This window comes from Rothia sp. HMSC069C10, assembly GCF_001812205.1.
Taxonomy (GTDB): domain Bacteria; phylum Actinomycetota; class Actinomycetes; order Actinomycetales; family Micrococcaceae; genus Rothia; species Rothia mucilaginosa.
Genome location: NZ_KV808303.1, coordinates 1 through 57,326 on the forward strand (window position 1 = coordinate 1; position 57,326 = coordinate 57,326).

Genomic DNA, 57,326 nt, shown 5'->3' on the forward strand with positions numbered 1-57,326 from the left:
CGGTCACCCACACTCAACTCGGAAGAGCCGCTAAAGGGTTGTAGCACTCGGTGGGGGTGAAAGTGCATCTTCTTCGGCGGGTACATCCGCCCCCGAGTACATCCACCGTCGGGTACAGCAACGCCCCGCTCCCCCACAAGCGTGAGGAGGCGGGGCGTCACCACCTAACAGCATGGTTGCTGAGGTGAAGGCTTAGGAGTAAACGTGCGGGTGCAGGGTTGCGACGCAGTCCAGGTTGCGGTACTTCTCAGCGAAGTCCAGGCCGTAACCAACAACGAATTCGGGCTCGATGTCCCAGCCGACGTACTTGACCTCAACGTCAGCCTTGACGACCTTGGGCTTGCGCAGCAGGGTGCAAATCTCAACGGAAGCTGCACCGCGAGAAATCAGGTTCTGCTGCAGCCATGCCAGGGTCAGGCCGGAGTCAATGATGTCTTCAACGATCAGGACGTTGCGGCCCACCAGGTCGGTGTCCAGGTCCTTGAGGATACGCACAACGCCGGAGGACTTGGTGCCGGAACCGTAAGAAGAAACAGCCATCCAGTCCATGGTGTAGTGGCCCTTAAGAGCGCGGGAAAGGTCAGCCATGATCATGATGGCGCCCTTGAGAACACCCACCAACAGCACGTCCTTACCGGCGTAATCTTCGTCGATGCGTGCCGCCAGTTCGGCGACCTTCGCGTTAATCTCTTCCTTGCTGAAGAGAACGTTCTTAATATCGTCCTGCACGTCGATAGCCTGCACGATGTATTCCTTCGTATCTTTAGACGCTCTGCGCCTCCGCCGGGGGCCCCAGGTAAAGGGGTTTCATGCCTTCCCACGGCGGACTATGTGGATGGTGTTCGCCTTAAGTATGGCTTAAAACGGCGCCGCGGCGCACCTCACCACGCAGATAGTGTGTGCTGAGGATGCTTCCGCGGGCACCTAGTTAGGGTCGAGTTGGCACTAATACGAGCACGTCCAGGCGTTCACCGGTTGCCGGGTGCACAATTTTGCGGCGACGGTACGCGCTCACGTGACCGGGCATCTGAACGGACCCAGCTACCGCGTATTCGGCGGTGAAAGAGTCCAGCGCCTGCAGTCGTTCGAAGCCGGGGTTCTCTCCTCCGGCGGCTTTGCAGGCGGTGGCAAGCACACGCAAACGAAGCGCCGGATGCAGCGCAGCCACCTGTGCACGGTCCAGCAGCACGGCGTCTTCAGGTTCGATGCCGCGCACGGCGGTTCCGGCGGGTAGGAGCGCCTGCTTGTAGGCTGCCTGCGCTTGTTCGTCGAGGTATTCGGCGTCGGGGCCAGCTACGGAGGCGGTGCGCGCCAGGGAGCGGGCGACGTCCCCGCCGAGGTGCTCCTCAAGGTAGGGCAGCACGCTGTGGCGGATGCGGGCACGCATGAGGGTTTCGTCGGTGTTGGTCGGGTCGATCCAGGGGGTGAGGGTTTCGGCGTCGCAGATATTGAGCATGTCGGTGCGGCGCAGACCGAGGAAAGGGCGCAGGTAGGTGACGCCCTCTTCGACGCGCACCGGCGGCATACCGGCAAGGGAGCGTGTGCCGGAGCCGCGACTTAGGCCGAGCAGCACGGTTTCTGCCTGGTCGTCGAGGGTGTGGCCGAGCAGCACGGCGCGGGCGCCGGTGGCTTCAACAGCTTTCGTGAAGGCGGTGTAGCGGGCGGTGCGCGCCGCCATTTCGGGGCCCATGTTCCCGACGGGAACCTGCACTTTTTCGGTGATGACGGGGTGAAGCCCCAGGTCGGTGAGGGTCTGCGCGGTCTGCGCGGCGACCGCGGCGGAGTCTTCTTGTAGGTCGTGGTCGACGATGATGGCACCTACGCGTACGTCGCCGCGGCGGGCGAAGTGCGCGGCAATGGCTGCCAGTGCGAGGGAGTCGGGGCCGCCACTGCAGGCGACCAGGAGCAGCGGCAGGTCTGCGGTGTCCGCGATGGAGGCGGTGCGGGAGCGTCCGGTGGCTTTGATGCTTCCGGCACCGAGGAGCTTTTCGAGGGCGGCGGCGAGGTGGCGGCGGGCAGTGCCGACGGCGGGGTGCAGGCGTCCTGCGCGTCCATTCTGCATGGTGGTTCCTTTGTAGAAAGTTCCTCTGTAGAAATTGCGAAGTGTCTATGTCAACAGATACTTCACGAGGAGAATTTAGAAATAACGAAGGCTCAAGAAGTCAGGAGCCTTAGGAACGCGGATGAAGGTACTCTTCAAACTCGTCCTGGCGGCGTTCCAACTCTTTCTGCATGGCCTTAAACGGTGAGGCATTCGAGTTGAAAATATACCCCGGGGCGGCTCGGTCTGTGGGCCAGCGAACTGCTCGAGCCGCTTTGAGAGCACGCGTTAGAGCGTCTTTCTGCACCTTAGTCGGAAGACCGATAGTCTCTGCGAGAGCAAGCCAATCGTCAACAGTAATCTTCCAATCTTCGGGCGGCGAACCGTCACCGGGATTCGAATTATCTTTTCCGTTGACGCTAAGCGCCATGGATAGAGATTTAATGTGCACGAGCGAACAGGGGATGTCGTAGATAGGAGCTACTTCCCATCCACGGCGTCCCTTGAGGAGCGAGATATTTTTTGCGTGTAGGTCACCGTTGCCAGTCAGCCAAGCGTAGAGAAAGTGCATGTAAAGATTCCTGCGGGCAATAGCCGGGGAAGCAGCGATTTTCACCATTGCTTGAATGACACTTTCTGTTGTCACAGCAGGGTTATCTTCCGTGTATTTCTCACCCGAAGGAACACCCAAAATCTGTGCACCATCCTCCATGGCGATGCGCCCCCCGGAGGGTGTTCGGTCGAAACGGGAGACCATCAAACCTGATACGCCGTCTCGATCATAGACAAGCTCATGCTGAGCTACAGGAATCCCCATGAGTGCGGCCGCCGTGAGGTGGGCAGCTTCGTTTTCTACGAGCCCGGGCATGCGTTGCGGGCTGATTTTCAGAAGCGCATCGTATCCAGCGCCCGTCCAATGCACGGGCAGGGTTTTCATGACGGCACTCAGCTTTTCTTGAACGCCAGGCAGTCCTCGGCGGTCAACCGTGCCCATAAGTTCTGCAAAGGAAACAACCTCAGGGTTGTTCACCAATGCGGCAGGAGCGGTGTACAGTTCCCGCCCGTGCTCAATAATTTGCACATCGCCTGGAACGTCAGAACCAATCACCAGCAATAAGCCCAGGGTGTTATTTTTGCTGATTTTTTTCTCGGAACTGACAACGTCGAGCCTATAGCCTTCGGGCAAAAGATTCTGGAAGAAAGGGGGAATTGATTCTGCGGTATATTCCGCCTCTAAAGGCAGGCTCGTGGCAATTGCCGGGCCTTTATAATCTGCCCGGTAGGTGAAATGAATCATCCCGTTGGCGTCTCGCCTCAAATATGCGGCGAGAACACCATCTTTATAGACATCTGCCATAAGTTCATCTGTCATGGCTTTTCTCCAGGTTCTGTTTTCTATCGCAGTGTGCGGGAGGGGTTAGGTGAGAGGGTTAGTAATGGCCAGCTCAATGCCGAGCTCTTGGGCGACCTTGAGGACCGCACCAATTGACGGGCCGGGTAGCCCACGCTCAATATCGCGGATTGTTTTATCACTGAGTCCAACCATCCACGCCAACTCCATTTGGGTGATTTTTTCGTACTTGCGGACGGCACGAACCTGCGCACCAAATTCTTGCGCGAACCCTGTTGCGTCGAATGCCATAGGGGTTCCCTCCTCACCGCTACAGAACCTCAGGTTATACGAACTATTCTTCGCAATATGCCCATATTAGCACCCCAAGAAGCTCTCTGAGGCTATTTTCCGAAGAATAGTTCGGTTACGCACCCTTCCACGGAACCTCCGAACACAATCAAGGAGCACAACAAAAGGGGGCGTGCCCACCGCCTCCAGCACGCACGAAAACTCGCACGAACCAGACGCAGGGAACACGCCCCCAGCAAGCCCTCCGCTCACCTGCCGCTAGGACAGCGACTGCAGACGAGCCACAATGGGCGCCAACTCCTCGTGGTAATCAAGAACCATGAGAGGGGTGAAAATAGTGGAGTACGAAACGTAATAGAAATCCGGTGTTTCGTTGAAATCCCACGGCCTGTATCCGTTAGTGGAGAAGCTAGTGTCATACGCCCTGCTATCTTCCCCCTTCGCCAGCGCATGCTGGTACACCCAGCTCATTGCTCGATGCAACTCGCTCCCCTCCTTAATGGGAGCAGCACCCTTCTCCACACGCACAGCATTCGCCTTATCCAGGGGCTCCAGGGTCACCTTGGGGCTACCCGCAGCACGATAAAGGAAGGTAAAGTAGGCGCCGCGGCTCGCCGGAGTGTCATAGTGGAAGGAACCATCAGACCAACCGGTGGTCAAACCCACGCGGGTCGCCCAAATAGCAACCTTATAGCGCGCATCGTCCGGGGTCAGGTCGGTGTACGGGGACTTCTCCGGCAGGTTCTTCACCTCGGGTGAACCTGCCAGATGGTACAGGTGCTCCAGCAAGCGGCCACGCGAGATAGTCATGACCCCGTTCGGCAACTTATCTTCATCGGTTGTAGCCAGCCCGACAACCTGCTTCTTCGTAATCAGGCCGGTACACTCTGCCCAGTGCAAACTGGTTATAACGTTCTTGCCGTAAAAGAAGTGCATGTCAAAACAATTAACATCAAATTCCAGCTCTTCAATAGGCTGTGCAGATTTCGGCTGAATGTATGCCGCCTGGGCTACACCCTGACCCATGAAGCCCATAGTCAGTGTCAACAGTGCCGCCGCGCCACGGGTCGAAAGGTTTTTCTTCATTTTCTATCCTCGGTGAAAGGTGTGAGAGTAGAAGAAGAGTGAATCCCTTTGAAGATACTCAGGATTCACTCTCCGCGCAATTATTTCAGAATGATTAAACTCTTATGTCATCTTTTTTCTTCTCACCAATATCATGACTTGTTGAGGTCTTATTGACCACAAAATTAATATCAATATAGAACTTGCCCCAGGGGGCACTGGGATCGTACTTAAAGAAAAGGTGCCGGCCGTCATTCGAATCCAATTTATTACCGTCACGAGCATTACGCGATGAACCAGCCACAATACTAATATCATCCAGCTTATTCTCCAGATAAAATCCATAACGTGACGCCTTCATATCGGATTTAGGATTAGCAGAACGCGGCGCAACAAGACGAGCTCCGGAAGCATTTCTGCTGATGTACCAATTAGCCGCCTGATCCGCCTGAGCTGCACCCATTAAAGTGATTTTATTTTCATAGCTTGATGACTCACCCAAACAGTTCATAAATTGATTATCTTTAAATCCAACAATCCATCCGTGCCCGCCATTCTCCTGAGCGGTACATCCGATGAACATATTCCGTTCGCCAAAAACCGCCCAACCAGCGCCAGACTTCCTAAGATATTGGTTACTTTGATGATAGAGGTCAGACTCAGGCTTATTTCGAACAGCAAACCAGGCGGTACATGCCACAAATTTACATTGAGCCCCATATACCTCAATCGCCCCATGATATCCGCCACCAAGATTGGCATCAGAGACCTCGACCATCACAAACTTATTATCCGCAGCTCCAGAATTCCAGCTCTCTTTTTTACGCTGAGCATGACCCACCGGCTTTCCCACCAAGAGCCCTTGTCTGCGAGTTTTACGAATGCGTACCTTATCAACCTTCATAGCACGGTCATGTTCACCCAGGATGGCAATTCCGACTGCCGTATCCCAGATTTCAACATTTGAAATAATGGGGGCAGCTTCAGGTTCATTAAAAATATCAAATCTTGTATGGACAATGATGCCCGCAATATTATCCGGTATATAATTATCAGCAACATGCTTACCCTTCTCAATCTGATGTTCAAAAAATCCTTTACGAATATTAGGATTCAAAAGATTAAGATTGGCACCACGAATGAACATATCTCGCACACCAAATCGCATTGGTGTATTTGCGCCCATATCACCCATATATGTATTGTACGACCCCATATGAAATACCCCTTGGCACTCCATATCGTCACCATCAATATCTCTTACATTCTTCGGGTTTTTATTAAACCCAATAATTTGTGTGGAGAATCCATGCCCATACACTTCGACTCTATCCCTGAGCTCAATAAAATCATTACTCACAAGATAGATTCCCGAGGGAATCTCGACAGAACCCCCACCGGGGACAGCAGCCACCGATTTAATGGCATTTTGAATTGCCGTCGCGGAGTCACTTGTTCCGGTTGGGTCCGCCCCAAAATCCAAAACATTAACATGCTTTGATTTTTTATAATCAACCATATCGCTTTCCTTTCTTAATCTGCATAGTACGAATACATTCAAATAATTTGAACACTAACACACTAATTCTTCTCTGAATGGATATACATCAAAATACTTTGATGTATTCTTCTGATATATCTGTGACAGCCTCCTATCAATCGCCTCTTTTTACCGAGCAAGGCTTCTCCCGAATCTACATCTCTATAATTGCTCCATACTGACTTTATGAAGCAGGCATTGTGACACAGGTCAGCACCCCTCCCGGCGTTCTAACACTAATCCGATAGGAAGCCGACACAGTAGACCCGCCATATTCACTACGGCCCGGGAAATACATGCCAAAGTACCCTCGTTGCAGTAACTCTTCCGGCTGAGAAATATCCTCGCTGACTTCAAACCCCCATTCCCAGCGGTGAACTCGAACAAACGCATCACCATCTGCACCTAAAGATGCGTTTTCCTTCTTCTCCCCTTGGGAAACACCACAAAAATACTCGGCACTCTCCAATGAGGCACCACGCGAACGAATCACTCTCAGGCCCGATTCCCTACGCACCACCAGCGATGGTGCTGCTGGGTACCCTTCAGGAGAATGACTTGTCAGCCCCATGGAACCCGGCTGCCAGCGATTCATCTGCACTATGTATTCTTGCGATCCACTCAGCTGTTCAAGCTCAACCACAATCTGCTGACCCGAGGGAATTTTGGACAGCCACTGCCCCGTATCATGGTGAATATGAGGACGAATTACCTCATACAAGGCTGACTCTTCTTGATTCCCCATCAGTTCTATCGAGGGAAGCGCATGCACCCCAGCATAGGGGCCCGAAAAGGGAAGGAGCTGAAACCACAGAATGGCATTATCTGCACCATTAGTCGGCAACCACGCTTCACGAAGCGGGGCAACAGTGCACCCATCTATTTGCTGGGGAGAACCAACAGGGTCCTGAACACCCCATGCATTGCTCTGAGGTGATACGAAGAAACTTACCAGGGCAAACGACGAGAGCCGGCACACTTGTCGGCGTGAAAGTTCAGACATCATAGTCCTTGAATTGAGTTGAGTGATGAAAATAGTGTGTGGCGTTTACGCTTCGTCGACGCTACTTACGCCCCACTCTTTCAACCCTACTCTGGAAATCTACGTTTTCAAGTATTCATAAGCCAATATTTCATTCTCATGAAAAATACATATCAATGTAAATCTAAAATTTATTATCCATTCACTTTAAACTTGAATATTTATGCAACTAGAACTTTAGAAATATCTTTAAAAATCTGAACTTTCAGAAATATTACAAACCCCACCGTGCAAAGTACTTGTTGAAATCCCCCTCAACAAAGCCCTGGACAACAGCTCCGAGCACAAAAAGGGGGCGTGCTCACCGCCTCCAGCACGCACGAAAACTCGCACGAACCAGACGCAGGGAACACGCCCCCTACAAAAACCGGGTGCACCTAACGGTGCGGCAGCTTAGTGACCCTCAGCTGCGAAACGGTCGATAGCCTCCTGGACCATCTTCTCAGCAGCAGCCAGGTCTTCCCAGCCCTCGCCCTTAACCCACTTGCCGGGCTCCAGGTCCTTGTAACGCTCGAAGAAGTGCTGAATCTCAGCCTTCAGCTGCTCCGGAACATCAGCCAGGGACTTGATGTGGTCGTAACGCTTGTCGGTGGGAACGCACAGAACCTTAGCGTCGCCGCCAGCCTCATCGGTCATGTTGAACACTGCGACCGGGCGGGACTCAACCAGCACGCCGGGAACAACGTCAACGTCCAGGATCAGCATTGCGTCCAGCGGGTCGCCGTCCTCACCCAGGGTGTTCTCGAAGTAGCCGTAAGCGGTGGGGTACTGCATGGAGGTGAACAGCACACGGTCCAGGCGCAGGCGGCCGGTCTCGTGGTCCACTTCGTACTTCACGCGGGAGCCGCGGGGAATTTCAATAGTGACGTCGAGTTCCATCGGAACCTTCTTTCTCGTGAGTTAGAGTCACTTTCGCGGCGACTTCGGCGCGCAAGGTGCGAAAGTTAGGTGTTGAACTCACCCATTGTAACCCGTTCACGCACACCGAAACCGCGTATTCGGCGCCAAAACCAGCGTAATTTACCACGGTCACACCACAGTTAACATTCCACCTAGTCCCGCGCCCGCCAACGCACCCCGCCGCCGCACCCCGCCACCATGCCAGGCAGGTCAGATAGGGTTCGTGAGGGCAGCAGGAGCGCGGCATGAACATCCCAGCACCGGCGCGTAAATTCGATAGGCACCCCATCCGCCCGCTATGCTCAAAAGATGCCTTCCAACAAGCCCAACACACAGACCACCACCCTCACCCGCCGCGCCGCCCTCACCCTCGGCGGCATGCTCCTCCTCACCGCCTGCGGATCCGCCGCAACCGAACAGAAACACCCCGAAGGTTCCGCAAGCCCCACCGGCAGTGCAACCGGCAGCCCCACCGGCACCGCCGAGGTGACCGCCTCCGCAACCCCGAGCGCCACCCCAACCCTCGCCCCCGCACTGCCCGAGGGCGAACAGGAGCAGCTGCGCAACGCCCTCACCGCGCTCTTCGCGGACGGCACCTACCCGCAGTACAGCCTGCTCGTCACCGGCATGGACGGCAACCTGCCCAGCATCAAGGCGACCATCGCACCCGCCGACCTGTACGCCGCCAACGCCGACACCGCGCGCGTGCCCGCCTCCACTTTTAAGGTGCTGACCTTGTTCGCGCTCAACCACTACGCGGACCTGCAGGCGCGCCTGCGCACCCGCGTTACCCGCGACGCCGCCGGACTGTACCTCATGGCGGGCGGCGACACCCTGCTCGGTGCGGGCGCCTCCAACCCGAAGCAGATTGTGGGACACGCAGGCTTGGGCACCCTCGCTGAGCTGACCGTGAAGGCGCTCCTTCAGGGTGAGAAGCCGACCGCGGCACTGCCCGTCTACTTTGACGGCACCTTCTTCAGTGGCCCCGGCGTGAACCCCGGCTGGGATGACGCCGACGTGGCATCCGGCCAGATCACGCCCATTCACCCGATTGCGCTCGAATCGCACACGGTGCCGGGCAAGTCCACCGCAAGCAACCGGGTACGCCCGGATGATGCGGCGGTTGCCGCCCAGCAGGCGTTCGTGGATGCGCTCAACACCGCCGGCAAGGAATCCGGCATGAGCTTCACCCTCGCGGAGCGCCGCACCGCCCCCGCGGAAGCAGCCGAAATCGCCGCGGTCGAATCGGCAACCCTGCTGGAGCAGGCGCAGCACATGATGCTCGAATCCGACAATGCTCTCGCCGAGGTGCTCGGTCGTTGCGCCGCTATTGCCGCAGGTAAGGAAGGTAGCGGCGAAGCGGCACAGCAGACCGTGCGCCAGGCACTCGTGGATGCCGGCGTGAACATTGAAAACCTGGTGCAGGCAGACGTGTGCGGCATGTCGTTGACCGACCGCGTGACCGCCCGAACCCTCGTGCAGGTTGTGGCTCTGCTGAATGCTGATGAGCATGCGGAGCAGCTGATGAGCACGTTCCCGGTCGCGGGCGTGAGCGGCACTCTGTCCGGTCGTTTTGGTGCGGCGAACGCCGTGCACGCACGCACTTTTGTGCAGGCGAAGACCGGCACCCTGTACACGGTGTCTTCGCTGTGCGGTGTGGCGACCCGACCCGACGGCACCCGCCTGATTTTCGCGATTATTTTGAACGATCTGGGCGGTGCGGATGCGCTGCCCGCCGCGAAGGAACGCGTGGACGCGGCGGCGGCGGCGATTGCGAACCGTTCGACCGCGCCGAGTGCTTCGGTACCCGCTTCAGAGGCGCCCGCGGCGGCAGTTTCTACCGCGGCTGTAGCGGGTGCAGTCTCCTAGCGTGCGTGCCCAAATAGCCCCGAAAACCCCTAAATCATCCTGTGTAGGTTGATTTTCTGTAGTGTTTCACGTGAAACCTGAAAATCAACCTCTCGGGGTGGGGGGCACGGGGTGCCGACAGACTCCTCAACCGGGGCTCGCGCCCGCTCACCCGGCAGGGTTTCACGCCCGCCTTGTTTCTCTCTCCTCCAGCAGAAAAGTCACCATGGACCTTACCTTCACCCTCGCTGATCTGACCGCTACCTCCGCCTGCGAGTTGCGGCTCTACACCGAGCTTTGGGAGCGTGCGCAGAAGCAGTCTGCCCACCCGACCCCCGAGAAGTCCGAGCGCGCCCGCGAAGCGTACCGCGAGTGCCTGCGGGTGCTAACCGAGGGCGGAATGGTCGGCAATGAAGTAGTCGACAGTGGAGTAGTTAGCAGTGAGCATGCGGGCGGCACAGCGCGCCCGGTGCCTCTGGTTGCGACCTCCGCGGCGGGACTGACCTACACGGTGGAGCTCGACCGTCTGGAGTACTCGCCTGAGAACAGCACCGCCGAAAGCAATACCGCCCAGATTGCCTGCACCTCGCACCTGGGTGAGGCGGCGCATCGGGCACTGTTGCGCGGTGCCCTGGCGGCGCACCTGCTGAACGCCGGTGCTGACAAGAATGCAGTCCGTATCGACCTCCACCTGGAGCACGGCACGGAGGAGTACAGCACTGAGGAGTACGGCGCAGAGTCCGAATCGGAGCCCACTGAGCACCACTCCCCCGTTCCTCAACCTCACCGGGTTGATTCGGCGCGTATTCTGCCGCTGATTCGTCTGCAGGAGCAACGCCTCCTACTGCTCACCGAGGCGCTGAACGAGGGTGTAGAACCGGCGGAACTTGCCGAGCGCATCCCCTATTTTCTGACCTGCGACGAGTGCCCGGCGTGCCTGAACGCGGCGGCATCTCTTGCCCTCGCTACCGAAGCCCCGGAGCTCGTCACCGAAGACACTGCCGAAGATACCACCGAGAATCCGGAAACTGAGGAGCACCCGGTCATGTACCGGGTGCCCGCCGCGGTCGAGAACGACAGTGAACAGTACCGCCTGCAGTGCCTGCTGGATGCCCAGCTCGCCTCCCTGGAGGAGCACGCGGCGGAGCACGGCTGGGGTGCCGGTGAGCTTGAGGCGGCGATGCTGCTGTCCATGACGAATTATCACCGCCGCGAGCGTGCCCCGTTCTGGCGTGAGCACATTCGCCGTCTGGAGGACGGCCCGACGGCGTGGGTGGCGAGCCGCGATTACGCGTACCTTGATCGGGTGCAGGTGCTCTCGGTGGAGCATGCGCATGCTCTTCTGAACACCCCCGCAGACCTGGAGGCGCTTGCCGCCGCCATGAAGGAGCCCGCCGAGGTCGAAGATGCCCCCGGCTGGTATCGTGTGCGCGGCGCGCAGGTGCGTCTGTTGCGTGCGCGAATTGAGGCTGACCCGAGCCTGGTGATTGCGCCCTCTGACCGTGCGGTTTTTTGTGCGTATGAGGCGGGTTTGAGCCCGCAGATTGCGCTGGACCGCATGGAGTCGCAGCTGAATTATTTCCGTGCGTCGAATCCGGGTGAGCGTGTGCCCGCCGAGTTGGCGGCGACGGGTTTCTTTGGCATGCGCGTACTGGCGGTGGCACAGGGTGGTTTCCGTGCCGGTTCCGTGGATTCCGCAGATTCTGCAGATCCCGAAGAGGCTGCCGCAGAGTCCGGCAAGTCGACCGGCGAATCGGCTGGCGAGTTCTTGGAGGTGCTTCTGCAGGAGCGCATCCGCGTGAAGGATGAACCGCACCGTGCCCTGCCTTCGGGTATTGGTCCTGGCGATCCGGTGTCTACGGCGACGATTGAGGCGGCTCTGCAGGCCGATGTGCACGGGCTGCTTTTCGGTGGCGCGCTCATGCCCAACGACCCCGTGCTTAATGGCCCCGTGCCCGGCGAGGGTTCCGAAGCTTTCAGCGAGTCCTCCGAGACTCCTGACCCGCCCCGCGCCCTGCCGAGCGTGCTCGATGCGGCGGCTTCGCTGACGGGGGTGAAGAGCGCCTCCGCGGATTTGTTGTTCCGCCGCGCTCCGCGCCTGAAGAAGGGCGCCTCGAATGCCAAAAATGCAGAAAATCTACCTCGTGAGGTTGATTTTTCCGGCTCTGACCTGCCCACGGTGGATGCCGTGCACGCGGCGGTTCGCGCTCTCGACCATTCCTATGTGGCGGTTCAGGGCCCTCCGGGTGCAGGTAAGACCTTCCTCGCCTCGCACGTGATTGCGCGTCTAGTGGCGGAGGGCGCGAAGGTGGGCGTGGTGGCTCAGTCGCATGCGGTGATTGAGAATCTCATGTTGGCGTGCTGTGCCCGTGATGGTTTTGATGTTTCGCGTGCGGTGCGTCTGCGCGGTAAGTCGGTGACTCCGGACGCCCCGTGGTCTGAGGTATCTGATTCCGAGCTGGTGGAGCTGATTTCTGGTGCGGGCGGCCTGCTGTTTGGCGGTACGGTGTGGGATTACGTGAGTGAGCGTCGCGTGCCTGCCGGGTCGCTGGATGTTCTGGTGGTTGATGAGGCGGGCCAGTTCTCTCTGACGAATACGGTGGCGGCGGCTCGTGCGGCGCGTTCGGTGCTGCTGTTGGGCGATCCGCAGCAGTTGCCGCAGGTGTCGACGGGTGTGCACCCGTACCCGGTGGATGTTTCGGCGCTGGGCTGGTTGTCTGATGGGGCGGCGGCGCTGGATCCTCGTTTTGGCTATTTCTTGGGCGAATCGTGGCGCATGGATTCGGCGTTGTGCGAGCGGGTTTCGTGGCTGTCGTATGATGGCGCGTTGGCGAGCGCGGCGGCGACGGCTGGTCGCGCCCTGCAGGGTGTTGCGCCGGGTGTGGTGTCATATCCGGTGGAGCACGCGGGTTGTTCGGTGCGTTCTGTGCAGGAGGCGCAGGCGGTGGTGGATTGCGTGCGCGAGTTGTTGGGTCGTGAGTGGGTTCCGGCGGCTGGTGCTGAGCCGCGCCCTCTGGCGGCGGAGGATTGCATTGTGGTGGCGGCGTATAACGCGCAGGTTGATTGTGTGCGTGAGGCGCTGATTGCTGCTGGTTTGGCGAATTCTTTGGGTGCTGGCGTGCGTGTGGGCACGGTGGATAAGTTCCAGGGTCAGGAGGCTGCGGTGGTGTTGGTGTCGTTGGCGTCGTCGCGGGTTGATTCTGGGCGCGGTGCCGGGTTTGTGTTGTCGCCGAATCGTTTGAATGTGGCGGTGTCGCGTGGCCAGTGGCGGGCGGTGCTGGTGCATTCGCCGTGGGTAGCGCGTTCGGTGCCGCAGGATGTTGAGGAGGTGCTGGCTCTGTCGGGTTTCGCGGGCCTGGTGGAGTAGCGCCCCTAGTGCGGCCCTTATTCTGTGCTCTTCTACACTCCCCCGCCCGCTGTGTTGCGGGGTTTTGGCGTGCCCTGATTCGGACTTAGCCCAAATTGGGTTTAGTCGGGTTCAGTCAGGGATCAGTCGGGCGAGAGCACTAAGACTGAATTATAGTCACCCTAACCCTAATGTCAATAGTCAAAATGAGGAAAGTTTTTCGACGTGCCCTCATGCATATGATTCATATCTCTCATAGAATCTAAAGTATCGCGCGACACACTATTTGTGCGGGGGGGTGGCTCCCGATGAGCCGCCCCGTGCATCCTCAACCACCCCATCGTTACCGACGAGCACAAGCAGAAACAGGCGGGCGCAGTAGCCCGTCGAGGTATTCACTCTTACGGATTATGCACAGCGGATTGCACATCGCGCGACACCATAAACCCCATCGTGGAGGTCCCCCATGAGTGTCAACACCGAGCTACTCAAGAATAGAGATTTTCGAAATACTCTCTTCGCCATTGGAGCCAACCAGCTCTCAGACTCGATGAGCTATATCACCACGCCCATCATTATCCTGGCGCTGACCGGCTCCCCCGAAGCTGCGAGTATCACCCTCTTCGTCGCGGGTGTTCTCGCCACCTGCGCCGGAGCAGTATCTGGAACATGGGTCGACAGAATCGGCCCCTCAAAGTGCCTGGCGCTATCCTGTATCGGCCAGGCGCTGTCCTGGGTCGCGATTCTTCTCTACCTCGTTTTCAATGTCACCAATATTTACGTTTTGGTGATTACGATTTCTCTCGCCGCTATCATTTCCACCTTTGACTACCCGAGTGAACAGTCCATCATCACCCGCGTAGTCCCCAAGGAACACCTGGGCTACGCCTCCGGTATGGGTGAGACGCGCGAGTCCACCGCTAACCTGCTGGGCGGCCCGGTCGCCGGTATCATTATCGGCTTCTCGACCGTGCTCATGACCGCAGTTCACGCGGTCGTCAACCTGCTGGCATTCATCGTCGCGCCCAAGAGCTACGGCGCTAGTCGGCAGCCCGCAGAAGAGGAGGAAGGCGAGAAAACCAGCTTCTGGCAGGACTCAAAAGCCGGTTTCGAGTACATCCTGAAGAACAAGGTGCTGGTGTCAATTGCGTTCGTTTCAACGCTTGCGAACTTTGGAACGGTCGGTATTCCGCTCACCTTCATCTACTACTACACCCTGGAGGGCGCACACCCGCTCTTCATCGGTATCTTTGCGAGCGCCTTCGGCGTGGGCGTGCTGCTCGGTTCGTTCCTGGTCGGTCCGCTGACCGAGAAGTTTGCGCTCGGCCCGCTCGGTATCACCTCCCTGGCCATCATGTCGGCGTGCTACCTGTTGCTGCCGGTGGTTCATTCGATGCTGTGGGCGGTGTGCCTGCTGATTGTGCTGGCGGGTATTGTGCTCCCTTCCTTCAATTCGAGCATCATTGCGTACATTAACGCATCCACCCCGGAGCACATGATCGGTCGCGTGCACTCGGTGCAGGGCATCCCGAATATGGCGCTGACCCCGCTGGCTGTTCTGCTGGCAGGCTTCCTCATTGTTGATTGGGGTATTACGTACACGGCGCTGTTCTACGCGGTGTTCATTTTCCTGTCGCTGGTGGTGATGGTATTCCAGAAGCCGCTGCGTCAGCTGCCGCATATCTCGCAGGTAACGAACGCACAGTAGTTCCGCGGTAGCCCCGTCTATCAACTCCACTCAACGCCCCCGAAAGCGAATAATTCAACGTGCACTTGCATGAAAATTATTTTCCTTTCGGGGGTGTTCTACGTCCTTTCGAGGATTTCTGCACACAGTGCATGCTCACGATAATTCCCCTTATCAATGCGCATTTTTAGGGGTTTAAATGTTGCCGGTATTACGGCGAACCTTACGCCGCTTGTTGAAGGTTTTACGGCATAATAGGAAGGTGTTCGTTCTAACCTTTATTCAACGTTCCGCACAGCACTCACTCACTGCACTGTCGGACGAACTCGCAAAGCTCAACCCGCGTGTTGCCTTCGCCCAGACATACCCTGACGAAATTCAGGGCGCCTTCGACCGCGCCAGCGACGCACTCCACGCGGCGCTCATTGCCGCGCGCGATAACGGCTTCTGGGTCGGCATCGGAATCGGCGAGCTCAACATCCCCCGATTCGCAGGCGCACTCGGCGCCGTCAGCACCACCGACTGCACCGGCGACGCCCTCGAATTCTCACGCCTCGCCGTCGAAGAAGCACAGGGAGGCGCACCCGTACGCTGCATCAGCGTCAGCGCCGACAACCGCCATCTCGCCGACCTCGCCGCAGGCTCCGCACGCCTGCTCTACCGCGTATGCGCCGACCGCACCGACGCCGAATGGCGCGTAGTAAACCTGCTCGTACCCGGCGTACGCGGCCAGCAGAAGGCCGCCGCAACCGCACTCGGCATCACCACCCAGGCGGTCAGCCGCACCCTCGTCCGCTCCCTCTGGCATGAGGAGCAGGCGGCACGCGGTGCGCTCATCGAGCTGCTGACCCGTATTGACCGTTCGCGCCGCCGCGCCACCTAACCGCCGCCGCGCCCCCCTCATTCTTTCGCGCCTGTCAGCCTTCGTACCTGGTACCTGCCAGCCTTTAGTGCCTGCCAGCGCGGAACCGAACACCTGATCCCGCCCGTGATGGTCGCCCCCTGCCAGGGGTGAACTATCCGGGCGGGACGCTTTTTAAACCCGCGCTGAATACCCTGCAGCTCGACGGGCAAAACCAGAGAAAAGGTAGACTTATCTTTATGCCTCTCTCAGAACTTTCCGTCAGCACCCAGAACTATCTCAAGGAAATCTGGAGCCTCGAAGAATGGACCAAAACCCCTGCCACCGCATCCGCCCTGGCAGAACGCATGGGTCTGCGCATTTCTTCGGTATCTGACGGCCTCAAGCGCCTCGCCGCCGCCGACCTGATTGAGCATCAGCCCTACGGCGCTATTGAGCTCACTGAAACCGGCCGCTCCTACGCGCTGGCGATGATTCGCCGCCACCGCCTCATTGAGACGTTCCTCGTGGAGACCCTCGGCTACACCTGGGACCGTGTGCACGACGAGGCGGAGGTTCTGGAGCACGCGGTATCCGACTTCATGGTGGACCGCATCGACACCCTGCTGGGGCACCCGACCCGCGACCCGCACGGCGACCCGATCCCGGACTCTTCGGGGCATATTAGTTTTCCGCAGACCGTGCCGCTGAGCCAGTGCGAACCCGGCGAAACAGTCGTGCTCGAACGCATCAACGATGACGACCCGCGCCTGCTGCGCTACCTGCAGGGCCACGGTTTTGTGCCCGGCGTGCGCCTGCACATTGAGGAGGGTGCGCCCTTCTCGGAGGCGGTGAACGTGAGCGTGGTCGGTGCCGGTTCCGGCAACCTGCACGAGACGGACGCGGCCGGTGCGGTGAAGCCCGGCGGTACCATTATTCCGTTGGGTGCGGAGGCGACCGCCTCCCTGTTCGTGTCCCGCACGGTGCGCTAGATACAGGGCGGTAGCGGCACCCTAGAATTTCAGAAAATAGCGCTAGGCGGAGGTCCCATGAAGGGCCTCCGCCTAGCGCTGTATTGAGTTAGTTTTAGGAAGCTGAGGGCTCAGTTTTCGTTGCGGCAGTGCTGAGTCGGCGGGCGCGCATCCTGCCCAGCAGACCGTAGCGCGGGGCGAATACGTACGCCAGGGCGAACAGTATGCCCTGCGTGACGACCACGGCACCACCGGGGGATACGTCCGCGTAGTAGCTGGCGTACAAGCCGGTCAGCGTGCCCACCAGGGAGACTCCCACGCTCACCGCGAGCATCGGCACGAACCGGTCCGTGATGAGGCGCGCGGTGGAGCCGGGGATGACGAGCATCGCCACGACCAGCACCACACCCACGATCTGCAGTGCCACCACGGAGGTTAGCGCCAGCATAATGAGCAGCAGCGCGCCGAGCAGACGCGGACGCAACCCCACCGCCTGCGCAAAGCCCGGGTCGAAGGCGTACAGCACGAAGTCGCGGCGCTTGACCAGCAGCACGGCGGCAACAATCACCGCGAGGATGGCGACCTGCCAGACGTCCGACCAGGACACGCCCAGCACGTTACCGAAGAGAATATGGTTCAGGTCGGTATTCGACGGCGTAACCGAAATCAGCACCAGACCGAACGCAAACATGGTCGTGAACACGATGCCGATCGCGGCGTCCTCGCGCACGCGGCCGCTGCGCCGCACCCCGCCGATAAGAGTTACCGCCACGAGGGCGGCAACCACCGCACCCACTGCGAAGGGCGCACCAAAAATATAGGCGAGCACCACACCGGGTAGCACCGCGTGCGAAATGGCATCCCCCATAAGTGACCAGCCGAGCAGCACGAGCCAGCAGGAGAGCAGAGCGCAGACGGCGGCGGCAAGCACGGTGACCACGAATGCGCGGAGCATGAAGGGCAGGGTCAGCGGCTCCACCAGAAAGTTGAGGATGTCCATTTAGTTCTTCCCTTCCACAGAGCTGATCGTAGTAGTGCCGGAGGTAGCAGCGCCGGTAGCGACCGACGCGCCGGCGTCCACTTCCATGCCGAAGGCACGCACCAGGTTCTCGGGGGCGAGCACCTTCTCGGGGGTGTCGTGCATCAGAATATCGCCGCGTAGCAGTAGCGCCTCGTCGGCGAACTGGCGCAGGCTCGCCAAGTCGTGCGTGGAAACCAGCACGGTCGCGCCCTCGTCACGCAGCTGTTCGATGACCTGAATGAGCATCGCTTCGCTACGCTTGTCCACGCCGGCGAAAGGCTCATCCAGCAGCAGCAGCTGGGCGCCCTGAGCGATAGCGCGTGCCACGAAGGCGCGCTTACGCTGACCGCCCGAAAGCGCCCCAATCTGACGGTCGGCAAGGTCGGTCAGTTCCACGCGGGCGAGCGCCTCATCCACGGCGGCACGGTCTGCGGCACGCAGGCGGCGGGTGATGCCGAGGTTGCGGTAGCGTCCCATGCTGACCACCTCGCGCACGGAGATGGGGAAGGTCCAGTCGATTTCTTCGCTCTGCGGCACGTAGCTGACGAGCCCGGCGCGGTGATGGTGCGCGTTCTTGCCGCGGCTGCCACGGTTACCGCCGACGGGCTGCCCGTCGAGGGTGATGCTGCCGGCGTGCATGGGTACGACCCCCATGATGGCTTTGAAAAGGGTGGATTTGCCGGAGCCGTTCATGCCGATCAGGCCGCAGATACGCCCGGTGTCCAGGGTGAAGGATGCGCCAGTGAGGGCGCGGACTGGCCCGTAGTTCACGTGCACATTTTCGCAGCTGAGAAGAGTGCTCATTCCTTGTGTTCTTTCTGGTGGTCACCGTATGCGTGGGGCGGGTGTACTTGCTTGCGTGTTGCTGAGTGGGTGCTGTGTGAGCGAGTGTTAACGGCGTGGGAGGAGCGGAGCCAAGAAGGCGACGCCCCTCCTATCCTATCGGGGGTTTGGGGTTTACCCAGGGTTTTCGATGCCGGGGTTGGCCCGGGTTTATGCCGGGTTTATTCGGGGTTTATGCCGGGTTTAGGAGTTGCCCTTGAGGCCCGCAACGATGGTACGTGCGTCGTAGCGGATCATGTCCAGGTAGGTGGGCACGGGGCCGTTCGCCTCGGAGAGCGAGTCCACGTAGAGCACGCCGCCGAATCGTGCGCCGGTGGCGTCTGCGACCTGGCGCATCGGGTTGTCAGAGACGGTGGATTCGCAGAACACGGCGGGAACCTGGTTCTCGCGCACGTAATCGATCGCGGAGGAAATCTGCGAGGGGGTCGCCTGCTGTTCGGAGTTGACCGCCCAAATGTACTTTTCCTTCAGGCCCGCGTCTGCCGCCAGATAGGAGAAGGCGCCTTCGCAGGTGACGAGTGCGCGCTGGTTTTCGGGCAGGGTGGAGATTTCCTTGACGAGCTCGTCACGCACGCCCTGCAGCTGCTTCTTGTAGGCTTCGCCGCGGGTCTTGTAGTCGGCGGCGTGGGCCGGGTCGAGGGCGCTAAATTCGCGAATCATCACGTCCACGTACTTTTGCACGTTGCTGGGGCTCATCCAGGCGTGGGGGTTGGGCTTGCCCGCGTAGGCGTCCTCGGTAATGGAGATGGGCGTGACCCCCTCGGAGACGGTCACGTGCTTAGCGTGGGATTCTTCAACGAACTTCGCGAACCAGGATTCGAGGTTCAGGCCGTTGTCGAGCACCAGGTCGGCGGCGTGTGCCTTCTTCAGGTCGGAGGGGGTGGGCTCGTACTCGTGGATCTCTGCGCCGGGCTTGGTGAGGGATTCGACGTTCAGGTCGTCGCCTGCCACGTTGCGGGCGATGTCTGCGAGCACGGTGAAGGTGGTGAGCACGGTCTTCTTGCCGCTGCTGCTCTTAGCGCCTTCGGTGGTGCTGGAGGTGCTACCGCAGCCGGTGAGCACGAGTAGCAGGGTGAGTGCGAGGGCGGCGCAGAGCGCCTGGACGAGGCGGCGTGCGTTGCTGCCTGCGGGGGTTAGAGCGTTCATGAGGCATCCTTCATTGGAAGTCACGGGTTTGAGTATGTGGTTGATGTGTGGATTTTGCCGCGCCGGGACGCTAGGGACACGGTTGTGTCTGCGCAGGCATCATAATGCGCTTTTGCCTGTCGTCCCGGGCGGAATTTAACAATAGTTCGGCTAGCCGAACTTTTCAACTAAGCCACACAGAAAACCCCGAAATATTGGCAGAAGCCCAGAGACAGAAGCACCAGCAGATACAGCAAGGAGGCGAGGGGCCCCTCCCCCGCCTCCTTACTGCACGCGGTTCTACGGCAAGCTATACGCTCGGATTAGTCGGCAATCTCAACCACGACCGGCGTGTGGTCGCTTGCGCCTTCACCGGCGCGCTCCACCTTATCGATCCAGGCACGTTCCACGCGTGCGGCGAGCGCGGGCGAGAACAGCTGAAAGTCAATGCGCATGCCCTCATCCTTGGTGAAGCGGCCCGCCTGGTAGTCCCAGTAGGTGTACTCGCCCGGAGTGTGCGGGCGTACTACGTCCACCATGCCCTCTTCGAGTAGGGCGGCGAAAGCGCGGCGTTCGGGTTCGGAAACGTGGGTCATTTCGTTGCGCAGGAAGTAGTCTATATCCCACACGTCGGCATCCTCGGGGGCGACGTTCCAGTCACCGACCAGGGCAAGCTGCGACTGCGGGTTAGCCGCCAGTTCGTTGTGCACGTTCTGACGCAGCGCCTCCATCCAGCGGAGCTTGTAGTCCATGTGCGGGTCGGTCAGGCCGCGGCCGTTGGGCACGTAGAGGCTCCAGACACGCACACCGCCGCAGGTCGCACCAATAGCGCGCGCCTCCAGCGCCTCGGGCTCGCCGGGCTTGCCGAAGTGCGGCTGGTTATCGAAGCCGCGCTGCACGTCTTCGAGGCCAACTCGGGAGGCGATTGCCACGCCATTCCACTGATTCAGGCCGAAGTGCGCAACCTCGTAGCCCATAAATTCGAAGAGGTCGAAGGGGAAGGTTTCATCTTTGGTTTTGGTTTCTTGCAGGGCGAGCACGTCGACCTCGTGTTCGTCGAGCCAGTCTTCGACGCGGTTTTCGCGGGCGCGGATTGAGTTGATGTTCCAGGTGGCAATCTTCATGCCTTCTAGCTTAGCGTGCAGCCCAGGCACCTTTCATTGCACGGCGGCGATTACGTGGCGGCGATTGTGCGGGGGCGATTGCGCGGCGGCATGGGCGTTCGCAACCTGCCAGAACAGCACAGCACCCGGAACAGCGTACCGCCCGCCTGCGCAACCTTCGGGTCGCACCGGCAGGCGGTGAATATATGCGCTAGTCAGCACTGAATCTAGTCAGCGCTAAAGCTAGTCGGCATTACTCCTAGTCAGCGGATTCCTAATCAACGACGGGAGTGCCCACAACCTTCAGACCCTTATCGCCGTACGCCTTGAGCATGTACAGGGCATCGGAGAAGTACAGGGGGCTGGCGGGGTTCACCACGTCTGCCGCGCCGTCACCGTCGCGGTCAGCTTCGGGGTAGGCACCGAGCGTGCGGGCTGCCCAGCGGTTTTCGGTCTTGAACTGTTCAGTCTTCTTGACTTCGGCACGTAGTGGACGGCGGATCTGTCGCAGGCGTGCGGCACCGTCGGGGCTACCTGCGGCACGATACAGGAACGCGGCGAGGGTGTGGCGGGTGGCGTAATCGTCCGGGTGGAAGAGCCCGTCATCCCAGCCGGAGGTGATGCCCGCATCCGCCGCCCAGATGTAGGCGGGGTAGTCCGGGTTAGTGGTTGCCACATCCTTGTAGGGGGAGGTCTTGGGCAGGTTCTTGACGGTCGGCGATCCCGCCATGCGGTAGAGCATGCGCACCAGCTGGCCGCGGGTGACGTTTGCGCCGCTGTGGCGGCGGGTGACGGTGTATTCTTCGCTGTCGAGGTAGCCGTGGCAGACCGCCCACACGCCGGGGGTGGCGCTCATGGTGCCGAGGAAGTTGGCGACGCATTCGACGTAGCTGGGGTCATCCTTGGGCTGCTCTGCCTTGATGACGAGCTGCAGGTTCACTGCGGGTTTTGCGGCGTGGGCTTCTGCAGCATTGGCGGCAGGCTGTGCGCTCACCGCGGAGGTGACGGGTACGGCACCGAGAACGAGTGCGAGAGTGAGGGCGAAAGTGCGGCGTGCGCGGGGAGCGGGTGTGAGTGCTCGGGAGATAACCGGAAGCATGGGCTGTCCTTATGTAATTGTGGTTGGGAACCGGCCGGAAGGAACCGATTTTTGGGTCGACCGCGGGGTCGCCAATGGAGCGAATAAGAAAAGGGGAAGGATAGTGGTCGTTGAGGAATAGTGAGAAGCGGCAATGAATAGGGGCTAACGTGCGGCGATACGCGGTTTTGGTGTGCACCAATGATGTGCGTGTTCCACATACTGTCGCACGGCTATGGTGGTACACAGTGAATGGACTGTTTTACACCGCCATAGAAAGTTTAAAGTACATATTGATATTTTATTCAATATTCAATTGAGACTTTTATCAATTAAAAATTAAACATTGTTCTAAACGACAAAGCAGCTGCGAATGGTACATATTCCATTCGCAGCTGCCCTGATTCTTAGCCGACATGTGGTGGTATAACGCGCCCACTAGGGCACACGCGCCTCCCTCACGATTCACAGGAAAGTCCTGGACCGGTTCGGGCGTGTCTACTAGCTGCCGTCAGTTGCCGTCAGTCTCTACTAACCGCGCATCACGTTATAAGCTTCCTTGGTGAGCTGACCGGCGGGCGAGGTGGAGTGGCGCAGTTCCTCAACCTCAATGACCACGTTTGCGCCAATTGCGCCAGTAATGTACACGCGGCGGCCGAGCATATTACCCTCACCGATGCGGTCGTCCTTGGCGGTGCCTTCGGTGATGCGCAGGTCGTAAATCTTGTTTTCAATGTAGAAGCCGTACAGGGAGGCGGGCTTCTCCGGGGGGTTGTAGGAGACAGGCGCGACCATGCGGGTACCGCGCGCGTTACGGCTGATGTACCAGTTGGCGGCCTCGTCGGCGCGGGCGGCGCCGCTGACGGTGCCAGCCCAGCTGGAGCCTTCCGCTTCGCATCCGATGAAGATGTTGTGCGCCCACTCAACGAGCCAGCCGTGGCCCGCGTTGGAGCGTGCGGTGCAGCCGATGAACATGTTGCGTTCACCCTGCACGATCCAGCCTGCGCCAGCGTGGCGGGTGGCGGGCTCGTAGAGGGCGTTCTTGTTGCTGGTGCGGTGGTTGCTGTTGCTGGAGCAGTTCTCGAACTTAGCCTGCGCCGCGTACACCTCAATACCGGCGTAGGAGCCGCCGCTGAGATTCGCCTCGGCAACGTCGATACCGCGCAGCTTGTTGTCTGCCGCGCCGGAGTTCTGGCCTTCGTTGGGGCGGCGGGGGTGGCCGGCGGGTTTGCCGAGCAGCAGGCCCTGGTTGAGGGTGCGGCGGATGGTCACGTCGTCAATTTTCATGCCCTGGTCATCCAGGCCGAGCACGGCAACGCCGATGGCGGTGTCCCAGACTTCCACGCCGGCGATAACGGGCACGATGTCCGGTTCGTTGAGCATGTCGCCGGTCAGGTGGGTGTGGAAGATGACGCCGGCGACGTTATTCAGCGGGGTGGTGTGCGCATCGAGCGGGTAGCTGCTGATGGGGGTGTTGGCGGCGTTAGTGCGGATGTGCAGGTTGCGTACGCCCATACGCATGGGCTTGTTGGCGTTGTAGTTGCCGTAGACGGGGGTGGTGTAGCTGCCGACGTGGAACACGCCGGTGTATTCGGTGTGGCCGTTGGCGGTGGTGGGGATGGCGCGGTCGGAGTGCGCGATGACGACGGTTGAGGAGCCGTAGCCGAAGATTTCGACACGGTGCTTGATATCGATGAAGGGGTAGGAGACGCGGTAGATGCCGCGGGGTAGTTCTACGGATCCGCCGCCGCGTGCGGCGACAGCGTCAACGGCGCGCTGGATGGCTGCGGTGGAGTCTTTGGCACCGGTGGGGTCTGCGCCGTAGTTGATGGCGTTGATGCTCATGGGCGTATCGGGCATGAGTGGCTCAATTCTTTCGATGGGTACCGCGTTCGGTGCTGAAGGCGGCGTGGTGAGTGAATTGAGTGAATACGGCAGTATGCGGTGAATACGGTGCTGCGTGGGTGCAGTGTTGAGTTTGTGTGGTGCGGTGTGTTGGGCGCATTTCTGCGGGTGTTTTGGCGTGTGTGGGTCTGTGCACCGGCAGACCTGCCTTCTGCTCAAGGGTACCGCATTGAGCGTGTGGAGGCGATGACCGGGCACTGTGATGCCCGCTCCCCTGCCCCGTTTTTCTACGGTTTTTCGGCTGTTTTGGGTGCGGGTTAAACAACTGAGGGGCGGGGAATAATCCCCGCCCCTCAAGCGTATGCGTCGTATTTTATTTGTGGGTTCCGACAACCTGGTACCCGGAAGTATGAAAATCTCGAATCATTGAATATACCGTCCTCCTGTCAAGGATGGTGGTGGGTTTAGCGGTCTTGAGATTATCCGGTTCGTTTTCATTAACAGGCACCTTGGGGTACGGAGCGATAGCTACGGTGTACCAGGAAGTTTCTTTCCAGAAAGGTTTTCCGATGGGGGTAATATCTTTAGCTGCGTAGTTGTAATGTTCCCATGTGCGGTACCACAGCTTTTGTGGGCTACCGGCAGCACGGTAGAGGAAAGCGATAACGGTGCTGGTAGTTGCACGATCATCGGGATGGAACTTGCCATCAGACCAACCATTTGTAATTCCCTCACGTGATGCCCAAATAGCAAGAGGGTAGGTGGGCTCATAGGTCTCCACGTCTGCGTATGGGGATACTTCAGGTAGGTTTTTGACTTCAGGGTATCCTGCTAGACGGTATAAAGCAGCGATAACGTCCATTCTGCTGGCAGAACTATTGGGAATTTCGTAAACGTTTGTAGAAATCAAGCCATTACAATATGCCCAGATATCTGCTATCTGGCCGCGTCCGTATTGCTTATCCAGGAGACAGTCACTAACTGCGCCAGTATAAAATTTACTGGGGTTGCGGTAGAGGTTGTTCCCTTCCGCATGTGCGGGGAGGGGCGCCAGCATCAAGGATGCGGCAATACCTGCTACCCCCAATGCTTTGAGGGGGCGAGGGAGGGGGGTCATGTTACTCTCCAGAAATCGGTGATGTGAGAACGACATGTTGAGTGAATCAGCTAAATACTAGCACCACATCAAGGAATCTGAACCCCGTTGTATGTAGGCAATGTGTCACTTGTATCTTTGCTTATTGAAACGGCTGTCCGTCCCAGAAAAGCTGCGTTCGGTAGTGGGAATAGCCAAAAAAGTTACCCAGCAATCTTTGGAACTAAAAACTTCAACGTCTGAGGGGCGGGGATTACTCCCCGCCCCTCAGGCGTATACGTTTTAAGATTTTGTGATCACGAGCCTCAGCTCGCAGAGCCTAACCCTTGAGGGTTAGCCCATGAACACGCCGTTGCCGCGCTTCTCCAGCTGCTTCGGCGCGAAGGTTGCGTGGCGAATATGATCCACCTCGATGAGCACGTTATCGCCCATAGCACCGGTCACGTGAACACGGCGGCCAATCATGTTGTTCTCACCAATACGGTCATCCTTCGCGGACGCAGTCGTAATGTGCATATCGCGAATGTTGTTCTCAATGTAGAAACCGTACAGGGAAGCCTTCGCCCAGCTGTAAGGGTTGTGCGAACGAGGAGCCACGAAGCGGCTACCGCGTGCGTTACGGCCAATGTACCAGTTCGCCGCCTCGTCGCCTCGAGCAGCGCCGGTAACAGCATCCTGGAAGCTGGAGGACTCGCCCAGGCAGCCAATGAACTGGTTGTTGCCCCACTCCACGAGCCAGCCGTGACCGGCGTTCTCCTGGGCGGTGCAGCCAATGAACATGTTGCGGGTGCCCTGAATGAACCAGCCTGCACCCACGTGGCGGGTCTTCACTTCGTACAGGGCGTTCTTACCCTGGTTACGCTTGTTGAACCAGCTGGTGGACGCCTCGAACTTGGACTGAGAAGTGTAAATCTCAATACCGGCGAAGGTGCCGTAGCTCATGTTTGCGTCAGAGACGTCAATCATGGAGAACTTGTTATCTGCTGCGCCGGGGGTGTCACCCTCACGGCGGCGCAGCGGGTGGCCAACGGGCTTGCCGACGAGCAGGCCCTGGCGCAGGGTCTGACGGATGCGCAGCTTGTCAATCTTCATGCCCTGGTCGTCCAGGCCCAGGATCGCAACGCCAATGGCGGTGTCCCAGATTTCGATGTTGGACAGGGTGGGCACTGCGTCCGGCTCACCGGGGTTAGCGTCCGCAATGCGGGTGTGGAAGATGACGCCTGCAACGTTGTCGACGGGCTGGGTATGCTTCTCCAGGAAAATCTGGTTGCTCTTAGAATCCAGCGGCAGGTTGTACTTGTTGGTGCGGATGAACAGGTCACGCACGCCCATACGCATGGGCTTGTTCTGGTTGGTGCCACCGCTCATGGGGGTGGTGTAGCTACCGGTGTGGAAAACGCCGGTGCATTCGTAGCTACCGTTCTTGGTGGAGGGAATACCCTTGTCGGTGAAAGCGACGATTCGGGTTGCCTGACCGTGGCCGAAGATCTCGACGCGGTGCTTCATTTCGATGAAGGGGTAGGAGACGCGGTACATGCCGCCGGGAATCTCCACGGAGCCGCCGCCCTGGGCAGCAACGTCGTCGATGGCCTTCTGGATAGCACTAGTGGAGTCTCGTACGCCGGTGGGGTCAGCGTTGTACTTGGAATCGCATACGTTCACGCTCATGATGGTAGCCATGGAGTGTCCTCTTTCTTGGCGGATACAGAACAGCGATTAGCGCATAGATAGTGTCTTCTACGCGCGTCATTAAGCTGAGTGTATCCAGTTGTGTTTGAGTGAATAAGTGGTTTTGAGCTTCCTTCCGGTTGAGGGAGTGAGTCTCTTCCGGTGTGGGATGCGGGCGGGGAGTGAATCCGCTGCATCAACGCTCGTGGGCGGTGTGAGGGAGTGAATCTCAACCATTCCCACATGAGTCATAAATTCTTGCATACAGGATGCAAATCTGTCTAACCCATCGACAAAATATTCTAGGGCAAAATTGGGGCTTTTTCACCGCTCAACACCCGATAGTGTTGATTGTCTCGCCGGTCACTTTGATGCAATAGAGTGCACATAACCCACAGAAAACCAACTGACCAGTACAAATACCACATTTTGCACACAAATGCACTAGTCAGAGAGTTTTTCGATGAATGCGCGCTATATCACTTCGCAGGCAGGTCATCCAGACTCAAAGAACCCATTAAAACTCCTCATCAGAGGCTTATCTCACAGGCTCAAAGGTCCCCAATAGCACCCGGCGAGGCCCACCAGAGAACCGCAGAGCACCCGCCAGAGAGCCCACTAGGCACCCTGGCGAGCACCCCAGCAGATAGGGTTCAAGCCCCTACTGAACTTCCTTCGCGGAGGCGGCACCCACCACATCCAGGCGCGCATAGCGGCCCGCAAGCCAGGTACAAATCATCAACTGAACCTGATGGAAAATCATGATCGGCAGCATCATCAGACCCAGCGAGCCCGCACCAAAAATAATGATCGCCATCGGCAGACCAGCCGCCAGCGACTTCTTCGAACCGCAGAACTGAATCGTAATACGGTCGGCACGGTTGAAACCCAGACGCTTAGCCAGCTGGTCAGTCAGCCACAGCATGAACACCACAATAATCGCCATGAGCACGACCAGCAGCACGATCTGCCACCACGCCACACGCGTCCACACACCCTGCACCACCGAGGCGGAAAACGCCGAATACACAATCATCATGACCGAGAACTTATCCAGCCACTTGGTCGTCGGCTTCTTGGCGAACTCCCCCACCCAGCGGCGCGTCAACTGACCGAGCACGAACGGCAGGAACAGCTGAATGGCGATGTCCAGGAAGACCGTTCCAGAGAACTCAATATGCCCCGTGTTCATCAGCAGCATGGCGAGCAGCGGGGTCGCCACCACGCCCACAATCGAAGAGAGCGAAGCACTCACAATCGCCGCCGCCACGTTACCGCCCGCAATCGAGGTAAACGCGATAGAAGCCTGCACGGTCGAGGGCACAAAGGTCAAGAACAGAATGCCCATGTACAGCCCATCACCGAGCACAAAACGCAGCGGGGAGAGCGCCAAACCGACCAGGGGGAACAGCACGAACGTGCAGCTCAAAATCATCAGGTGCAGACGCCAGTGGGTCAGGCCGCGAATAGCCTCCGCGGTGGAGAGGCGGGCGCCGTACAGGTAGAACAGCAGGGCGACCGCGAACTTCGTTCCGGTACTGAACCATTCGGCGAAGTCGCCGCGCGCAGGCACGATAATGGCGAGGATGACCGCGGTAATGAGCATGGTCAGTAGCGGGTCGAGTTTGATGGAGCGAAGTGATGAAAGCATGGTTTCCATTCTATGACCGCACCCCGCGGCGGATGCTGGGGCGGGCGCATCTTCTCACCTGGGGGTCACACGGGATGCTCAGGAGTGCGCAGGAGGCGGTTAACAGCCGAACCCGCCGGAGTGCCTTAGCACCCCGACGGGTTCGTGAAAGGTTATTGAGCTGTGCGGCTCAGATGAGGCGGTCAGAGGAGGCTCAGCGGCTACTTCTTGTCGCCGTCGAAGCCGTAACCGTACGAGCCGCCCTCAGAGGAGTTGTTGCCGTACTGGCCGTAACCATACTGCTCGGGCTGGCCATTAGGCTGACCGGCAGAGGGCTGCTCAGGTGCGGGCTGGCCTGCACCATTCTGGCCTGCACCGTTCTGGCCAGCGGCAGGCTGACCGAAGCCGGGCTGCTGACCGTAAGACGGCTGACCCGGTGCGGGCGCCTGCGGGCCACCGGGAGCACCCGGTGCCGGCATGCCACCGGCGGCTGCGTACGCATCCCAACGCTGGCCGTGGAAGGCACGAGCCTGCTCGGTGAGCCAGCCAGCAAACAGGGTCGAGTTCGCGTCGAACTCGGGGGCGTTCTCGGGCTTGGGGTACACGTCCACGGTCTCCAGGGTGTGGTCAGCCCACGCGTCCTGGTGCTCACGCATGAACTCGGTGGACTGAATCGGGTCAGGCCACATGTGTACCGGCTCAGACGCCGGAATCAGAACCGGAACGCGCGGTGCGGTCTCCTTGACCGGGTTCTCCGTCGGACGCCAGAACAGGCGGCCGGGCTGGGTGCGGTCACGCAGCGCGTGCGCACGCCAGGTGAGAATGGGGTGGCTTGCCAGCAGGTTCACGTACCAGACGGCAAGGCCGCGGTCGGTCACCGCACGGTCGGCAAGCTCATCGAAGTTGACCTGCTTGTTCAGGTACTTACCCGCCGCAAGCACCTTGACAGCACCCTCAGCGCCCTCGGGGCAGAAGCGGTAGCCGAAGTTGTCGGCGGTGTACTCCTGCGAGCGGGACAGCGCACTCGACAGCACCGGAATCTGGTTGAACAGCGTAGTGAAAATCAGACGGAAATAGCCGACGTGACCTGCGGCGATGTGGCCAACCTCGTGGCCAATAATGAAGCGCAGCGCCTGCGGGTCACGGGACTTACCACCGATTTCGAACAGGTCGGAGTACAGGCAGATGTAGCGGCGGAAACCGTGACCTGCCGCGAAAGCGTTCATGGTGCCGTTACCGAGGATGACGTACGCATCCGGCACACGGCGCAGGCCCGCAGCCTCAGCTGCTTCGGCGAGCATCTGGTACGCCTCGGGGAACTGGGTCGGGGTGATGCGCACACCGTGAACACGCTGCTGTGCGTAGTAGATTGCACGAACGATGAAGACGGCAATCGGGCCCAGGATGAGCAGACCAACCGTCTGGAAAATCAGGTCTTCCAGGCTTGCGGAGGTGCTGCCGGAAGGTACTCGAACCGAGCCTTCACCGGTTGAGCTGAAGACGTAACGCATCATCGAGCTGAACAGGTCAGCCAGCGCCATGAACAGCACAATGTAGCCGACCGCGGTGACGGCGTAGGCGGCGACCAGCCACGGAATTTCGGAGGGGTGACGCAGCGCGTGCAGCACCTTCGGCGGCAGCATCGACTGGTAGGCGAAGAGCTTCGGCTGGGGCAGGGGGCTGACCGGCTTCTGGCGTTCGTCTTCGGGGAGCCAGCCGGCGGAGAGGTCCTGCGGGAGGGGCTCACCGGGGGCGTGGAATGCCTGCTGGCCGGGCTGGGCGTTGAACTGCCCGCCGGGCTGCTGGTGGTTTTCAGGGGGTTGAGTCATGTCTCGTCCGCTTCGTATCGAGTGTTATCTGATTCCACTCTATCGTTTTTGGGCACTTACTAGTGAATGTGAATGCGCTTTTTCTCATAGAATGCCCATTCGCGACGCTACAGCACGCCCCAGCACCGGAATACACAGTATCGGAATACACAGCGCCGGGGCGCACAGTGCAGAGACTCCGGGACACACAGTGCAGGGGGCGCACCGCCTTGCGGGCATAAGAAATCCGCCGCAGCACCCATATGACGGGACGCTACGGCGGATTACTTTACGCTGAGCCGCCTACACGGCGGGGTGCGTGGGGCTTAGAGGCTCTTGACGAGTTCCTCGGTAGCCTCAGCGATAGCCTTCTCCTCGTTGGTGGGGATGACCAGCACCTTGATAGCGGAATCCTCGGTGGAAATCACGCGCGGCTCGGGGGAACGCTTAGCGTTCTCTTCCTCGTTGTACTTGATGCCGAGAGCGCCGAGGCGGTCCAGGACCAGCTTGCGGAAGTCGCCGGAGTTCTCACCGATACCTGCGGTGAAGATCAGTGCCTGCGCGCCGCCAACAACCAGGTTGTAGCCGCCAATGTACTTCATCAGGCGGTAGGAGGTCATGTCCAGTGCGAGCTGTGCACGCTCGTCACCGGACTGTGCAGCCTCAACGACCTTACGCATGTCGTTGGAGCCAGCCAGTGCGAGCAGGCCGGACTCCTTGTTCAGAATGGTGTCCAGGCGGGCACCGTCGATGCCCTCACGGGACAGGATGGTGGTCAGTGCCGAGGGGTCAATGTCGCCGGAGCGGGTACCCATAATCAGGCCAGCCAGCGGGGTGTAGCCCATGGAGGTGTCGACGGACTTGCCGCCCTTCACAGCGGTCACGGACGCGCCGTTACCGAGGTGAGCGACAATGCCGTTGAACTCGTCGCGTGCAATGCCGAGCATGTCAGCTGCAACGTGGGAGACGTACTCGTGGCTGGTGCCGTGGAAGCCGTAGCGGCGGATGCTGTACTTGTCAGCCAGGTCGTAGGGGATTGCGTAGCGCCATGCTTCTTCAGGCATGGTGGAGTGGAACGCGGTGTCGAAGATTGCAACCTGCGGCAGGGAGGGCCACTTGTGCATTGCTGCGCGCATGCCCTGAGCGTGTGCGGGGTTGTGCAGCGGTGCCAGCGGGGAGAGGTCGTCGATCTGCTGGACAACTTCCTCGGTGAGCAGGGTGGGGTGGGTGAACTTCTCTGCACCCTGCACCACGCGGTGGCCGACTGCCTGCAGCTCGCGGCCGTGCAGGACGGGCTCCAGCTTCTCAGACATGATGTCGAATGCGACTTCGTGGTTGGGCACGTCGGTGCCGATGTTTTCGACGAGGCCGGAGGTCAGCATCTGCTCTGCCTCGGGCAGGGAGGTGTCACGCACCTGGTACTTCAGGGAGGAAGAACCAGCGTTCACAACGAGAATAAGCATGAAAGTATCTCTTTCGTAGTTTTCTTTTCTGCTCCATTCTCGCACTTTTCGAGCCTGCGTGCGAGACGGCCCCGACTGTGTTTTTAACGGGGGTTTTTACGAGGGGTGGTATAGAGGCATTATCGGGTGCAGGAGGGGCGGGTGTGCACAGTGTGGCGCCGTACTCGTTCAGAAGTGCCACCGACGAATCGGTCCAGGCTATAGGTTTGCCCTATAGATTCGCATTTCGTCCTCGTTAGTTCTTGGAGAAAAACGTAGTACTTGGGTCAGCTCACGCATCTAAATTCACCACTTCTTTGAAACAATCAAGGTTAGAGCGCGAGTGAAGGACAATCACAACCTGCTTGTCACTGCCCTCGATAGCGCACGCCATCGATTCGAGCTCAGCGCGCTCCTCTGAGGGAGTGAGAGCCTTCAAGGTCTCATCAAGCAACACAAGCCGGGCAGCGCCTTCACGTAATACGGAACGCGCAAGCATGAGCCCGCTCGAATTCGATGCTTCAGATGCGAACGGATCGATATCTGGTACGATTACCACTTCGCCTTGGGGATACCGGCGGTATAGAGCATCAAGCATGACGGACTTCCCCGCGCCAGTTGGTCCAATCAAGGCAACCATAGAACACCCAGAGTCAAGAACACTCTCAAGCAGAGCCAGGTCAGCAGACCGCACGGGCGGATAAGAACGGTCGGCCCGGTACTCTTCAAGCATCCGAACACGCTCCGCAGTCAAGCTGACTACACCAACCTGTTGCAGCGTCTCCACCGTAGATTGGATACCAGATGACAGAGTTACTGCAAAATATATTACGACCGCGGGAGTAACCACTGAGTTCGATTCTTCGACCATCAGTGCCAATACCACTGCAGAAACATTCAGTGACAACACAAGCAACTGAATCAGTCCCGTACGCAGTGCGTAGGCGTTCGCCAACTGAATCGAGCTACTGACGTATGCAGCCTCCGAATGAGCGTAGGCTTCTTCTCCAGCCCGACGCAGCCCTGCACTGACGGGCGCAGCGTGTAAGCCAGCCTGGGCACCAGCCACCCCGATGAAGTCACCTCGGCGATTGGCAGCCGTCGTCGAGGCAGGGAGAATCCACTTTGAACCCTGACGCATAGCAAGGATCGCTAGGGGTGCTACCGCCAACACAACGATCATGAACAGCGGGGCGCCGGCCACTGCGCCTCCGACGAGCATAAAGGTCTGTAGAATGACCATAAATACCGAACCCAGGGCGCTAGGCACCGACATCTGAAGGTCGGAGAAGTCTTCACCCATCCGCCCCATGACCGCACCGCTTGTTCTAGGACTAGCGAATCGATCGAGCCTGCGTATAACCCGGTCGTGCAAATCGCTCAGCCTAGCGATGGGAGCCCAGTAGAGCGGGCCAAAGAACATGACGGACCCAACAATTGCTGCCAGTGCGCAAGCAGCTGACACTCCAGCAACCTGAGCAGACAGCCCATCACTGTGAGCAATCGTCAATGCAAAAGCAACTTCGGATCCGCTCAAGAGTAGGGCGCCACACGTAATCCACACCAAATGCGGTCCAAACAACAACAGGGCCGATCGTCGGAATGTGGCACGCTTCGGCTCAGGGTCAGGAAGGTCCTGTCCCTCGCTCACATCCGTCGAACCAGCATCTGCTTCCTTAGCTGCCCCGGGGCTATGAGCCTGCAACTCAAGAGGGTCTACCCTCGCATCATTGCCGGGGGTGAAGGCACTTGGTACGTACTCCTCCGAGCTTGCCAGAAGTGTGCACGTTGGCACGCACTCTAAGATCCTCTCGGCAACCACTTCTCGTGTTACAGGATCAAGCGCTGCGAACGTATCGTCCAAGATTAGCCAGTCCGGTTTGTCTGCCAAAACGATAGCGACAGCAGCACGGTGTCTCTCTCCTGACGACAAGGTTGTTGCGTCTTGCCAGAACCGCCCAATCACATCCTCAGTGAGCCCCATACCTAAAGCGAGGCTAGTGAACCGGGATACCTGATGTGGCGAAGCAGAAGCTCGCCACGCTGACAACACCGGATGGGACATTTCCGGGTTGCGTGGTACGAAAGCAGAATCGGGGGTGGTCACGGATGTGCGCAATGCTTCAGCGCGCTCAGACGTAGCTGCAAGCACCTCTCTAGAATTTGAAGGCCGCCCCACCCAGTCCTGCTGTTTAACCGTGCAATTTGGAGACGACTCGAGCTTGTCGAGCTCACGCATCATTGGCACAGCGAGCCGAATAACCCGATAGTTTACGATGTTGTTCTGCACCGCTGCGTACAGGTAGCGGGCTGCCAAAATAATTCCAATACCGAAACGAGCGGATGGCCAGAGCCACGCGCCGAGAACCGCAACCACAGCGAGCACCGCAGTTAGTGCTCCCCGTTCAAGGAATCCATTCAGGACCTGCAGCGGGACCCGTCTGCGCAGAAGATGCTCTTCGGTGTTTCGGATGCTAGCGACCTTATCCAGGGCGGTACCCCAGCTGGGGATGCTTTGCCCTCGAGGCAGCGCGTTTGCTACACGCTGGATCCACTGCCTACGCTCTCCCTCTAGAGCGACGTACTGTTCCCATAGTCGGCCCACCAAGTTGATGAGACGGACGCTGACGAATACCAATCCAGTGATGAGCAACGCAGCGATGGCGCCGCTTGCACCATATAGCGCGAGCGAAGCCGCGAGAAAGGCAATAATCTGAACGGTTGAAACGGCGAAATCAACAACGAAGGCAAACTGGCTGATCTGTCCTGGGTATGTGAGAACATGCCCGTGAGCTTCCGGCGGATGGGACCTACCAAAGATGTCCCGGAAACGGCGGTATGTAAGCTGTCGAACCGCGATCGTGAGAATAAGCTCTTGGCGTTCCTTCACCCAGTACCCTAGGCTTTCAGCTAGGAAAGCGAAGATGAGTAACCAAATAGCACTGCCTGGGGTCCTCTCACCTGACGTTACCCGGCCGATACCTGCCGTAATCATCAGAGCCCCTGCAACATTCAGTAGGCCAGCGGTGAAGACGGTGAAACTCGTGCTCGTTGGCGCGAATATCAAAGCAAGCCAGCGAATCCGTCTCGGCAGGTCCCGCGCTATCCTTTGATAGCGCGCATACAAGTGCTCGATGGGCATGTCTCTCAGATGCAGGCAAGGAGCAGCGCTCTGTGTTTCGCCCCGTCGCTTGTGATTAATCACCATTATGTTTCCAGTCATTCGGTATTCGAGTTCAGATGTACGGCTTCGTTAATAAGTTCGTCGTTCGGAAAACGGGCTTGGAGGTCGTTGAGAGCTACCTGGACATCTATGCTCGGTTCGAGCTCAACCGTGCGTCCTGCCTCTACCGCTGCTTCCTCAAAACAGCCCATATCGCTCAAGAACGACGCGAAATCCTGGTGGTATTCGGCGAACTCTGGGTCCATCGCGATGGCCTCTCTGAACAGTCGCTCCGCCTCTTGAAGATCCCCCATTGACTTCACAACTCGAGCCAAATTCGATGTAAGCACTGTGTGATGCAGTCTATAATGAACAGCCAACGTCGGCTGAGATGCTGCCTTCTCGGGCATGCACCGAAATTGGGTACGGGACAAATATACAATAATGTGACCAAAATCCAACATATAAGCGTGTCTGTCGGGCTCATCCCCGCGCATACAGGGAAAACCCGCCGCCTTACCAATAAGGTGGCGGACATCCGCGCTTTAATGCCCTCATCAGGTATCCGCCCTGTTATTTATCTTCCGTGTTCTCGGATTCGATATCGGCTTCCAGGGCTTCCACAAATTCTGCGAACGGCATGGTTGTTTTAGTCCTTGCCAGCAGTTCTGCAGCCTCGTGAACATCACGTTCGTCTTCAAGGCGTTCTAGAAGAGATAAATCGTCGATGGAGATAAGAGCACCAACAGGTTTGCCATTTTTAGTTATGACAACTCGTTCGTGGGTGTGGGATACACGAGTAACCGTGTCTTCCAGGCTGTTGCCCAATTCAAGAATTGATATTTGATTCACTATTGCCTCACTTAGCTGAATATATAACTATGTTCTTCTGCCCAATATGTAATTAGTCGCGTGACTAGGCGTCACGCGGCACAGTAATGATGCTGAACAGCTGATGCAGCTCCTCCGGGTGCACCTCAAAATACCCGCGATCCGGGCCGCTAAACATGGAACTCTGGTTCCAGCCGCGGCGGCCAGCACGCGCATAATCGAACCGGAAATTACTACGCGCCGCCACATGATCCATAAAAATGCGGGTCGCACGACCATTACCCTCACGGAAGGGGTGCGCATGGTTCAGGTGCGCGAAAATCGCGGCGGCAGCCTCCACAAATTCCTGATGGTTCAGGCTCGCCCAGTCAGTCGCACGGCTAGTGGCGAAAACGTAGTCGAGGTACCGCTCAATGCTCAAAGGCCCGTCCTGAACGCTCGCGAAAGCACTCACACCCTTGGACATGTCCACGGTGCGGTACTCCCCCGCCCAGTCGTACACGTCCTGGAAGAGGTAGCGGTGAATGGCCTTGAGGTGCTCCGCGTCGAAGGTGTGGGCGATGAGCTCGGGGTTCTTGGTGAGCTCGTAGCCTCGTCGGGTGATGATGCGGTGCTCGTAGAGCGAAAGCGCCGCGGGGTCCTTGATACCCGGCTTGTTCCGCATGACGTGCTGGTGGGGTTCGGGGTAGAAGTACGCCGCCCAGTTCTGCTGCTGACTCACGGTTATTCGCCCTCCTCTGCACTCTGCTGACCCGCGTTTTGGCTTGTCAGCACCTGGTAGGCGAGCGCCTTCGCTAGTGCTTGCCGGTCGTATTCTTCCGCGGTGATTCGCCCAAGCTCGTAGTCGATGAGTAGCGCAACATCTTCACGGGTGGGGTTGTCACCCTCAAGCCAGGATGAGGCGAGGGGCTGCATGACGTTGCGGCGCTGCTCTTCGGTGAGCGACTCGAAGAGTTCGGGGTAGCGGACGGGCAGGTCAAAATGATCTGACACTGTATGTTCCTTTCTTGACCTTCACAGGTCGGCCTCACGGCTGGGTTGTGAGGGTGGGAGGTGACGGTTAGCTGAGGTGCAGACCGTATCTCGGCTCGTCGAGCAACACCTTTGAACAGGCACGCCAGTACACCGGCTCGTACCAGCGGGTGTTGTCGAAGACCCGCAGGATGTCCACAGAGGAGGCGAGCACCTGCAGGTTCGCGTGGGAGCTGTCGTAGCGGCGGCGGATATCTGCCTCGTCAACACCGTGCCCGCCCTTGGCGACTCGGGCGGCGACCCGGTCCACGGCGGTGTCGGCGCTGTTGAGCGTCACGTACAGTAGGGTCACCTCGTACCCTTGGGCGTGGGCACGGTCGATGAGGTTCTGGAAGGATTTGGCGTTACCCGCAAGGGTGGTTTCCTGGTGGATGGACTCACCGGCCGCGAGCGCTTGGCGCAGGTCCTGCACAGTGTCTCGCATGGCGCGGGCGGCGTCGGCGGGGTTGCGCCAGTCGCCTCCTGCAGCGCGGAGTTTCTCGTCGGCATTGAGGCGGCGGGTGGCACCGAAAATTTGCGGGTTGGTGCGGTAGAGGGTACTCTTACCGGCTCCGTTGACTCCGCCGATGATGATGTATTGGGGCTTCATGTGCGGCTCCTTAGACTGCCTAAACGGCTTAGACGACGAAGTTCTCGTCAGCGAGAACGATGCGCTGCTTCTGCTGCAGGGAGTAGGTCTGCAGGGCGAGGTAGAAGCGGCGTTTTTCGTCGTCTTCTTCGGCCTCGATAAGCGGGGTGAAGACCTCTGAGCTGTTGTCTACGAGGTACTTGTGGAGCGCCTCAAAGTCGGGGGTGCTGTCTTCCATGGTTATCCCCTTTCCGGAAGGTAGTCGACGGGCTGGTACTGCTCAATTTCGTTGGGTTTGGCGGAAGATTTTGCTTCTTGCGACCTCTGCTTATTGAGGGCGAGAGCGTGTTCCAAAATCTGCTTTCGGTACTCTTCCCAACTGATGCGACCTAGCTCTAAATCAATAAGACGAGCAATCTCTTCGCGACTATGTTCGTAGCCATCAAGCCACGCTGACGCAAGAGTCTGAGTAATACCTCGCTTCTGCTTATCGTTGAGCTGTTCAAACAAATCTGGGTAACGGTCAGGAAGGTCAAAATACTCTCCCATGAGTGTTCTCCTCGCAGGTGTGGTTGGTGGATAGCTGGTGGCAGGAGCCGCCCACTACTTCGTGGGCGCGCTCCCTCTAAGCTACTTATTATGAGGTGAAGTTTTGCCTAGTCGGCAGGCTTTTCCACTGCCTGTTTCTTCTCGCGTCGGCGGCGACCCCACTCCCCAAATTCGGGGCGGCTCGTGTACTCGGTATTCCACGCCTCCGCGGTCGCCGGCAACCAAATTCTCTTATTACTGTGCGACATAAAATCAGGCTCGGGCAGCTCGCCTCGGCGGAGCAGACCCGCGGGGGTCATACCCAAGAAACGCGCCATTTCATTGACGCCTACAATCAGCATGCGATCCATCAAATGGGTCCTTTCGTTAGTCTTCGCTGCGGTGACGACCGATATACCACGCGCATGCATGGATTACGACTGCTAGTGCGGGCCCTCACCCGTACCCTTGGGAGGCACCTCGTATATTCCAGCCTAACCCAGGGGCCGAAAACAGGCACTGCCCACGGTCATTCTGAGGAGGGCACCGCCAAAATGACCGTATGCGTTGCTGGAGATTCCCGTACTTGGTAGCCTTGAGGTACAAGTTAAAACCTGTCTCGTACGCTCTGCAGCTGTGTAGCGTTGCTTGCCATGTACGGTGAGTTCCTACCGGATCTTATTCCGAGTAGGGGGTGGAAAGGATGGGGCTACGAAGGGAAGCCTATGTGGCCGAATTCGTGGACCTTGTCATGGGTATGAGGCGTGGTCCCAGTAGGGTAGCGCCTCATAACGCTTTAAGGGCGGGCTCTCACCGGGTTCGCCTTTTCTGTTCAGCCTTTTCTGGTTCTGGGCGCTTCCAACGTCGGAAGCCGCGTGTACAGAAAACCGCATACACAGATTTCTGTATTTCTGTATCGCGTTCCCCTCACCAAACCTACACGGTAAATCTCCAAGGGAGGAAAGCATGTCAACAGCAACCAACCGCACCGACAACTCCAACAGCTCCATGAGCCCCGAAGAGGCACTGAAGTTCGTTGAGGCTGGCATGAACCTCGCAGGGCACGTCATCACCGACCCTCACCTCCAGGAGCTCCTGCGCCAGCTGGCACACCACGAAATCTCTTTCGAAGAGTACGATGCAGCTACTACCCGGCACATTATGGGTGATGCGTAATGGCGAAGCACTACGAGTGGGGCGACTACTACATCCCCGGAACGCGCGTCCTCCGGAACCTTTTCACCAGCCCCAAAAAAACGTACGGTGAAACTGACGCCGCTAAGCTCAAGCAGCTCGAAGAGTCTAAAGTGAGCGGTCGCATGCTCTTGCTGGCTCAGCAGCCTATCCGCGGCAATTTCGATTTTGCGCATATGAAGGCGATTCACGGGTTCCTCTTCCAAAACGTGTACGAGTGGGCTGGTCAGGAGCGTACCGCCCCCAGTTTTTGGGATCCGCGCATGAGCAAGGAGGGGCACCGGTATTTCCCGGCGGGTGACCCGATGCTGGAGCAGGCGAACCGGCTCTACCGCGGGTTGGCGGCTAAGAACTACCTGGCGGGTCTTTCTCGTGAGGAGTTTGTGCGTGAGTATGCTGAGCTGTGGAATGAGCTGAATGTGGTGCATGCGTTCCGTGAGGGCAATACGCGCACCCAGTTCGTGTTTTTCAGTCAGCTTGCTGAACATGCCGGGTACCGTCTGGTGCCTGCCGCTTTTGCGGTGACGGCGGGTTTGCGTGATGAGTTCGTGGAGGCGCGTTTTGAGGGCCAGGACACCGGCAGGAGCGCACGCCTTGCCGAGGTGTTGGCGCAGGCGATTGCTGAGTAGCCGCCGGTTCTTGTACTGAAGGTCGGCGGGTATTGCCTCTAGTAGGAATCCTGGCGTGACCAACCGCGTTGCCGGAGTTTCCCGTGCTTGGTAACCTTGAGGTACAAGTTAAAACTCATCTCGTACGCTCTGCGCAAGTTACCGTGCTGCTCATCATGTAAGTGGTGAGTTCCTATCAGATTTTCTGTGTAGGGAGGGGAAAGGGTGAGGCTGCGGGGGGAAGCCTGTTTGGCCGAAGCCGTGGACCTTGTCATGGGTATGAGGCGTGTTCCCCGTAGGGTAGCGCCTCATAACGCTTTAAGGGCGAACCTTTAGAGGTTCGCCTTTTCCTGTTTCGCGCTCTCTCTTCATGAGAGAACGACCGTTCGCTCAGCGCCCTGACGGCAGGCATGCTAGGGTATCTTTTGACGCTCATATGAGAGCACCCAGTAGCCGGTGATTCCGCCTCCTAAGGCGGGCACCTTACCTGGGGATGCTCTGCTGTCTCCACTCACTCTCAACCAGTAAACACCGCCCCCAGCGCCGAGGGGCTGGCTCAGTCTATAACCCACCGCCGGGAAGACACGATTGGAGACTCGTGAAAACATATAACACCGCATCAGGTCCAGCCATTCCCCGCGCGCTCATCGGGTTCTTCTACATCATTGGCCTGCTACTCCTCGGGCTCACCCTCCTGTGGGTGCCGCGAGGAGGCGCCTCCCCCATGGAAACCCTAGAAGCTAAACCCGGCGTCGTGATTGAGCCCGGCACGTGCGGTGCTGGCGCATCCGCAGACAAGACCGTCCTGAATACCGCCCCGAAAGACACCCAGTGGGTAACCACCGAATCAGGATGGACCGGACCCGTCTCGCAGACTGCCGGACCCGTTGTAGAGTCCCCTATTCGCAGCTGTTTTGAGCACTCAGCACAGGGTGCCCTATACGCAGCCGCGTGGGCGGTCATCCACGTTAATGACAGCCCGGAAGCGTACATGCCGACCGTCATCGGACCCGGCGCTGAGCAAATCACCAAGAACCGCCTGCAGGACACGAAGACCCGCACCGTGGTTCGTATCATGGGGTACCGCTACATGTCGTACACCCCGGAACGCGCAGTTATCCGCGTTCTCTTTCAGACCCCGTCAGGTACCTACCGTTACTTTGAGACGACCCTGGAATGGCACAACGGCGACTGGGCTCTGTGGGTTCCCACCGAGCAGCCGCAGGTGACTGACGAATACGACAAGGACAAGTACGTCACCTGGAAAGCCGCCTAGTCAGAGCTGAAACCGCCGCACCGGCTGAACAAAACACCGATCCACACTACGAAAAGGGCACACCAATGTCGCAGACCCCCATGTCGTCCAGTAGTCCCACCCCCATCCCGGCACCATCCACTCATTCCCCGATTCCGCAGGAGCAGATGCATCAGCGTCAGGACCTGCTGGAACACCTCCGCCAGGTCAAGCAGCTGGTGGATCGCGCAGCGCCCTGGGCGGCTTCTTTGCAGAGCGCCCAGGAGTCGTACGTTGAAGCTGTTCCTAATCCGCCGCGTATTAAGCTCACTAAGCTCTTTGTAGCTTTCGTGAAGGTTCTCGCCTGGACGTACCTTATTAGCGCTCTCGTCATGATGGTCACGTACCTGCGGTATCTCATCGCCAACCCGCAGATTCACTCCAGCGATATTCCGTGGCACACCATCCACCTCCCGGCGTTGGTTTCTGCCGCCGCTATCGCGGTTGCCTGGTGGCTGTGGAAGTACTTCGGCATCTACCCGCTGGCAATGATGAGTGTGGAGCGTGAGAACCTGAAACGGCAGGCGCACAACGAATCTGTGTGGCGCGAGTATGAGGACCCGGCACGTGCGGAACTATCGAAGGTGCATAAGGAGTACATGGAGCGTTTCTCCCACTGGTACCCGGAAGACTACCTGTACCCGTACGCCTCGGACAGCCTGTACAAGTACGTGCGGCAGGGTCGGTCCTTCACTCTGCAGGATGCGCTGAACCTGTTCGAGAAGGAGAAGCACGAGCTGTGGGTTCGCCTCAGCATGGAGCAGCAGGCTGAGGAGCAGCGAATCCATAACGCCATTGTGGAAGACCTAATGGATCAGCAGCTGTACGAGCTGCGTAAGGCGAACGTTCTGCTTGCTGGTATTCTGGCGGCGACTACAGCTACCGCCTACCGCCGTTACTACTAGGAGTTATGGGAAGCAACAAGCTCTATATGGGGAGGGGACACATCTGGTGCGTCCCCTCCCCTGTTTCTAGGTTTACGGGTTGATCCTCTAGCTATCGGGATTTTTGCCGACTCACAGCGTCTAGAAGCGAGAACTGCACCGGACTGGACGGCGAGAAAAATAGTGTAAAAAATCGCCGATTTTTTCACTATCCCCCCTGATTTTCAGGAAATGGTGAAAAAATCGGCGATTTTTTTCATAATCCAGGTCACATATACGTATTTCGGGTGCTGGGAAGGCTCCTGACTCAGACCCCTGCAGGGGCGCATCCTAGTGGGAAGCCGCGCCCACCGCTCTACTTGTTATGCTGCTTGAGCCATTTTTCAGCAAAGAGCTTGTAGCCCTGCGGTTCAAGAATATGAGACGCCTTCCACTTATTGGGTCGCTCCGCAGTACGGTGCAAACGCACGTAGTAGGCGGGGCTGAGGCTTCCCTCGACTCGCACGCTAACCGTAAGCCAGTAGGGGTTGTCCCCACCAGGAACTTTCAGGGTCGGGTCATCGACCAGTTCAGCGCTGATTACGGTTCCTTTCAAAAGGTCAATACGCGATTTAGGCCCGTACTCATTCTGCACTTCGGGGTCGACCATCGGGTAGAGCTCTTCAGACCATTCCTTGTACGGCTTGCCGCTGGTGTATGCGGCGACAATTGCTTTCGCGGTTTCAAGCGCGCGACCACGGTCTTCGTCAGTGATGCTATTGAGGGTAGGAACGCTGGAGGGCTGCTGGGGTCCACCACCGGTTCCCGCCAGGGGTGAGGGGTCAAGGCTCACGGTCGGGGTCGCTGCCGCAGTGGTGGATGCCGCGGTGGTACTTGCCTCTGCGCTCGGGGAAGCGGTCACCTCGGTGACAGTGGGGGTGCGGCCTGCGGTGGTGGTTGCGGGTGCAGGAGTAGTAGAGCTGGGGGTGGGGGTGCTGGTGGCGGTAGAGGTTCCGCCGGTGATGAGGGTTCCGCCCGGTGCGGAGCTATCGGTGCTAGCAGAGCAGCCGGTGGCGAGCAGGGCAAGTACAGCGGCGGCGGCAGTGATTTTGCGGGTCATGGAGAGGGGCTTTCTCTGATGAACGGTTCTATGTATCGGTGTGATGTGTCTAGGCGGGGCAGTGTAGCGTTGCGACCGCCTGCGGTTGGTGTCTGCGTCGGGCGCTGACGCATAGCGGGTGCATGGTTCGGCACCGGATTATCGGTAGAAATTCGGTGTTTTTCGTGCAGTCCAGCTCATATCATGGTAGCTCAGGGCGAGCGCCTGCAGGATATCTGTAGACATGATAGGGTATCTTTTGACACCGATAAATACGTGCCGCCGTGTTTTTGCGTCTTGCAGTCCTCGATGTTGTGTTCTGACTCAGACGCTTTTCCTGCGGCACCGCATAGTTTCTCATCACTCATTCAATCTCTGCCCTCCTGCTGGGGGTGGGTTTGTCGCGCCCCGAAATTGTGGGGTCTACGTATTTTGGAGATTGTTATGGAGAACAAGGGTGGAGTCACTATCCCCCGCTGGGCTTTCGGACTGGCAGCAGCTGTCGTCGCCCTCCTCGTTGTACTGGTCATCGTGCTGATTCCGCGCGGCGGCGATAATTCCAACACCTCCGCTTCGGGCGGCTCGAACGGTGCAGCGCAGTCGAACTCCGCCGCAGGTAATTCAAATGGCGCGGCCCAGTCGAAGTCTACCTCTACCGTGGAGGCTGGAACCTGTGGTGCCGGCGCCTCAGATGACCAGGCGGTACTGGACGCAGCCCCCAAGGACACCACGTGGGTAACCACTGATGGGGGTTGGATGGGTCCGGTATCGAAGACCGCAGGCCCGGTAGCAAACTCGCCGATTCGTAACTGCTTCGAGCACTCGGCTGAAGGCGGATTGTACGCCGCAACCTGGGCATATATTCAGATGGTAGAGTCCCCGAAGGACTATATGCCGACTATTGTTGGCCCCGGCGCCGATACGCTCCGCGAACTCCGCAAGAAGGACACTACGACCGCTCCGGTTCTCCACATTTCCGGCTACCGTTACATCTCCTACACCCCGGAGCGTGCAACGGTGCGACTGCTGCTCAAGACCCCGTCGGCTACATACTGGTCTGCCGATATTGTGATGGAGTGGCACGATGGTGACTGGCACTATTGGGCTCCTACTACTCCTACTGAAGCTGGCAAGGCTGACCCGGACGAGTTCATTACCTGGGGTTCCTAAAACCTAACAGCCCGTACAGGCAATAAACGCGGTGGGGCACGACCTTTCAACAGGTCGCGCCCCACCGCGTTTATACGTTTAGAGCACCTCGGGGTGGACCGCCACCTCCACGGCGGCAGGCAGCACGCGCGCGCTAATGCGGTACGCCGACGGTGCAGGGTCGCCATCCACCTCAACCGGCTGCGCACCATCCGGGAACTCCAACACCACCTCAGACCCCACCAGGTGGCGAATCACCGGCAACTCAATGCGCGGCGAACCCAAAATCGTGCGGCGCGTAACCTTCGCCATCAGCAGCCCCCACTCCACCAGGTCACGCGGCGACGCCACAATCACCTCAAGATTGCCGTCATTCACATCCGTCATATCCGCCAGGCGAATACCGCCCTGCAGGCGACCGCAATTCGCAACCAGCACCGAACGCATGGGCAGGATGCGGGGCTCCCCACCGTCCACGCTGATGCGCACCGGATGCGACCTGCCCAGCATATGCTTCATGCCGGACTGCACATACGCCACCCAGCCGAACTTCGCCTTAATCTCCTCGTTCGTGTCGTTCATGACGAGCGCGTCGAAGCCGGCACCACTCATCACAAAGAACGTGTGTTCGGTTTCTTCGCCGGTGGTGCCCGTAGTCGTCATCTCAATCGCGTCAACGTCCTGACCCGCGCCGTTGAGCGCAATATTCACGCACGCCGCCACGTCACTCACCGGGATGTACAGGTTGCGCGCCAGCAGGTTGCCGGTGCCCATCGGCAGAATACCCAGGCGCGGCTTGGGCCCCTCGTGATGCGCCAGCGCCGCCGCCACGGCACGCACCGTGCCGTCACCACCTGCGGCAATCAGCAGGTCAACGCCCTCGGCAATCAGCTCGCGGGCGGCCTCTGAGCCGGGCTCGTCCACGCGGGTGGTGCGCACCAGCGCCTTCGGGTGGCCGTTCGCCGCGAGGATACGTTCCAGAATCTCAATAGCCACCGCAACGCCGGGCTTGCTCGGGTTGTACACCACGCCCACGCGACGACTGGGGCCGGTAGGCAGGGTCGGCAGAACGCCGAAGGGCGCACCCAGTTCGATAGCGCGTCGGCGCGCCTTCTTGCGGGCACCAGTGGCGGAGGCGGTCAGAGCCGCCGCCGCAGAAACACCAAGGAGTTTACGGTAAAGAGGCATAGTTCTTAGACTACCGGGATACGCAAAAACCCGCCCACCGTTTACGCGGTGAGCGGGTTTTTCAGCTGGTTGTGAGATTACTCAGCAGCTACTGCGGGGATAACCTCGGCGCCACCCATGTACGGGCGCAGCGCCTCCGGGATACGCACGGAACCGTCAGCCTGCTGGTGAGTCTCCAGGATGGCAACCACCCAGCGGGTCGTCGCCAGGGTGCCGTTCAGGGTCGCTACGGAGCGGGTGCGACCCTTACGCACGTTGCCTGCCTCATCCACGGTGTCCGGGGTGCGCTCGCGAATGTTCAGGCGGCGCGCCTGGTAGGTGGTGCAGTTCGAGGTGGAGGTCAGCTCGCGGTAGGTGCCCTGGGTGGGGACCCACGCCTCGCAGTCGAACTTGCGGGCTGCGGAGGTGCCCAGGTCGCCTGCGGCGGTGTCGATTACGCGGTATGCGAGGCCGCAGCGCTGCAGCATTTCCTCTTCGAGGGACAGCAGCTTTGCGTGCATTTCTTCTGCCTGCTCGACGGGGCAGTAGACGAACATTTCAGCCTTGTTGAACTGGTGCACGCGAATGATGCCGCGGGTGTCCTTACCTGCGGAGCCTGCCTCGCGGCGGTAGCAGGAGGACCAGCCCAGGTACTTCTTCGCGCCCTTCTCGAAGTCGAGAATTTCGTCGGTGTGGTAGCCGGCGAGCGCCACTTCGGAGGTGCCGACCAGGTACAGGTCATCACGTTCGAGGCGGTAGATTTCGTCGTCGTGCTTGACGTTGAAGCCGGTGCCGTTCATGATTTCGGGGCGTACCAGGGTGGGGGTGGTCATCATGGTGAAGCCGTGCTCGGTTGCGAGGTCGAGCGCCATCCACATGAGTGCCTGCTCGAGGCGTGCTACCTGGCCCTTGAGGAAGTAGAAGCGTGCGCCGGAGACCTTCGCGCCGCGTGCCATGTCGATGCCGTCGACGAGTTCGCCGATTTCGAGGTGGTCGCGCGGTTCGAAGCCTTCGGTGGTGAAGTCGCGGGGGGTGCCAACTTCCTTGACGACTACGTAGTCGTCTTCGCCGCCGACGGGTACGCCGTCGATGATGAGGTTTTCGATGCTGCTGATCAGTTCCTCGTATTCGGCGGTTTTCGCTTCGGAGGCTGCCTTTGCTTCGTTGACGCGGGCTGCCAGTTCCTTCGCCTGTGCGACGAGGGCGGGCTTTTCTTCCTTGGGTGCCTTTGCGACGGTCTTGCCGAAGGCGTTCTGTTCGGCGCGCAGGTTCTCGTATTCGCCGATGAGTGCGCGGCGTGCGGTGTCGGCTTCGAGGATGCGGTCGACGTGGGTTTCGTCCTTGCCGCGTGCTCGCTGGGAGGCGCGGAAGACGTCGGGGTTTTCGCGGAGGAGGTTAATATCAATCACTGTTTTATCCTACCTAATCTTGCGGTGGGTTGTGGGCGGGGTTTGCGCTGGTGGGGCGCGGGTAGGTGCGGGGGTGTCTAGCGGCGGCCGGCTTGGTGCCGCCGGTGATGTTGTAAGTGGTGCTGCTAGCGGCGCTGCAGCTGTGCGGGGCGGCCGTTCGGGAAGAGCGACTCAACCCATTCGTGTGCGGCGTCGAAGGAGCCATCGGAGTGGATGGCGTCGACTTCGGTGTTTTCGTGGTCGGCGCGCGGGTAGGAGCCGAGGAATTTCAGCGTCGGGGAGACACGGTGCAGGCCACGCAGGGCGTCACGCATGCGTGCCTCGTAGATGTGGCCGTCGGCGTCGATGCTGAACGAGTAGGAGCCCATGCCTTCGCCGGTGGGGCGCGATTCGATGCGGGAGAGGTTCACGCCGCGCACGGAGAACTGTTCGAGCAGTTCGAGCAGGGCGCCGGCGCGGTTGGCGGGCAGCGGCACGGTCAGGGTGGTCTTGTCGGAGCCGGTCGGTTCGGGGATGTCGGCGGTGCGGGAGAGCAGCACGAAACGGGTTACGGCGTTCTTGTTATCGCCAATGTTGTCCTGCAACACGTGCAGTTCCGGGTGGTAGTTCAGCAACGCCGGGGAGCAGATTGCCGCATCGTAGGTGCAGCCCTCTTCGAGCAGGCCGACAGCCGCCGCGGCGGTGGAGGAGCCGGGCAGGTAGGCAGCGGTGGGTACGTTCTCCTGCGCCCAGCCGCGCACCTGCGCCCAGGCGTGCGAGTGGGTGGAGATGGTCTTGACGTCTTCAATGCTGATGGGCTTCGCGGCGACCAGCACGAAGCGGATCGGTACGAGCACCTCGCGGATAATGCGTACACCCTCGCTGGCTGCGATAGCGTCCAGGGTGGCGCTCACGCCGCCCTCCACGGAGTTTTCGATGGGCACCATGGCGGCGTCCGCCTCGCCCGCGTTCAGGCGTGCGAGCGCGTCGGGCACGCTGGTGGCGGGGATGCGTTCGGCGTCAGCTGCGCCGGGGACGCTCAGCAGGGCGGATTCGGTGAAGGTGCCGGAGGGGCCAAGGTAGGTGTATCGCATGCCACTATAGTAGCGTCTGCCGTGGAGGGGGCGCCGAATTGGGCCATAGGTTACGGTCTTTGGCGGTAGTTAAAAGCCCCCACCAAAGTCGCTAACCTATGGTCGAAAAATTTAAGTCATGACTGAAGAACGTAAGCTACCGCCGGAACCGCTACCTCACGAACTGGCGCACCCGCGCGGTGTCCCAGTACTGGGCGGGCACGCCTCCACCCATGAGCTCACGGGCGATAGCGGCGGCCTGCACGGAACCAGCCTCCGGCAGGGGCGCGTGCGAACCGGCGATAATGACGTTGCCGCGGCGGCGGCCCTTCAACATGGCGGAATCCGCCACAATGCACACGTACTCGAACACCTCAAGCAGGGCGGATGCCTCCGCGCGGGCACCGGTCAGCGCAGGCCCGTCACCGCAGTTCAGGATGTACAGGCCACCGGGTGCCAGCGACTCTGCGACGGTGCGGGTGAACTCGACGGTGGTGAGCGCCTCGGGCGTGGTGTCCCCGGCGAACACGTCACGAATCAGCACGTCACGGGATGCGGGCGCGAAGGTTGCGGTGACGGCGCCCGCCTCGCCCACGCGAATCTTCACGCGCGGCGCCTTGGGGATGTCGAACCAGGCGCGCACATACTCGGCGAGCTTGGCATCCAGCTCAACGACGGTGTTGCGGCTGGTCGGGTACAGGTCAGCGAAATAGCGTGCCATCGAGCACGCGCCGCCGCCCAGGTGGGTGATGCGCAGCTTCTTAGCGTCCAGGTGTTCCTTCACATGCGAGGAGACGACCGCCGCAATCCAGCGCATGTACTCAAAATCCAGCTGGCGAGGCTCACCCACAATCACGTGGGAAGACTGCACACCATTAATGAGCAGCAGCCAGCCGTCAGCGTGATAGCCGTCGGGGACCAGCTCCGCCTCACCCGTAGAAATCGGGTACACGCCAGCGGCGGCACCCTGCACGGGGGTGCTCTCGGTATCGTCGATGCGGTTCTTCTGCTGCTTTTGGGACTTCTTGGGTGCCCTGCTCTTTTTCGCCATACCCACTAGACTAGCCGACAGCCCTCACGCCCCTAGCGTACGCACCCGCAAGGAACCGCCTCCACAGGGGCCGGCTGAGTAGACTAGAACCCATGGGATTTGTATGTCAGGGCCGCTACGCGCTCGCACCAATTGAACCGACCGACGCCGAAAAATACGTCAACCTGCAGCTGGACTGCATGGAGCAAACCTACGACCCGATCTACTTCGACACGCTCGGGGAAAGCTTCACCGCCCGCCACCGCGCCGAACGCAACGAATACCTCGAAGACTTCCACCGCCACCTCTCCTCCCCCACCGTGCGCGGCTTCTTCGCCTACGACGTACCCGGCTGGACCCCCGAGAGCGGGCTCTCCTGCTCCATCGGCGCGCGGATTGACTGGGATAAGCCGGTCGGCCTGGCGCTCTCCCTGTGCGAACAGTCCTCTTGGGAACTCGAACGTGCCGACAGCCTCACCGAACTACCCGCAGGCACCCGCAAACTCACGCACCTGTACACCCTCAACCACACGCACGGCACCGGCCTCGGGCGGGCACTCTACGAATCCGTCATCTACCCGGACGAAAACTCCTACCTGTGGGTCATGGCTGAAAACGAACGAGCGCTCTCCTTCTACGAGCGCCTCGGCTACCAGCGCGACAGCATCGAATTTGAGGCACGCGGCATCTGGGCCCCCGGCCACAGCGTACGGTACGCGCACATCCCCAACCCGTAAACAACCCCCTAGACGGGCGGGCCACACCAGGGAGGCGGCACAAACATTCGTGCAACCCACCCCACCAGCAGCCGCGCATCCGCCCACATGACGCAGCGCACCGCACACCCTGTTAGGCGCCACCCCCACAACGCCTTAAGATAGAAGATGACCTATAAGCTCGACGCACCCGCGCACAGGAGCACATACACCCCTGCGCAACCGCGGGACCCAGCGCCGAACATCGCATAGAAGGACAGTAAAACAATGACCACCGGTCTTTACCTCTCCGCTATGTCCCAGAACTCGGGCAAGTCCCTCGTAGCCCTGGGTCTAGCAGACTCCCTCATCAAGCGCGCAGACCGCGTCGGCTTCTTCCGCCCCGTATTCGACGGCGCAACCATCTCCGACGACCCCATGGCACGCCTCATCCGTGAACACTTCGGCCTGACCGAAGAGCAGGTCGGCGGCGCAGTCTCCATGACCGACGCACTCGCACTCATCGCAGAAGGCGACACCGAAGAGATCTCCGCACGCGCAGTCTCCGCATACGAGAAGGTCGCAGCACACAGCGACGTCGTAATCGTCGACGGCGTCTACCTGCCCGCCAACGCGCTCTCAGTCGAATTCGACCTGAACGTCCAGATTGCACGTGACCTTGGCCTGCCCGTCGTCGCAATCGTCGGCGCACAGGAAGAAACCGTCGAAGAAGCAGTCACCGCAGTCGACGTGGCACGCACCGAACTGCTCGCCTCCAAGGTAGACCTGCTCGCAATCATCGTCGGCCGTGCAGAACCCGAACTGCGCGACGAAATCGAAAAGTCCGTCAAGCGCGGCGACGCAAACCTGCCCGTCTACGTACTGCCCGAAATCCCCGAACTGAACGCACCCACCGTCGGTGAAGTTGCCGAAGCCCTCAAGCTCGACACCGAAGGCATCAAGGCAGAAGACCTCAGCCGCGACATCCACGGCATCAAGGTCGCAGCAATGAACGTCTCCAACTTCCTCAACCAGTTCGTCGACGGCGACTTCGTCATCGTCCCCGGCGACCGTGCAGACATCGTCGCAGCAACCCTCGCATCCGCACTGGCACCGACCTTCCCCGCACCCTCCGGCGTGCTGCTCACCGGCGGCCTGGACGCACTGCCCGGCAAGAACACCGCAGTCGGCTCCCTCATCGACAACGCACCGTTCCCCGTGCTGTCCACCACCAAGGACACCTTCAAGTCTGCACGCGCAGTCTCCCGCGTCCGCGGCACCCTCGAAAGCGGCCACCAGCGCAAGCTCGCAGCAGCAATGGGCGGTTGGGACGAGCACGTCAACAAGGACGAACTGCTGGCACGCCTCGAAATTGAGCGCCCCGCATCCATGACCCCGCTGCGCTTCCTGCACAACCTCATCGAGACCGCACGCGCAAACCGCCGCTCCGTAGTCCTGCCCGAGGGTTACGACGTGCGAATCCTGCGTGCAGCCGAAATCATTGCACGCCGCGACTTCTGCGACCTGATCCTGCTCGGCAACCCCGCCAAGATCGCAGAGATCTGCCGGGCCGAAGGTATCGAACTGCCCAGCACCATTCGTATCATCGACATCGAAAACAACGAGTACACCGAGGACTTCGCAGCAACCTACGCTGAGCTGCGTGCACACAAGGGCGTCACCATCGAGGCCGCTCGCGAGCGCATGACCGACCCCTCGTACTTCGGCACCATGCTGGTTTACAAGGGCATCGCCGACGGCATGGTTTCCGGTGCAGTGAACACCACCGCGAACACCATCCGCCCCTCGCTCGAGTTCATCAAGACCCGCCCCGGCACCAAGATCGTCTCCTCCGTCTTCCTCATGCTGATGGAAGACCGCGTTCTGGTCTACGGCGACTGCGCAGTGAACCCGAACCCCAACGCAGAGCAGCTCGCCGACATTGCGAAGGCATCCGCGGAGACCGCACGCCAGTTCGGCGTCACCCCCAAGGTTGCTATGCTGTCCTACTCGACCGGCACCTCCGGCGCTGGCGCGGACGTGGACGTTGTGCGCGAGGCAACCGAGATTGTGCGCGCTTCGAACCCCGACTTCGCGGTCGAGGGCCCGATCCAGTACGACGCCGCTTCGAACATGTCCATTGCGTCGACCAAGCTGCCCGGCAGCGAGGTCGCTGGTCAGGCTACCGTGTTCGTCTTCCCCGACCTGAACACCGGTAACAACACCTACAAGGCTGTTCAGCAGTCTTCGGGTGCTGCCGCTGTGGGCCCGGTTCTGCAGGGTCTGCGTAAGCCCGTGAACGACCTGTCGCGCGGTACCACCGTTGAGGACATCATCAACACCGTTGCGATCACCGCAATTCAGGCGCAGAGCCTGTAAGGTGCACGCGGCGCTGTAGCGTGAAGGCTGCGGCGTTCCGTTGACATAGAAATCTCCCGCGCTGGGCGGGGCATGCCTTGGAGGTGTGCTCCACCCGGTGCGGGAGATTTTTTGTAATTACAGGGTTTCTTGTAGTGCCATTCCCCGGTTAGTCCTTGCGGGTGCGGCGGTCGAGGCGCACATAGTTAATCACGCCAAGAACAGCCATACCCACCGCGACCAGAACCGGATCGAGGGCGGGCGGGAAGAGCCAGGTGAGCCCCGCCTCCACGGTGTAAGCGATGAGGCGGCAGATAAGGTAGGTGCACACCCCCACGAAGAGGGCGTAGGCGACGATGATGCCGACCGGGCGGGGCTCGTAGCCTTCTCGCCGGGCGCGTAGAGCGGCACCCAGGGCGTTACCCAGGTACAGGGCGAGAGCGCCGACGACGAGCGCGGCGGTGAGGGCACCGTCAAGGAGCGTGCGCGGGGTCAGCGGTGCGGTGCCTGCCTCAGCGAAGAGGTTGAGGATGCGCACCGCGGCGTAGGCGTAGCAGAAGATGACAGCCGCGCGGATGGTGAGGGGTAGGTTGGTCCAGAAGGTTTTCATGCGGCCCCTTTCGAGGTGGAGGGCGGGCTTCTGTCTGAGTGTTACCCCAAGGATACCTAAGAACGCCGGTGTGTGATGCGAATCAATAGCGTTTGGGCTGGTGTGTTCTGCGTGCGGGGTGGGGTGTTTGGTGCGCCGAGTTTAATCGCCGAGAAGCCACATGTGTTTCGAAAAGCAACATGTTACGTGGCTTCTCGAAACACATGTGGCTTTTCGAGGAGGGGTTTTGGTGCCACCTGGATTTTTGTAATTACAGGATTCCACCACCCCTGCCCCGTGAGCCGGTGACCGCCCAGGCAGCGGCAAACCGCCCGGGCTGCTAGGCTGCTGCTATGGACAACAACTCAACGCCCTCACTGCCGGACCTCGTTCTCCCGTCCGTGGTGACGACCCTCAGCCTCCCGAGCAAGCACGCTTCAACTGACATGCGGCTCCCCCAGGCATGGCTGCTACGCTCCGTTCCCGATGAAGAGAACCGAAGCGCCGCCAGCGGAAAAGTCTACGACGATGCCCTAGATTTCCGCTACGTTTACGACTCGAAAGTTCGGAACTACACAAACGTTCGAGAGGGTGACTTCGTGCTGATTCGAGATAATTCGATTCTTCTCGGATCAGCAGTTATCCGAAAAATTGAGTCATACGAAGCCGATAAGGTCATGACGTTTTGCCCCCGCTGCGGGAGTAGCCGCATCACCTTCAAATCCGATGGGCTATGGCGTTGCGATGGAAATTGCTTGAGGAAAGATAAGCTCAAGCCCGAGAAGCGCCTGTATAAGAATCCTCTGCAGAGGACTGAGAGAGTTCAGCGTTTCATTGCCTACTATGGCGATACCTGGACTGAACTCATCGGTGCGTTAGACAAAGATTCTTTTGAAGGACTTTGTGCACCGGGCAAATATAACCGACAGAACAGCATTGTCGCCCTCGATACGGCAAAAGTCCTTGACTGGCTTGAAAGCCTGAACACTTCGGGTATTCACCAACTTCCCCTGAGCGATGCTCACGGGGTACCAGTGAATCCTCGGGGCGGTTTTACGGAGCGCACGGTTTGGTCTCGCAACGGTCAGGGACAGTTCCGACAGGAGCTGTTGAACCGCTTCGGCAATATGTGCGCATTTACAGGTGCTTGCCATACGGCGGCTCTAGATGCGGCACATCTGTACAGCTACGCGCGCGAGGGCAAGCACCGCGTGGATGAGGGTCTTCTGCTGCGCAAGGATTTACATAAGCTCTTCGACGGACAACTGGTGGGTGTGAGCTCTTCGCGCACTCTTCTTCTGCACCCCGATTTGGGGAATACGCAGTATCAGTCGTTGGCGGGTGCTCGCTTGAAGGTTGAGTTACCTAACCGAGCTCTTGAGCTGTTGGATGCGCACCGCTCAAGTCTGAGCTGGCTTGATGAGGCGCTGGTCTAGGCCCGCTCTGGTTTAGGCCGCCGGGCGCGCAAAAGGAGGTGCAGTAGCTTTCGGGCTACTGCACCTCCTATGCGTTTTTACTGGTTATGTCTTACTGGTTGTGTCGGCGGGCAATCGCCTTACCGATTTCGTGCGGGATACCCACCACGAGGGCGTTACCCATGCAGAAGGCGCGGTTACCGTCACTCATGCCGGCGTCGGTCCAGCCGCGGGGGAAGCCCTGCAGCTGATCCAGTTCATCGGGAACGAGGCGGCGGTACGCACCGGAATCACCAATCACAACATGCTTGAAACGGGAGGCTCCCGAGCCTCCTTCGCCGGTCAGGATGGTACGCGCCGGGCGGTCGAGCGGGTCAGGGAAAGACATTGAGCCTTCGGTGTAGAAGTATTCAAAGCCGCTTGCCTTATTGATACGCTTTTCCTTCTTCGCACCCTTGAGGTACTCCCAAGAAGGCACCTTGTCAGGGGCAATAAAGAACTGTTCCGGCACCTCAGAGTCGGGAAGAACCACGTCACCGAGCGTCTTAAATTCACCGCGATAGTCAGGCTCTACCTTGCTGGTGAGCACGGTGCCGTTCTGCATAACACCGGCAATCTGGAAGGGCGAGGTTTTAGCGCCAATTCCGAAGTGTTCCGTCTCGTTGTAGGGGTCATCGGAGATGGTGAACTCATCGGCCTCATTGAGCTCTTCGAAGACGGAGAGAAGACCCTCAGATTCTGCAGTTTTGACCGGGAACGCTTCTGCCAAAACACCGGTGTGGGTGATACGGCGCGACAAATCCCATTCAGGGGCGTTGTGTTCGGCGTAAATGTAAACGCGCTTACGCTTCTGCGGGTGACCGTACTCTGCCGCGTTGATAACGCGCCATTCGACGCTGTAACCGAGCGCGTAGAAGCAGGAGAGCATAATGGCGAAGTCGCGGCCTCGCTGCTTAGCGGGCGACTTCAGCAGGCGGTCAACGTTCTCCAGAACAACATATTTGGGGGTCTTAAGTTCGAGCGCACGGTGAATATCCCACCAGAGCACGCCCTTCTTACCTTCAATGCCGTGCGACTGCGAGAGGGGCTTGGTGACCGAGTAATCCTGGCAGGGGAAACCGCCGCAGAGCAGGTCAGCGTCGGGAATTTCGTAGAGGCCCGCCTCCACGTCATCAAGTACGGCGTGGATGTCACGGTTTTCGAGGTTTGCTTCTTCACCGAAACGTTCCTGGTAGCAGCGTGCCGCGAACTGGCGGCCAACCGTTCCCGGGGGCTCCCACTGGTTCGCCCAGACAGTCGTGAAGGGGCCCGCAGAGGGCAGGGTCATGCCATTGGCGTTATAGCCTTCAAATCCTAAGCGGAAGCCACCTACACCGGCGAAAAGCTCGATAACTCGGATAGGCTGGCTACTGCTGGTGGTTTTCTGATCCATGAGTCAGTAGTCCTTATAGTCCTCTGTAAATATATTCGAATACTAATACTATAACATAGAACAGCTATTCAGATCAAGTGGGTTCGGGAAAAGCCAGTGACGCGCCAAAGAGCGCAGCTGCGCTATCTGACGTAGCATGAGAGCAAGAAACAGCACCGCCGCCACCCCTCTACTTCCGGAAGGAACACCGACCATGGGCCTTTTCGACTACGACAATTCGAGCATTGATAGCATCCTCAAATACACAGCGGAGAATCTCGTTGGTCGCTCACTCTATGACCTCTTGGAGGAGTACCAGAACTCCGAGTACAAGACCTATGAGGATAAGAAAAAGGGCACTCCCTCAACGATTACTCGCAAGGAAATTAGCAAGCTCTCCAAGGGAATCTACGGTAACCTCGTTGAAGAGCTGCTCTATGGGATTAACCCCAATAATTCCCCGGACCCCGATATTCCCGCGGCAAGGGTCGAAATCAAAACGACCCCTTACCGAGTGAACGCGAACGGCACTATTTCTGCCAAAGAACGTCTAGTCCTCAGCATGTTTAATTTTCATGAGGAAAACCTAGACGATTTTTATCAGACGCACCTTTGGCATAAGTGCCAAAATATTTTGCTTCTATTTTATAAATATCAAAAGACTCGCGATATTTTGAATAATATCACCGATAAATTTTTCCTTTTTGACTGGCCCGAAGAGGATATGCCGACCATTCTCGAGGACTATAAACGTATTACCCAGAAAGTCCTGGAGGGACGCGCGCACGAGCTTTCCGAATCTGACGGCATGTATCTTTCGACCTGCCGCAAGGGTGCCGGTAAAGACAAGGATCGCACTACTCAGCCCTATGGCCCCGAGCTGGCCAATAGGCGCGCCTGGTCGCTAAAGAGTAGCTACATGACAACCCTCCTCCGCACCAAGGTTTTCAGCCAGGAGGAACAGGAGAGTATCGCTCGCGCAGCACAAGACACTTCTAAGCCTTTTACCCAGATTATTGAAGAAAAGCTTCTGCAGTACCGGGGCCAGAGCGAGAAAGAACTCTGTAAGAAGTTTGACGTTAACTTTAACGCCAAGGGCCGCAACAGCACTCTTGTGAGGAAAATTCTAGGCCTTTCCTCGGATATTGACAGTACTGCCGAATTTAAAAAGGCAAACATGAATATTCGCTCTATTCGTGTTGATAAAAACGGGCTCCCTAAAGAGGATTCTCCCTTTAAGAACTACCGTTTTATTGAACTGGCGAAGGAAGAGGAGTGGGAAGAGTCCCATATTTACGCCGAGATTTTCTCAAGGAAATTCATGTTCGTTGTTTTCCGCGAGAATGAATCCGGTGATTTCTGCTTGGATCAGGTCAAGTTCTGGGGTTTCCCCGATTCCCTCGAGCCTGAACTGATGAAGGTATGGCAAGAGACGAAGGAAATCATTAATCGAGGTGTTGAGCTAACGGTCAAGCCGAATGGTGAGGATGGCTTTAAGGTTTCCACTAACTTCCCGCAGAGCAAGGTGAATGAATACCTTTTTACGAAGGTTCACGCCTCCCAGACCTACTACGAAGTTAAGCCTGGCGAGTTTGTTGGAAAAGGCAAGCTCAAGGACACCGACGAGCTGCCGGACGGCCGCCGCATCACGAAGCACTCCTTCTGGCTGCCCAAGAAATTCGTTCAGCAGATTTTGCGCGGTGAATGGGACTAATAACCGAATACAATAACCGCAGCAGGCGGCCCCGGATGCGCAAGTGTTCGGGGCCGCTTGCTTTTTAGACAGAGGTTTTCGATAGGTTAGTGTCTTCGCCGTGGGTCTTTAACCCGCAGTGAAGACACTAACCTATCGACGAAAAGGCTAAGTCATAACCAATAACCGGCTCTCATCTACCTGGCGTAGCCGGAGATTCGGTCATGAGTTCCGGATTTGTGCCATAGGTTAGTGTCTTTGGTCGTAGTTAAAAGCCATGGCAGAAGACGCTAAACCATGGCACAAATTCTGCTGAGGCGGCGCCTCCGCGGGCGCAGAGATATTTGATGCATAAAACATTGAGAAGCCCGAATAATGACCAATCACCGCCACCACCCTCAAAAGAATGCAAACGACCGCAAACATGCGGTAGGGTGGTAACTGTAGTACTCAATAGCGCATTGATGCGATTGTTGGGCGAGCTACGGGGCTGTTTTCCTTCCGGTGGTCAGTTTGACCTGCGAAAAACGGTCCGACTAGTAACTAAACAACACACCATCACCGACGATAGGAGCGTATCTTCTATGGATTCGACC

The 57,326-nt window shown here is 58.9% G+C and carries 49 protein-coding genes; 14 read left to right on the plus strand and 35 right to left on the minus strand.

What is annotated here, in order from left to right; genetic code table 11:
- Positions 1–192: 192 nt before the first annotated feature.
- From hpt to ppa, 8 genes are all read right to left on the minus strand, one after another.
- A complete protein-coding gene (hpt, locus tag HMPREF2842_RS06430) occupies positions 193–744 on the minus strand; it encodes a hypoxanthine phosphoribosyltransferase (protein WP_005504342.1) in 552 nt (183 codons plus the stop codon).
- Positions 745–928: 184 nt separating this feature from the next.
- Complete coding sequence (gene tilS / locus HMPREF2842_RS06435) at positions 929–2,062, minus strand: tRNA lysidine(34) synthetase TilS (RefSeq protein ID WP_070643537.1); 1,134 nt, start codon at positions 2,060–2,062, stop codon at positions 929–931.
- Positions 2,063–2,171: 109 nt separating this feature from the next.
- On the minus strand, positions 2,172–3,413 hold the full coding sequence (locus HMPREF2842_RS06440) for a type II toxin-antitoxin system HipA family toxin (protein WP_070643540.1): 1,242 nt from the start codon (positions 3,411–3,413) through the stop codon (positions 2,172–2,174).
- Between the two features lie 45 nt (positions 3,414–3,458).
- On the minus strand, positions 3,459–3,683 hold the full coding sequence (locus HMPREF2842_RS06445; protein ID WP_005504337.1) for a helix-turn-helix domain-containing protein: 225 nt from the start codon (positions 3,681–3,683) through the stop codon (positions 3,459–3,461).
- Between the two features lie 258 nt (positions 3,684–3,941).
- A complete protein-coding gene (locus HMPREF2842_RS06450) occupies positions 3,942–4,769 on the minus strand; it encodes an S-layer homology domain-containing protein (protein WP_070643545.1) in 828 nt (275 codons plus the stop codon).
- Between the two features lie 94 nt (positions 4,770–4,863).
- Positions 4,864–6,267: a glycosyl hydrolase family 28-related protein gene (locus tag HMPREF2842_RS06455; RefSeq protein WP_070643549.1), complete on the minus strand. Its 1,404-nt coding sequence runs from the start codon at positions 6,265–6,267 to the stop codon at positions 4,864–4,866.
- A 205-nt stretch (positions 6,268–6,472) separates the two neighbouring features.
- Entirely contained in the window at positions 6,473–7,294 is an 822-nt protein-coding gene (locus tag HMPREF2842_RS09210) for a hypothetical protein (RefSeq protein ID WP_141752187.1), read from the minus strand.
- A gap of 429 nt (positions 7,295–7,723) precedes the next feature.
- Positions 7,724–8,209 carry an inorganic diphosphatase gene (gene ppa / locus HMPREF2842_RS06460; RefSeq protein WP_005504328.1) on the minus strand — a complete coding sequence of 162 codons (486 nt, stop codon included), beginning with the start codon at positions 8,207–8,209 and terminating at the stop codon, positions 7,724–7,726.
- Between the two features lie 330 nt (positions 8,210–8,539).
- On the opposite strand from ppa, the gene dacB reads away from it, so the two are divergent.
- The 5 genes from dacB to HMPREF2842_RS06485 all read left to right on the plus strand — a co-directional run bounded on the left by dacB (position 8,540) and on the right by HMPREF2842_RS06485 (position 16,944).
- On the plus strand, positions 8,540–10,099 hold the full coding sequence (dacB, locus tag HMPREF2842_RS06465; protein ID WP_070643552.1) for a D-alanyl-D-alanine carboxypeptidase/D-alanyl-D-alanine endopeptidase: 1,560 nt from the start codon (positions 8,540–8,542) through the stop codon (positions 10,097–10,099).
- Positions 10,100–10,304: 205 nt separating this feature from the next.
- A complete protein-coding gene (locus tag HMPREF2842_RS06470) occupies positions 10,305–13,445 on the plus strand; it encodes a DEAD/DEAH box helicase (RefSeq protein ID WP_070643555.1) in 3,141 nt (1,046 codons plus the stop codon).
- A gap of 445 nt (positions 13,446–13,890) precedes the next feature.
- Positions 13,891–15,132, plus strand: coding sequence for an MFS transporter (locus HMPREF2842_RS06475; RefSeq protein WP_070599338.1), 1,242 nt, complete (start codon positions 13,891–13,893; stop codon positions 15,130–15,132).
- Between the two features lie 241 nt (positions 15,133–15,373).
- Positions 15,374–15,994, plus strand: a complete 621-nt coding sequence (locus tag HMPREF2842_RS06480) for a hypothetical protein (RefSeq protein WP_005507641.1) — start codon at positions 15,374–15,376, stop codon at positions 15,992–15,994.
- A gap of 218 nt (positions 15,995–16,212) precedes the next feature.
- The gene (locus HMPREF2842_RS06485; protein ID WP_005504316.1) at positions 16,213–16,944 is read left to right on the plus strand and encodes a metal-dependent transcriptional regulator; all 732 of its coding nucleotides are present in this window, start codon (positions 16,213–16,215) and stop codon (positions 16,942–16,944) included.
- A 94-nt stretch (positions 16,945–17,038) separates the two neighbouring features.
- Here the strand turns inward: HMPREF2842_RS06485 and HMPREF2842_RS06490 are convergent, their stop codons facing one another.
- The 20 genes from HMPREF2842_RS06490 to HMPREF2842_RS06585 form a co-directional block, all read right to left on the minus strand.
- Positions 17,039–17,923 (minus strand): metal ABC transporter permease, encoded by an 885-nt coding sequence (locus HMPREF2842_RS06490; protein WP_049346253.1) that lies wholly within the window; start codon positions 17,921–17,923, stop codon positions 17,039–17,041.
- Positions 17,924–18,748 (minus strand): metal ABC transporter ATP-binding protein, encoded by an 825-nt coding sequence (locus tag HMPREF2842_RS06495; RefSeq protein WP_049346251.1) that lies wholly within the window; start codon positions 18,746–18,748, stop codon positions 17,924–17,926.
- A 222-nt stretch (positions 18,749–18,970) separates the two neighbouring features.
- A complete protein-coding gene (locus HMPREF2842_RS06500; protein ID WP_070643560.1) occupies positions 18,971–19,933 on the minus strand; it encodes a metal ABC transporter substrate-binding protein in 963 nt (320 codons plus the stop codon).
- Positions 19,934–20,235: 302 nt separating this feature from the next.
- Positions 20,236–21,036, minus strand: a complete 801-nt coding sequence (locus HMPREF2842_RS06505) for an exodeoxyribonuclease III (RefSeq protein ID WP_070643563.1) — start codon at positions 21,034–21,036, stop codon at positions 20,236–20,238.
- A 253-nt stretch (positions 21,037–21,289) separates the two neighbouring features.
- Entirely contained in the window at positions 21,290–22,114 is an 825-nt protein-coding gene (locus HMPREF2842_RS06510; protein WP_070643566.1) for an S-layer homology domain-containing protein, read from the minus strand.
- A gap of 510 nt (positions 22,115–22,624) precedes the next feature.
- On the minus strand, positions 22,625–23,953 hold the full coding sequence (locus HMPREF2842_RS06515) for a glycosyl hydrolase family 28-related protein (protein WP_070616279.1): 1,329 nt from the start codon (positions 23,951–23,953) through the stop codon (positions 22,625–22,627).
- Between the two features lie 358 nt (positions 23,954–24,311).
- Positions 24,312–25,055 (minus strand): S-layer homology domain-containing protein, encoded by a 744-nt coding sequence (locus HMPREF2842_RS06520; RefSeq protein WP_070616278.1) that lies wholly within the window; start codon positions 25,053–25,055, stop codon positions 24,312–24,314.
- 312 nt (positions 25,056–25,367) lie between these two features.
- Entirely contained in the window at positions 25,368–26,714 is a 1,347-nt protein-coding gene (locus tag HMPREF2842_RS06525; RefSeq protein WP_070643570.1) for a glycosyl hydrolase family 28-related protein, read from the minus strand.
- A gap of 649 nt (positions 26,715–27,363) precedes the next feature.
- Complete coding sequence (locus tag HMPREF2842_RS06530; protein ID WP_371260003.1) at positions 27,364–28,362, minus strand: bile acid:sodium symporter family protein; 999 nt, start codon at positions 28,360–28,362, stop codon at positions 27,364–27,366.
- A 191-nt stretch (positions 28,363–28,553) separates the two neighbouring features.
- The gene (locus HMPREF2842_RS06535; protein WP_070643577.1) at positions 28,554–30,161 is read right to left on the minus strand and encodes a M48 family metallopeptidase; all 1,608 of its coding nucleotides are present in this window, start codon (positions 30,159–30,161) and stop codon (positions 28,554–28,556) included.
- A 305-nt stretch (positions 30,162–30,466) separates the two neighbouring features.
- A complete protein-coding gene (locus tag HMPREF2842_RS06540; RefSeq protein ID WP_070643582.1) occupies positions 30,467–31,603 on the minus strand; it encodes an acetate/propionate family kinase in 1,137 nt (378 codons plus the stop codon).
- A gap of 271 nt (positions 31,604–31,874) precedes the next feature.
- Complete coding sequence (locus HMPREF2842_RS06545; RefSeq protein WP_246823222.1) at positions 31,875–34,724, minus strand: hypothetical protein; 2,850 nt, start codon at positions 34,722–34,724, stop codon at positions 31,875–31,877.
- Between the two features lie 77 nt (positions 34,725–34,801).
- Positions 34,802–35,155 (minus strand): hypothetical protein, encoded by a 354-nt coding sequence (locus HMPREF2842_RS06550; RefSeq protein ID WP_141752188.1) that lies wholly within the window; start codon positions 35,153–35,155, stop codon positions 34,802–34,804.
- A gap of 163 nt (positions 35,156–35,318) precedes the next feature.
- A complete protein-coding gene (locus HMPREF2842_RS06555) occupies positions 35,319–35,597 on the minus strand; it encodes a type II toxin-antitoxin system Phd/YefM family antitoxin (protein ID WP_200963648.1) in 279 nt (92 codons plus the stop codon).
- 64 nt (positions 35,598–35,661) lie between these two features.
- Entirely contained in the window at positions 35,662–36,297 is a 636-nt protein-coding gene (locus tag HMPREF2842_RS06560; RefSeq protein ID WP_070643596.1) for a Fic/DOC family protein, read from the minus strand.
- A 2-nt stretch (positions 36,298–36,299) separates the two neighbouring features.
- On the minus strand, positions 36,300–36,569 hold the full coding sequence (locus HMPREF2842_RS06565; RefSeq protein WP_070643597.1) for an antitoxin VbhA family protein: 270 nt from the start codon (positions 36,567–36,569) through the stop codon (positions 36,300–36,302).
- 67 nt (positions 36,570–36,636) lie between these two features.
- On the minus strand, positions 36,637–37,197 hold the full coding sequence (locus HMPREF2842_RS06570) for an ATPase (RefSeq protein ID WP_070643602.1): 561 nt from the start codon (positions 37,195–37,197) through the stop codon (positions 36,637–36,639).
- Positions 37,198–37,225: 28 nt separating this feature from the next.
- Complete coding sequence (locus tag HMPREF2842_RS06575; protein ID WP_049347110.1) at positions 37,226–37,414, minus strand: hypothetical protein; 189 nt, start codon at positions 37,412–37,414, stop codon at positions 37,226–37,228.
- Between the two features lie 2 nt (positions 37,415–37,416).
- Positions 37,417–37,725, minus strand: a complete 309-nt coding sequence (locus HMPREF2842_RS06580; protein ID WP_070643605.1) for an antitoxin VbhA family protein — start codon at positions 37,723–37,725, stop codon at positions 37,417–37,419.
- Between the two features lie 107 nt (positions 37,726–37,832).
- Positions 37,833–38,075, minus strand: a complete 243-nt coding sequence (locus HMPREF2842_RS06585; protein WP_070643610.1) for a hypothetical protein — start codon at positions 38,073–38,075, stop codon at positions 37,833–37,835.
- A gap of 595 nt (positions 38,076–38,670) precedes the next feature.
- Here HMPREF2842_RS06585 and HMPREF2842_RS06590 point away from each other — a divergent pair.
- The 4 genes from HMPREF2842_RS06590 to HMPREF2842_RS06605 all read left to right on the plus strand — a co-directional run bounded on the left by HMPREF2842_RS06590 (position 38,671) and on the right by HMPREF2842_RS06605 (position 41,705).
- A complete protein-coding gene (locus tag HMPREF2842_RS06590; protein WP_070643614.1) occupies positions 38,671–38,880 on the plus strand; it encodes a hypothetical protein in 210 nt (69 codons plus the stop codon).
- A complete protein-coding gene (locus HMPREF2842_RS06595; protein WP_070643618.1) occupies positions 38,880–39,527 on the plus strand; it encodes a Fic/DOC family protein in 648 nt (215 codons plus the stop codon). Before HMPREF2842_RS06590 ends, HMPREF2842_RS06595 begins: the two co-directional genes overlap by 1 nt.
- Before the next feature lie 577 nt (positions 39,528–40,104).
- Positions 40,105–40,782, plus strand: a complete 678-nt coding sequence (locus HMPREF2842_RS06600; protein WP_070643621.1) for a DUF8175 domain-containg protein — start codon at positions 40,105–40,107, stop codon at positions 40,780–40,782.
- Between the two features lie 65 nt (positions 40,783–40,847).
- Positions 40,848–41,705 (plus strand): hypothetical protein, encoded by an 858-nt coding sequence (locus HMPREF2842_RS06605; protein ID WP_141752189.1) that lies wholly within the window; start codon positions 40,848–40,850, stop codon positions 41,703–41,705.
- Between the two features lie 334 nt (positions 41,706–42,039).
- On the opposite strand, the gene HMPREF2842_RS06610 is transcribed toward HMPREF2842_RS06605, so the two are convergent.
- Entirely contained in the window at positions 42,040–42,783 is a 744-nt protein-coding gene (locus HMPREF2842_RS06610) for a carbonic anhydrase (protein WP_070599360.1), read from the minus strand.
- Between the two features lie 423 nt (positions 42,784–43,206).
- Between HMPREF2842_RS06610 and HMPREF2842_RS06615 the strand changes: the two genes are divergently transcribed.
- Entirely contained in the window at positions 43,207–43,932 is a 726-nt protein-coding gene (locus HMPREF2842_RS06615) for a DUF8175 domain-containg protein (RefSeq protein ID WP_070643628.1), read from the plus strand.
- Positions 43,933–44,010: 78 nt separating this feature from the next.
- Here HMPREF2842_RS06615 and HMPREF2842_RS06620 read toward each other — a convergent pair whose 3' ends face one another.
- The 4 genes from HMPREF2842_RS06620 to HMPREF2842_RS06635 form a co-directional block, all read right to left on the minus strand.
- Positions 44,011–45,099, minus strand: a complete 1,089-nt coding sequence (locus HMPREF2842_RS06620; protein WP_070643633.1) for a diacylglycerol/lipid kinase family protein — start codon at positions 45,097–45,099, stop codon at positions 44,011–44,013.
- A 77-nt stretch (positions 45,100–45,176) separates the two neighbouring features.
- Complete coding sequence (gene serS, locus HMPREF2842_RS06625) at positions 45,177–46,487, minus strand: serine--tRNA ligase (RefSeq protein ID WP_070643637.1); 1,311 nt, start codon at positions 46,485–46,487, stop codon at positions 45,177–45,179.
- Between the two features lie 125 nt (positions 46,488–46,612).
- The gene (gene pheA, locus HMPREF2842_RS06630; RefSeq protein WP_070643640.1) at positions 46,613–47,560 is read right to left on the minus strand and encodes a prephenate dehydratase; all 948 of its coding nucleotides are present in this window, start codon (positions 47,558–47,560) and stop codon (positions 46,613–46,615) included.
- A 151-nt stretch (positions 47,561–47,711) separates the two neighbouring features.
- Positions 47,712–48,590, minus strand: coding sequence for a spermidine synthase (locus tag HMPREF2842_RS06635; RefSeq protein ID WP_070643644.1), 879 nt, complete (start codon positions 48,588–48,590; stop codon positions 47,712–47,714).
- A gap of 92 nt (positions 48,591–48,682) precedes the next feature.
- Between HMPREF2842_RS06635 and HMPREF2842_RS06640 the strand changes: the two genes are divergently transcribed.
- Both HMPREF2842_RS06640 and pta read left to right on the plus strand, forming a co-directional pair.
- Entirely contained in the window at positions 48,683–49,306 is a 624-nt protein-coding gene (locus tag HMPREF2842_RS06640) for a GNAT family N-acetyltransferase (RefSeq protein ID WP_070643648.1), read from the plus strand.
- 246 nt (positions 49,307–49,552) lie between these two features.
- The gene (gene pta / locus HMPREF2842_RS06645; protein ID WP_070643651.1) at positions 49,553–51,643 is read left to right on the plus strand and encodes a phosphate acetyltransferase; all 2,091 of its coding nucleotides are present in this window, start codon (positions 49,553–49,555) and stop codon (positions 51,641–51,643) included.
- 148 nt (positions 51,644–51,791) lie between these two features.
- On the opposite strand, the gene HMPREF2842_RS06650 is transcribed toward pta, so the two are convergent.
- Complete coding sequence (locus tag HMPREF2842_RS06650; RefSeq protein WP_070643654.1) at positions 51,792–52,232, minus strand: hypothetical protein; 441 nt, start codon at positions 52,230–52,232, stop codon at positions 51,792–51,794.
- A gap of 332 nt (positions 52,233–52,564) precedes the next feature.
- On the opposite strand from HMPREF2842_RS06650, the gene HMPREF2842_RS06655 reads away from it, so the two are divergent.
- Complete coding sequence (locus HMPREF2842_RS06655; protein ID WP_070643657.1) at positions 52,565–53,647, plus strand: HNH endonuclease; 1,083 nt, start codon at positions 52,565–52,567, stop codon at positions 53,645–53,647.
- A gap of 91 nt (positions 53,648–53,738) precedes the next feature.
- On the opposite strand, the gene dcm is transcribed toward HMPREF2842_RS06655, so the two are convergent.
- Positions 53,739–55,058 (minus strand): DNA (cytosine-5-)-methyltransferase, encoded by a 1,320-nt coding sequence (gene dcm, locus HMPREF2842_RS06660; protein WP_070643660.1) that lies wholly within the window; start codon positions 55,056–55,058, stop codon positions 53,739–53,741.
- A gap of 193 nt (positions 55,059–55,251) precedes the next feature.
- On the opposite strand from dcm, the gene HMPREF2842_RS06665 reads away from it, so the two are divergent.
- Positions 55,252–56,751, plus strand: a complete 1,500-nt coding sequence (locus tag HMPREF2842_RS06665) for a Sau3AI family type II restriction endonuclease (RefSeq protein ID WP_070643664.1) — start codon at positions 55,252–55,254, stop codon at positions 56,749–56,751.
- Positions 56,752–57,326: the final 575 nt, after the last annotated feature.

Bases quoted from the DNA above. Each gene is read 5' to 3' on its own strand.
- HMPREF2842_RS09210 (WP_141752187.1), bottom strand. From the start codon at position 7,294: ATGATGTCTGAACTTTCACGCCGACAAGTGTGCCGGCTCTCGTCGTTT.
- HMPREF2842_RS06530 (WP_371260003.1), bottom strand. From the start codon at position 28,362: ATGGAAACCATGCTTTCATCACTTCGCTCCATCAAACTCGACCCGCTA.
- HMPREF2842_RS06525 (WP_070643570.1), bottom strand. From the start codon at position 26,714: ATGGCTACCATCATGAGCGTGAACGTATGCGATTCCAAGTACAACGCT.
- dcm (WP_070643660.1), bottom strand. From the start codon at position 55,058: ATGGATCAGAAAACCACCAGCAGTAGCCAGCCTATCCGAGTTATCGAG.
- HMPREF2842_RS06595 (WP_070643618.1), top strand. From the start codon at position 38,880: ATGGCGAAGCACTACGAGTGGGGCGACTACTACATCCCCGGAACGCGC.
- HMPREF2842_RS06620 (WP_070643633.1), bottom strand. From the start codon at position 45,099: ATGCCTCTTTACCGTAAACTCCTTGGTGTTTCTGCGGCGGCGGCTCTG.
- HMPREF2842_RS06665 (WP_070643664.1), top strand. From the start codon at position 55,252: ATGGGCCTTTTCGACTACGACAATTCGAGCATTGATAGCATCCTCAAA.
- pheA (WP_070643640.1), bottom strand. From the start codon at position 47,560: ATGCGATACACCTACCTTGGCCCCTCCGGCACCTTCACCGAATCCGCC.
- HMPREF2842_RS06450 (WP_070643545.1), bottom strand. From the start codon at position 4,769: ATGAAGAAAAACCTTTCGACCCGTGGCGCGGCGGCACTGTTGACACTG.
- HMPREF2842_RS06585 (WP_070643610.1), bottom strand. From the start codon at position 38,075: ATGGATCGCATGCTGATTGTAGGCGTCAATGAAATGGCGCGTTTCTTG.
- pta (WP_070643651.1), top strand. From the start codon at position 49,553: ATGACCACCGGTCTTTACCTCTCCGCTATGTCCCAGAACTCGGGCAAG.
- HMPREF2842_RS06475 (WP_070599338.1), top strand. From the start codon at position 13,891: ATGAGTGTCAACACCGAGCTACTCAAGAATAGAGATTTTCGAAATACT.
- HMPREF2842_RS06545 (WP_246823222.1), bottom strand. From the start codon at position 34,724: ATGCCCATCGAGCACTTGTATGCGCGCTATCAAAGGATAGCGCGGGAC.
- HMPREF2842_RS06470 (WP_070643555.1), top strand. From the start codon at position 10,305: ATGGACCTTACCTTCACCCTCGCTGATCTGACCGCTACCTCCGCCTGC.
- ppa (WP_005504328.1), bottom strand. From the start codon at position 8,209: ATGGAACTCGACGTCACTATTGAAATTCCCCGCGGCTCCCGCGTGAAG.
- HMPREF2842_RS06605 (WP_141752189.1), top strand. From the start codon at position 40,848: ATGTCGCAGACCCCCATGTCGTCCAGTAGTCCCACCCCCATCCCGGCA.
- dacB (WP_070643552.1), top strand. From the start codon at position 8,540: ATGCCTTCCAACAAGCCCAACACACAGACCACCACCCTCACCCGCCGC.
- HMPREF2842_RS06655 (WP_070643657.1), top strand. From the start codon at position 52,565: ATGGACAACAACTCAACGCCCTCACTGCCGGACCTCGTTCTCCCGTCC.
- HMPREF2842_RS06580 (WP_070643605.1), bottom strand. From the start codon at position 37,725: ATGGGAGAGTATTTTGACCTTCCTGACCGTTACCCAGATTTGTTTGAA.
- HMPREF2842_RS06635 (WP_070643644.1), bottom strand. From the start codon at position 48,590: ATGGCGAAAAAGAGCAGGGCACCCAAGAAGTCCCAAAAGCAGCAGAAG.
- HMPREF2842_RS06640 (WP_070643648.1), top strand. From the start codon at position 48,683: ATGGGATTTGTATGTCAGGGCCGCTACGCGCTCGCACCAATTGAACCG.
- HMPREF2842_RS06485 (WP_005504316.1), top strand. From the start codon at position 16,213: ATGCCTCTCTCAGAACTTTCCGTCAGCACCCAGAACTATCTCAAGGAA.
- HMPREF2842_RS06550 (WP_141752188.1), bottom strand. From the start codon at position 35,155: ATGCCCGAGAAGGCAGCATCTCAGCCGACGTTGGCTGTTCATTATAGA.
- HMPREF2842_RS06610 (WP_070599360.1), bottom strand. From the start codon at position 42,783: ATGACCCGCAAAATCACTGCCGCCGCCGCTGTACTTGCCCTGCTCGCC.
- HMPREF2842_RS06505 (WP_070643563.1), bottom strand. From the start codon at position 21,036: ATGAAGATTGCCACCTGGAACATCAACTCAATCCGCGCCCGCGAAAAC.
- HMPREF2842_RS06510 (WP_070643566.1), bottom strand. From the start codon at position 22,114: ATGCTTCCGGTTATCTCCCGAGCACTCACACCCGCTCCCCGCGCACGC.
- HMPREF2842_RS06520 (WP_070616278.1), bottom strand. From the start codon at position 25,055: ATGACCCCCCTCCCTCGCCCCCTCAAAGCATTGGGGGTAGCAGGTATT.
- HMPREF2842_RS06575 (WP_049347110.1), bottom strand. From the start codon at position 37,414: ATGGAAGACAGCACCCCCGACTTTGAGGCGCTCCACAAGTACCTCGTA.
- HMPREF2842_RS06540 (WP_070643582.1), bottom strand. From the start codon at position 31,603: ATGCTTATTCTCGTTGTGAACGCTGGTTCTTCCTCCCTGAAGTACCAG.
- HMPREF2842_RS06515 (WP_070616279.1), bottom strand. From the start codon at position 23,953: ATGCCCGATACGCCCATGAGCATCAACGCCATCAACTACGGCGCAGAC.
- HMPREF2842_RS06455 (WP_070643549.1), bottom strand. From the start codon at position 6,267: ATGGTTGATTATAAAAAATCAAAGCATGTTAATGTTTTGGATTTTGGG.
- HMPREF2842_RS06445 (WP_005504337.1), bottom strand. From the start codon at position 3,683: ATGGCATTCGACGCAACAGGGTTCGCGCAAGAATTTGGTGCGCAGGTT.
- HMPREF2842_RS06650 (WP_070643654.1), bottom strand. From the start codon at position 52,232: ATGAAAACCTTCTGGACCAACCTACCCCTCACCATCCGCGCGGCTGTC.
- HMPREF2842_RS06495 (WP_049346251.1), bottom strand. From the start codon at position 18,748: ATGAGCACTCTTCTCAGCTGCGAAAATGTGCACGTGAACTACGGGCCA.
- HMPREF2842_RS06535 (WP_070643577.1), bottom strand. From the start codon at position 30,161: ATGACTCAACCCCCTGAAAACCACCAGCAGCCCGGCGGGCAGTTCAAC.
- HMPREF2842_RS06615 (WP_070643628.1), top strand. From the start codon at position 43,207: ATGGAGAACAAGGGTGGAGTCACTATCCCCCGCTGGGCTTTCGGACTG.
- HMPREF2842_RS06500 (WP_070643560.1), bottom strand. From the start codon at position 19,933: ATGAACGCTCTAACCCCCGCAGGCAGCAACGCACGCCGCCTCGTCCAG.
- tilS (WP_070643537.1), bottom strand. From the start codon at position 2,062: ATGCAGAATGGACGCGCAGGACGCCTGCACCCCGCCGTCGGCACTGCC.
- HMPREF2842_RS06440 (WP_070643540.1), bottom strand. From the start codon at position 3,413: ATGACAGATGAACTTATGGCAGATGTCTATAAAGATGGTGTTCTCGCC.
- HMPREF2842_RS06570 (WP_070643602.1), bottom strand. From the start codon at position 37,197: ATGAAGCCCCAATACATCATCATCGGCGGAGTCAACGGAGCCGGTAAG.
- HMPREF2842_RS06590 (WP_070643614.1), top strand. From the start codon at position 38,671: ATGTCAACAGCAACCAACCGCACCGACAACTCCAACAGCTCCATGAGC.
- HMPREF2842_RS06490 (WP_049346253.1), bottom strand. From the start codon at position 17,923: ATGGACATCCTCAACTTTCTGGTGGAGCCGCTGACCCTGCCCTTCATG.